General features: G+C 65.7%; 54 protein-coding genes (1 of these 54 only partly in view). 30 read left to right on the forward strand and 24 right to left on the reverse strand.

From position 1 onward, the window contains the following. The 4 genes from MA07_RS02255 to hemC all read right to left on the reverse strand — a co-directional run. Nucleotides 1-1,398 (reverse strand): heme biosynthesis HemY N-terminal domain-containing protein (locus MA07_RS02255; RefSeq protein ID WP_052002756.1); only part of this gene is annotated, 1,398 nt, incomplete at its 3' end. Nucleotides 1,399-1,413: 15 nt separating this feature from the next. Then, on the reverse strand, nucleotides 1,414-3,090 hold the full coding sequence (locus MA07_RS02260; protein ID WP_036346449.1) for a hypothetical protein: 1,677 nt from the start codon (nucleotides 3,088-3,090) through the stop codon (nucleotides 1,414-1,416). A gap of 211 nt (nucleotides 3,091-3,301) precedes the next feature. Beyond that, nucleotides 3,302-3,997 carry a uroporphyrinogen-III synthase gene (locus MA07_RS02265; protein WP_036346452.1) on the reverse strand — a complete coding sequence of 232 codons (696 nt, stop codon included), beginning with the start codon at nucleotides 3,995-3,997 and terminating at the stop codon, nucleotides 3,302-3,304. Beyond that, a complete protein-coding gene (gene hemC, locus MA07_RS02270) occupies nucleotides 3,997-4,938 on the reverse strand; it encodes a hydroxymethylbilane synthase (protein WP_036346454.1) in 942 nt (313 codons plus the stop codon). Before hemC ends, MA07_RS02265 begins: the two co-directional genes overlap by 1 nt. Before the next feature lie 122 nt (nucleotides 4,939-5,060). Between hemC and tsaD the strand changes: the two genes are divergently transcribed. From tsaD to MA07_RS02295, 4 genes are all read left to right on the forward strand, one after another. Then, nucleotides 5,061-6,116, forward strand: a complete 1,056-nt coding sequence (gene tsaD, locus MA07_RS02275) for a tRNA (adenosine(37)-N6)-threonylcarbamoyltransferase complex transferase subunit TsaD (protein WP_036346457.1) — start codon at nucleotides 5,061-5,063, stop codon at nucleotides 6,114-6,116. Nucleotides 6,117-6,702: 586 nt separating this feature from the next. Next, on the forward strand, nucleotides 6,703-7,686 hold the full coding sequence (locus MA07_RS02285; RefSeq protein WP_036346462.1) for an NAD(P)H-dependent glycerol-3-phosphate dehydrogenase: 984 nt from the start codon (nucleotides 6,703-6,705) through the stop codon (nucleotides 7,684-7,686). A gap of 91 nt (nucleotides 7,687-7,777) precedes the next feature. After that, nucleotides 7,778-8,191, forward strand: a complete 414-nt coding sequence (locus tag MA07_RS02290) for an EVE domain-containing protein (RefSeq protein WP_036346465.1) — start codon at nucleotides 7,778-7,780, stop codon at nucleotides 8,189-8,191. Nucleotides 8,192-8,249: 58 nt separating this feature from the next. Beyond that, nucleotides 8,250-9,023: a carbon-nitrogen hydrolase family protein gene (locus MA07_RS02295; RefSeq protein ID WP_036346468.1), complete on the forward strand. Its 774-nt coding sequence runs from the start codon at nucleotides 8,250-8,252 to the stop codon at nucleotides 9,021-9,023. Nucleotides 9,024-9,068: 45 nt separating this feature from the next. On the opposite strand, the gene MA07_RS02300 is transcribed toward MA07_RS02295, so the two are convergent. Together MA07_RS02300 and MA07_RS02305 are read right to left on the reverse strand one after the other, a co-directional pair. After that, nucleotides 9,069-9,314: a hypothetical protein gene (locus MA07_RS02300; RefSeq protein ID WP_036346471.1), complete on the reverse strand. Its 246-nt coding sequence runs from the start codon at nucleotides 9,312-9,314 to the stop codon at nucleotides 9,069-9,071. Next, nucleotides 9,311-10,057, reverse strand: a complete 747-nt coding sequence (locus MA07_RS02305; RefSeq protein ID WP_036346473.1) for a Crp/Fnr family transcriptional regulator — start codon at nucleotides 10,055-10,057, stop codon at nucleotides 9,311-9,313. The genes MA07_RS02300 and MA07_RS02305 overlap by 4 nt, the downstream gene beginning before the upstream one ends. A 334-nt stretch (nucleotides 10,058-10,391) precedes the next feature. Between MA07_RS02305 and acs the strand changes: the two genes are divergently transcribed. Further along, entirely contained in the window at nucleotides 10,392-12,350 is a 1,959-nt protein-coding gene (acs, locus tag MA07_RS02310) for an acetate--CoA ligase (RefSeq protein WP_036346475.1), read from the forward strand. 340 nt (nucleotides 12,351-12,690) lie between these two features. Then, nucleotides 12,691-13,182, forward strand: coding sequence for a L,D-transpeptidase (locus MA07_RS02315; protein WP_036346477.1), 492 nt, complete (start codon nucleotides 12,691-12,693; stop codon nucleotides 13,180-13,182). A 39-nt stretch (nucleotides 13,183-13,221) separates the two neighbouring features. On the opposite strand, the gene MA07_RS29405 is transcribed toward MA07_RS02315, so the two are convergent. Then, entirely contained in the window at nucleotides 13,222-13,842 is a 621-nt protein-coding gene (locus tag MA07_RS29405) for a hypothetical protein (RefSeq protein WP_152568693.1), read from the reverse strand. Continuing rightward, nucleotides 13,839-15,137, reverse strand: coding sequence for a class I SAM-dependent methyltransferase (locus tag MA07_RS02320; protein WP_081928729.1), 1,299 nt, complete (start codon nucleotides 15,135-15,137; stop codon nucleotides 13,839-13,841). The genes MA07_RS29405 and MA07_RS02320 overlap by 4 nt, the downstream gene beginning before the upstream one ends. Nucleotides 15,138-15,296: 159 nt before the next feature. On the opposite strand from MA07_RS02320, the gene MA07_RS02325 reads away from it, so the two are divergent. After that, on the forward strand, nucleotides 15,297-15,680 hold the full coding sequence (locus tag MA07_RS02325; RefSeq protein ID WP_036346479.1) for a hypothetical protein: 384 nt from the start codon (nucleotides 15,297-15,299) through the stop codon (nucleotides 15,678-15,680). A gap of 27 nt (nucleotides 15,681-15,707) precedes the next feature. Here the strand turns inward: MA07_RS02325 and MA07_RS02330 are convergent, their stop codons facing one another. The 5 genes from MA07_RS02330 to MA07_RS02350 form a co-directional block, all read right to left on the reverse strand. Then, the gene (locus MA07_RS02330; RefSeq protein ID WP_036346481.1) at nucleotides 15,708-16,586 is read right to left on the reverse strand and encodes a sigma-70 family RNA polymerase sigma factor; all 879 of its coding nucleotides are present in this window, start codon (nucleotides 16,584-16,586) and stop codon (nucleotides 15,708-15,710) included. After that, a complete protein-coding gene (locus MA07_RS02335) occupies nucleotides 16,573-17,034 on the reverse strand; it encodes a carboxymuconolactone decarboxylase family protein (protein WP_036346723.1) in 462 nt (153 codons plus the stop codon). Before MA07_RS02335 ends, MA07_RS02330 begins: the two co-directional genes overlap by 14 nt. Before the next feature lie 129 nt (nucleotides 17,035-17,163). Next, nucleotides 17,164-17,463 carry a CcdB family protein gene (locus MA07_RS02340; RefSeq protein WP_036346483.1) on the reverse strand — a complete coding sequence of 100 codons (300 nt, stop codon included), beginning with the start codon at nucleotides 17,461-17,463 and terminating at the stop codon, nucleotides 17,164-17,166. Next, nucleotides 17,463-17,708, reverse strand: coding sequence for a type II toxin-antitoxin system CcdA family antitoxin (locus MA07_RS02345; protein ID WP_052002757.1), 246 nt, complete (start codon nucleotides 17,706-17,708; stop codon nucleotides 17,463-17,465). Before MA07_RS02345 ends, MA07_RS02340 begins: the two co-directional genes overlap by 1 nt. 74 nt (nucleotides 17,709-17,782) lie before the next feature. Next, the gene (locus MA07_RS02350) at nucleotides 17,783-18,013 is read right to left on the reverse strand and encodes a DUF1674 domain-containing protein (RefSeq protein ID WP_052002758.1); all 231 of its coding nucleotides are present in this window, start codon (nucleotides 18,011-18,013) and stop codon (nucleotides 17,783-17,785) included. A gap of 105 nt (nucleotides 18,014-18,118) precedes the next feature. Here MA07_RS02350 and htpX point away from each other — a divergent pair, with 105 nt between their 5' ends. The 3 genes from htpX to MA07_RS02365 all read left to right on the forward strand — a co-directional run bounded on the left by htpX (nucleotide 18,119) and on the right by MA07_RS02365 (nucleotide 22,246). Further along, on the forward strand, nucleotides 18,119-19,078 hold the full coding sequence (gene htpX, locus MA07_RS02355; protein ID WP_036346485.1) for a zinc metalloprotease HtpX: 960 nt from the start codon (nucleotides 18,119-18,121) through the stop codon (nucleotides 19,076-19,078). A 54-nt stretch (nucleotides 19,079-19,132) separates the two neighbouring features. Next, nucleotides 19,133-20,395: a transcription antitermination factor NusB gene (locus MA07_RS02360; protein WP_052002759.1), complete on the forward strand. Its 1,263-nt coding sequence runs from the start codon at nucleotides 19,133-19,135 to the stop codon at nucleotides 20,393-20,395. A 96-nt stretch (nucleotides 20,396-20,491) separates the two neighbouring features. Next, nucleotides 20,492-22,246: a heparinase II/III family protein gene (locus MA07_RS02365; RefSeq protein WP_052002760.1), complete on the forward strand. Its 1,755-nt coding sequence runs from the start codon at nucleotides 20,492-20,494 to the stop codon at nucleotides 22,244-22,246. 75 nt (nucleotides 22,247-22,321) lie between these two features. Here the strand turns inward: MA07_RS02365 and MA07_RS02370 are convergent, their stop codons facing one another. Beyond that, the gene (locus MA07_RS02370; protein ID WP_036346489.1) at nucleotides 22,322-22,558 is read right to left on the reverse strand and encodes a hypothetical protein; all 237 of its coding nucleotides are present in this window, start codon (nucleotides 22,556-22,558) and stop codon (nucleotides 22,322-22,324) included. Nucleotides 22,559-22,946: 388 nt separating this feature from the next. On the opposite strand from MA07_RS02370, the gene MA07_RS02375 reads away from it, so the two are divergent. The 3 genes from MA07_RS02375 (at nucleotide 22,947) to MA07_RS02385 (ending at nucleotide 25,961) form a co-directional block, all read left to right on the forward strand. Then, nucleotides 22,947-23,558 carry a LysE family translocator gene (locus tag MA07_RS02375; protein WP_036346492.1) on the forward strand — a complete coding sequence of 204 codons (612 nt, stop codon included), beginning with the start codon at nucleotides 22,947-22,949 and terminating at the stop codon, nucleotides 23,556-23,558. A gap of 189 nt (nucleotides 23,559-23,747) precedes the next feature. Then, complete coding sequence (gene purH, locus MA07_RS02380; RefSeq protein ID WP_036346494.1) at nucleotides 23,748-25,340, forward strand: bifunctional phosphoribosylaminoimidazolecarboxamide formyltransferase/IMP cyclohydrolase; 1,593 nt, start codon at nucleotides 23,748-23,750, stop codon at nucleotides 25,338-25,340. A 300-nt stretch (nucleotides 25,341-25,640) separates the two neighbouring features. Continuing rightward, nucleotides 25,641-25,961 (forward strand): heavy metal-binding domain-containing protein, encoded by a 321-nt coding sequence (locus tag MA07_RS02385; RefSeq protein ID WP_036346496.1) that lies wholly within the window; start codon nucleotides 25,641-25,643, stop codon nucleotides 25,959-25,961. A 119-nt stretch (nucleotides 25,962-26,080) separates the two neighbouring features. On the opposite strand, the gene MA07_RS02390 is transcribed toward MA07_RS02385, so the two are convergent. From MA07_RS02390 to MA07_RS02400, 3 genes are all read right to left on the reverse strand, one after another. Beyond that, nucleotides 26,081-27,460: an MFS transporter gene (locus tag MA07_RS02390; RefSeq protein ID WP_036346499.1), complete on the reverse strand. Its 1,380-nt coding sequence runs from the start codon at nucleotides 27,458-27,460 to the stop codon at nucleotides 26,081-26,083. A 226-nt stretch (nucleotides 27,461-27,686) separates the two neighbouring features. Next, a complete protein-coding gene (locus MA07_RS02395) occupies nucleotides 27,687-32,510 on the reverse strand; it encodes an NAD-glutamate dehydrogenase (RefSeq protein WP_036346502.1) in 4,824 nt (1,607 codons plus the stop codon). Between the two features lie 117 nt (nucleotides 32,511-32,627). Then, nucleotides 32,628-32,978 carry a helix-turn-helix domain-containing protein gene (locus MA07_RS02400; protein ID WP_052002761.1) on the reverse strand — a complete coding sequence of 117 codons (351 nt, stop codon included), beginning with the start codon at nucleotides 32,976-32,978 and terminating at the stop codon, nucleotides 32,628-32,630. A 227-nt stretch (nucleotides 32,979-33,205) separates the two neighbouring features. Between MA07_RS02400 and MA07_RS02405 the strand changes: the two genes are divergently transcribed. Both MA07_RS02405 and MA07_RS02410 read left to right on the forward strand, forming a co-directional pair. Then, nucleotides 33,206-34,222 (forward strand): zinc-binding alcohol dehydrogenase family protein, encoded by a 1,017-nt coding sequence (locus MA07_RS02405; RefSeq protein ID WP_036346505.1) that lies wholly within the window; start codon nucleotides 33,206-33,208, stop codon nucleotides 34,220-34,222. Between the two features lie 348 nt (nucleotides 34,223-34,570). Next, nucleotides 34,571-34,951: a DUF2794 domain-containing protein gene (locus tag MA07_RS02410; protein ID WP_036346740.1), complete on the forward strand. Its 381-nt coding sequence runs from the start codon at nucleotides 34,571-34,573 to the stop codon at nucleotides 34,949-34,951. Here MA07_RS02410 and MA07_RS02415 read toward each other — a convergent pair. Both MA07_RS02415 and MA07_RS02420 read right to left on the reverse strand, forming a co-directional pair. Further along, a complete protein-coding gene (locus tag MA07_RS02415; protein ID WP_052002762.1) occupies nucleotides 34,948-36,195 on the reverse strand; it encodes an MFS transporter in 1,248 nt (415 codons plus the stop codon). The genes MA07_RS02410 and MA07_RS02415 overlap by 4 nt on opposite strands. A gap of 8 nt (nucleotides 36,196-36,203) precedes the next feature. Further along, complete coding sequence (locus MA07_RS02420; protein ID WP_036346744.1) at nucleotides 36,204-36,740, reverse strand: GNAT family N-acetyltransferase; 537 nt, start codon at nucleotides 36,738-36,740, stop codon at nucleotides 36,204-36,206. An 84-nt stretch (nucleotides 36,741-36,824) separates the two neighbouring features. On the opposite strand from MA07_RS02420, the gene MA07_RS02425 reads away from it, so the two are divergent. After that, entirely contained in the window at nucleotides 36,825-38,348 is a 1,524-nt protein-coding gene (locus tag MA07_RS02425) for an MFS transporter (protein ID WP_152568694.1), read from the forward strand. Between the two features lie 61 nt (nucleotides 38,349-38,409). Here the strand turns inward: MA07_RS02425 and MA07_RS02430 are convergent, their stop codons facing one another. The 3 genes from MA07_RS02430 to MA07_RS02440 all read right to left on the reverse strand — a co-directional run bounded on the left by MA07_RS02430 (nucleotide 38,410) and on the right by MA07_RS02440 (nucleotide 42,708). Next, nucleotides 38,410-39,192, reverse strand: a complete 783-nt coding sequence (locus tag MA07_RS02430; RefSeq protein ID WP_036346508.1) for a Bax inhibitor-1/YccA family protein — start codon at nucleotides 39,190-39,192, stop codon at nucleotides 38,410-38,412. 226 nt (nucleotides 39,193-39,418) lie between these two features. Beyond that, nucleotides 39,419-42,004: an ABC transporter permease gene (locus tag MA07_RS02435; RefSeq protein WP_036346509.1), complete on the reverse strand. Its 2,586-nt coding sequence runs from the start codon at nucleotides 42,002-42,004 to the stop codon at nucleotides 39,419-39,421. Between the two features lie 11 nt (nucleotides 42,005-42,015). Beyond that, nucleotides 42,016-42,708, reverse strand: coding sequence for an ABC transporter ATP-binding protein (locus tag MA07_RS02440; RefSeq protein ID WP_036346511.1), 693 nt, complete (start codon nucleotides 42,706-42,708; stop codon nucleotides 42,016-42,018). A gap of 73 nt (nucleotides 42,709-42,781) precedes the next feature. Between MA07_RS02440 and MA07_RS02445 the strand changes: the two genes are divergently transcribed. The 8 genes from MA07_RS02445 to MA07_RS02480 all read left to right on the forward strand — a co-directional run bounded on the left by MA07_RS02445 (nucleotide 42,782) and on the right by MA07_RS02480 (nucleotide 49,196). Continuing rightward, nucleotides 42,782-43,450 carry an arylesterase gene (locus tag MA07_RS02445; RefSeq protein WP_081928731.1) on the forward strand — a complete coding sequence of 223 codons (669 nt, stop codon included), beginning with the start codon at nucleotides 42,782-42,784 and terminating at the stop codon, nucleotides 43,448-43,450. Nucleotides 43,451-43,515: 65 nt separating this feature from the next. After that, on the forward strand, nucleotides 43,516-44,559 hold the full coding sequence (locus tag MA07_RS02450) for an aldo/keto reductase (protein WP_036346513.1): 1,044 nt from the start codon (nucleotides 43,516-43,518) through the stop codon (nucleotides 44,557-44,559). A 304-nt stretch (nucleotides 44,560-44,863) separates the two neighbouring features. Then, nucleotides 44,864-45,400, forward strand: a complete 537-nt coding sequence (thpR, locus tag MA07_RS02455; protein ID WP_036346516.1) for an RNA 2',3'-cyclic phosphodiesterase — start codon at nucleotides 44,864-44,866, stop codon at nucleotides 45,398-45,400. 38 nt (nucleotides 45,401-45,438) lie between these two features. Then, complete coding sequence (locus MA07_RS02460) at nucleotides 45,439-46,029, forward strand: histidine phosphatase family protein (protein WP_036346518.1); 591 nt, start codon at nucleotides 45,439-45,441, stop codon at nucleotides 46,027-46,029. A 194-nt stretch (nucleotides 46,030-46,223) separates the two neighbouring features. Continuing rightward, complete coding sequence (locus MA07_RS02465; protein WP_036346520.1) at nucleotides 46,224-47,240, forward strand: YeiH family protein; 1,017 nt, start codon at nucleotides 46,224-46,226, stop codon at nucleotides 47,238-47,240. Nucleotides 47,241-47,307: 67 nt separating this feature from the next. Next, entirely contained in the window at nucleotides 47,308-47,610 is a 303-nt protein-coding gene (locus MA07_RS02470; RefSeq protein WP_036346523.1) for a 4a-hydroxytetrahydrobiopterin dehydratase, read from the forward strand. Between the two features lie 3 nt (nucleotides 47,611-47,613). Next, nucleotides 47,614-48,018, forward strand: a complete 405-nt coding sequence (locus tag MA07_RS02475) for a GFA family protein (protein ID WP_036346525.1) — start codon at nucleotides 47,614-47,616, stop codon at nucleotides 48,016-48,018. Between the two features lie 254 nt (nucleotides 48,019-48,272). Continuing rightward, a complete protein-coding gene (locus tag MA07_RS02480) occupies nucleotides 48,273-49,196 on the forward strand; it encodes a calcium-binding protein (protein ID WP_036346528.1) in 924 nt (307 codons plus the stop codon). Nucleotides 49,197-49,256: 60 nt separating this feature from the next. Here the strand turns inward: MA07_RS02480 and MA07_RS02485 are convergent, their stop codons facing one another. Continuing rightward, the gene (locus tag MA07_RS02485) at nucleotides 49,257-50,042 is read right to left on the reverse strand and encodes an SDR family NAD(P)-dependent oxidoreductase (protein ID WP_036346530.1); all 786 of its coding nucleotides are present in this window, start codon (nucleotides 50,040-50,042) and stop codon (nucleotides 49,257-49,259) included. Nucleotides 50,043-50,122: 80 nt separating this feature from the next. Between MA07_RS02485 and MA07_RS02490 the strand changes: the two genes are divergently transcribed. The 5 genes from MA07_RS02490 (at nucleotide 50,123) to MA07_RS02515 (ending at nucleotide 54,018) form a co-directional block, all read left to right on the forward strand. Beyond that, on the forward strand, nucleotides 50,123-50,503 hold the full coding sequence (locus tag MA07_RS02490) for a YkvA family protein (protein WP_081928732.1): 381 nt from the start codon (nucleotides 50,123-50,125) through the stop codon (nucleotides 50,501-50,503). A 306-nt stretch (nucleotides 50,504-50,809) separates the two neighbouring features. Then, a complete protein-coding gene (locus MA07_RS27460; RefSeq protein ID WP_052002763.1) occupies nucleotides 50,810-51,520 on the forward strand; it encodes a hypothetical protein in 711 nt (236 codons plus the stop codon). Between the two features lie 141 nt (nucleotides 51,521-51,661). Beyond that, nucleotides 51,662-52,975, forward strand: a complete 1,314-nt coding sequence (rlmN, locus tag MA07_RS02505) for a 23S rRNA (adenine(2503)-C(2))-methyltransferase RlmN (RefSeq protein ID WP_244445134.1) — start codon at nucleotides 51,662-51,664, stop codon at nucleotides 52,973-52,975. Nucleotides 52,976-53,086: 111 nt separating this feature from the next. After that, nucleotides 53,087-53,527 carry a hypothetical protein gene (locus MA07_RS02510; protein ID WP_036346533.1) on the forward strand — a complete coding sequence of 147 codons (441 nt, stop codon included), beginning with the start codon at nucleotides 53,087-53,089 and terminating at the stop codon, nucleotides 53,525-53,527. Next, nucleotides 53,524-54,018 (forward strand): hypothetical protein, encoded by a 495-nt coding sequence (locus MA07_RS02515; protein ID WP_052002764.1) that lies wholly within the window; start codon nucleotides 53,524-53,526, stop codon nucleotides 54,016-54,018. Before MA07_RS02510 ends, MA07_RS02515 begins: the two co-directional genes overlap by 4 nt. Here MA07_RS02515 and MA07_RS02520 read toward each other — a convergent pair. Continuing rightward, nucleotides 53,993-54,631: a LysE family translocator gene (locus MA07_RS02520; RefSeq protein WP_036346765.1), complete on the reverse strand. Its 639-nt coding sequence runs from the start codon at nucleotides 54,629-54,631 to the stop codon at nucleotides 53,993-53,995. The two genes, MA07_RS02515 and MA07_RS02520, sit on opposite strands and share 26 nt — an antisense overlap. Nucleotides 54,632-54,812: 181 nt before the next feature. Between MA07_RS02520 and MA07_RS02525 the strand changes: the two genes are divergently transcribed. Next, nucleotides 54,813-55,266, forward strand: the 5' portion of a protein-coding gene (locus MA07_RS02525) for a LemA family protein (protein ID WP_244445136.1). Its footprint extends 110 nt past the window's final position; the window shows 454 of its 564 coding nt (coding positions 1-454); the start codon lies at nucleotides 54,813-54,815; its stop codon lies off the right edge, out of view.

A 55,266-nucleotide genomic window follows, 5' to 3' on the forward strand; every position in this document is an offset into this window, starting at 1 on the left:
CGGCTCAGGAGCCGACACGGCTTCGGGCAAAGGGGCGGCCACAGGCGGCAACGGCTTCGGCTCGTCGTCGAGGTCCGCCGTCACGTCGTCGTGCAGGGTGAGTTCGGGGGCGACGAGCACATCCGGCGGCGCCTGCCAGACGAAGGCGTCGAGGCGGCCGGTGACGGGCGAGATCGGCAGCCAGTGATCGGACACGACCCCGTCGGCGATCCAGGCCGGATCCCGCGGCGCGCGGGTGGCGCGGGCGAGCCATTCGCGGCCCCGGCCCGTAGAGCCATGCTCCGCCTGCTCTAGATCGGACATGAGGAGGCAGACCCGCATGCTCGGCCGCTCCTGCAGCAGCGGCTCCAGGGCGTCGCGGGCGCGGGCGAACTCGCGTGCCTCAAGCGCCGCGCGGGCTACCGCAAGCCGCCCTTCCGGCGCACCGCCGGAGAGCTTCATGAGGGTCTCGGCCCGCTTCAAGCGGTCGAGGCCGGAATCGCCCTGGCGCAGGTTGAGATAGACATCCGCCAAGTCCGGATGGGGCAGGCTGCGCCAGGCTGCTTCCACCACCTTAGCCGCTTTACGCAGATCGCCCTTGCGCGACAGGAGGCGCCCGGCCAGCGCCGCCGCCGGCACGAGATCGGATGCGAGCTTCACCGCATCCTGGGCGCTTCTGAGGGCGCCGTCGGGATCGTGATCCACTCGCTCCAGGGCGTCGGCGGTGAGCAGGACGGCTCGATGGCGCTTGGCCGTGGCCTTGTTCAGGAGGCCGAGGGACGCGCGCCGCTCGACCGCCTCCAGGGCTCCGCGCCAGTCGTGATCGGCACAGCGCGCTTCGAGAACCGCATCGCTCGCCCAGGCGGCGGCAGGTGCGAGGCGCACCGCCTCGGAGGCATATTGCTGGGCGGAACCCACATCGCCCCGGCGCCGGGCCTCGACGAACAAACCGCGCAAGCCGAGCACACGGGTCTCGTCCTCCTCCATCATCTGGCTGAAGGCGGCCTCGGCCGCCTCGCGGTTGCCGGAGACCTGGGCCGCCTGCGCCTTGAGCAGCAGCGTCAGGGGCTCGCGCCCGAGCAGACGCTCCGCCTCGTTGGCATAGCGGCGGGCCGCGATGGTGTCGCCCGCGCCCACGGCCACCATGCCGCGGGAGATGGCCTGATAGCCCCGGGAACGGCGACGGGCCCGGGACGCGAAAGTCAGGCGGGAGGGCAGATGCAGGATGCCGGAGACCAGGGACCAGAGCAGCGCCAGGAACAGCGCAAGGCCCGCCAGGGCGATGGCGGCAACCGCCACCGACATCTGGATCTCGTAGCCCGCAAAGGTGATCAGAACCGTGCCAGGACGGTCGGCCAGCCAGACCGCGCCAAAGGCCGCGACACAGAGAAGACCGATGAAGACGAGAGCGCGCCACATGCTGGGCTGATCCTTTTATTGCGTCGTACGGTTGAGTGTGGCGAGGGCATCGGAGCTGATGGCCTGAGCTGCCCGATGCGCTTCAGCGACAGCTTTGACCTGACGACCCCATTCCTCCGATGCCCGTCGTGCCGGCTCCGGCAGGGCATCCCAGGTGGCGGCGGCCTCCACCACGTCACCGCGCTCCAGGGCCTGCCTGATGCGCGTGACAAGAGCAGGAACGCCGCTGCCGCCGGGTTCGTTCACGGGCCGGACCGTCACCACTTTGTCGGCCATGCGCAGGATGCGGTCGGTCCAGCCTTCGGCCGGGCCGTGGCTCTCACGCAGGATCGCCGTCTCCACGGGCTCGAAGCTCTGGGCCAGCTCAGCCGGGGTCGGGGCGCCCTCCTGGGCGAATGGCTCAAGGGGCGCCACCCGGGCAGGCTCGGTGCCGGCTTTTCTCACACCGTCGAGCACCTCCGGGTAGGGCGTGCCGCTCTGCAGGGCATCGTTCAGGCGCCCGGCCAGCACCACGCGGGTGCCGGTCTGGCTCGCCGTGGTGACGTTCCTGGTGTTCTCTTCCGCCTGCTGGGACACGGCGGCAAGGCGCTGGTCCTGCTCGCCGAGGCGACGGTCCGTGTCGGCGAACCGCCGGTTGCTCTCCGCCAGCTGGCGGTCGAGATCGGAGAGGCGCCGGTCGGTCTCCTGGAAACGCTGCTCCCGCTCGCTGACGCGGCGATCGAGGTCTGCTAGGCGGCGGTCGAGCTCCTGGGTGACGTTCGTTGCATTCGTGGCGTTCTGCGCATTTGCCCGCACCTGCTCGTCGAGCGCGCCGAGGCGGCTGGAGAGATCGGCCAGCGCCGCCTCGGTCTGGGGAGAGGCCTGAGGCTGAGCCGCTTCCGGCGCGGGACGGTTCAGCGCCTCCTGCGCCTGGGACGCCGCCTGCTGGGCGGTATCCTGGATCGCCTGGAGCCGCTGGTCGAGCTCGCCCCTCGTGGTTTCAAGCGCCTGAATGCGTCCTTCCAGCGCCCCGGTGTCGCCCTGCGGCTGGCCTCCGGGTGCCGCCGGCTGCTGCCGCAACGCATTCACGCGCTGCTCGAGCTGGGCGATGCGCGGATCGTTCTGGGCGGGAGCTGGATCCTGCCAGGCCTGCAATCCGTAGACGAGACCGGCGCCGACGAGGCCGCCGAGGAGGCCCGATCCGATCAGCGCCCCGGCGGAGCTGCGCCGCTCGGGAGCGGGCGGCGGAGGCACGGCGTCCGCGCCCATCTCCGATGTGGAAGGATCCTGGTAGGAGGTGCCGCTTGAACTGGTATCCTGCCCGGCCATCTGCTCGAGGGAGGCCTCCGAGGGGAGCGTATCGGTGCCCGAGCCTGAATCGAGACTGGCCTCCGGGGAGGCGACCACATCCTCGGCCGGGGGTTCGCTGCCGCTGGCGATGGTCTCGTCTGCTTGCGTGCCCGACAGGGTGTCTGCCGCGCCGGTCTCCGCCACCAGTGTCTCCTCACCGACAGTACCCTGCCCAAGGGTGTCCTGCCCAATGGTGTCCTGACCAAGCGTGTCCTGGCCGACAGTCTCCTGGGCGGCAGCCTCGGGACTGGCCTGGACCGTGCCGTCGTCGATCACCGTCGCCTTCAGGTCGATGGTCGCCGGCTCGCGCGAGGGCTTCTTGCGGGAGGATTTCGAGCGTCGGGGGTCAGATGAATCGGTCACGGGTCTCTCTTGCAGGGTCGCCAGGAAAAGATTTCTCTGGGGCGAGGTCTTCAAAAGGGCATTGTGATAGGCAATTGAGGCAAGCTTGGGCGCTCAGGTTTCGTTCCCTCAAGAGCCGGTGATTGTCCAAGAACGGCAGACCCATGGGACCATGATCCTCTCCTTATGACAAAGATCCCCTGGGGGATCGTAGCCGAAGTCACGGCCAAGGTCATGAGACCCGGTCGAGAAGCCCGAGCAGCGCCTCTTCCGACGGATCTCCCGCCACGAGGGTCGTGGCGCCTGCCGATGCCAGGGGCGCGGCCACGTCGGCCGACAGGCAGAGATGGGGAATCCCCAAGAGGCTCGATGCCAGACCTGCCTCCCCTGCCAGCCGGATCACGAGATCCGCGCTCCTCCGGGAATAATGGAGCGCGGCGCCGATTTGGCCAGAGCGCAGGGCCTCGACGGCAGCGTCCGGCAGCGTACCGACGGCCTGTGCCTCGTAAGCCTCCCATTGCAGGATCGTGAAGCCGGAAGCCCGCAAGGAGGCTGCCGGCTCCTCCTTGTGATGGCGCGCCGTCACGTGCAGCAGGGTCAGGCCGGGGGCCAGCGTGGCGCGAATCAACCGCACCAGGGAGACCGCATCGCCCTCCGCCACGGTAACGCCGGCAAAGCCTGCCGTGCGCACCGCCTGGGCGGTGCGCTCGCCTACGGCAAACACCGGCTTCGTCCGATCCAGCGAGGCGAGAGCTTCCTCCGCATGGGCGCTGGTGACGATCAGGGCCTCGTAAGGCCCCGACGGCATCGGATCGCCCGTCGGCACGATTCGGGTCACGGGCGCGAGGCACGCCTCACGCCCGACGCCTGCGAGCTTCTCGGCCGTGCGCGCCGCATCCTCCGGGGAGCGGGTGACGAGAACCCGCATCAGGCTTTGAGGAAATCCGGCGGCATGCGCGCGCGCAGCTCGCTGCCGGCATCGCGCCCGAGGGCCACCGCGTCGCCCAGTGAGCCGCGGCGGACAGCCTCCAGGCTCTCCGACCCGTCGGGGCGCAGCACCAGGCCGCGGAATTCAAGCTCGCCCCCGACCAGCCGCGCATGCCCGGCAATCGGCGTGCGGCAGGAGCCGTCGAGGATGGTGAGAAAGGCCCTCTCGGCCGCGAGCGCATGGCCGGTCGGTGCGTCGAGGATGGGTTGGAGCGCCTCGCGCACCCGCTCGTCCTCGGCCCGGATCGCGATCGCGATGGCCCCCTGCCCGACCGCGGGCAGGAAGTCGTCCGTCTCCAGCATCGTGGTCACGTGGTCGGTGAGGCCGAGGCGGCGCAGGCCCGCCATGGCCAGCAGCGTGGCATCGACCTCGCCCCGTTCGAGCTTGGCGAGCCGCGTCTGCACGTTGCCGCGAAGCAACGTGACCTGGAGGTCCGGCCGCAGGCGGCGAACTTGAGCCTGACGCCGCAGCGAGGCGGAGCCCACCACCGCGCCCTGCGGCAGATCACTGATGCTCTTGAAGCGATGGCTGATGAAGGCGTCGCGAACGTCCTCGCGGGGCAGGAAGCCCGCGATCACGATGCCCTCCGGCAGGGTCGTCGGCAGGTCCTTGGCGGAATGGACCGCGAGGTCGATGGAGCCTTCGAGCAGCGCGATGTCGAGCTCCTTGGTGAAGAGCCCCTTGCCGCCGGCTTCCGACAGGGGCCGGTCCTGAATGGCGTCGCCCGTGGTCTTGATGATCGACAGGGGCAGGTGCTCCACGGTCCAGCCGTCCCCGGTCGAACCATGGGCGGCGACCAGCCGGTGCTGCGTCTCGTGGGCCTGAGCCAGCGCCAGCGGGCTGCCTCGCGTACCGATGACCAGGGTGGGTGAAGAGGCCATTCCTGCCGTGAACTCCTGTCTTGAACGATCTGCGTTTGATCTTGTGCGGCGCGGCGGACTATAGGGGGAGGAGCGCCGGGCCGAAACCCCGGACAACACCTTAAATCGAGCAGCCACCGACCATGCGCATTCTAGGCATCGAGACCACCTGCGACGAGACCGCGGCCGCCGTGGTCGGCGTCGGCTTCGACGGACGGGGCGAGATCCTGTCCAACGAGGTGCTGAGCCAGATCGCCGAGCACGCCCGCTATGGCGGCGTGGTGCCGGAGATCGCCGCACGCGCCCATGTGGAGGTGATCGACCGGCTCGTGGCCCGCGCCCTGAAGAACGCGAACTGCTCCGTGAAGGACATCGACGGCATCGCGGTGGCGGCCGGCCCCGGTCTCATCGGCGGCGTGCTGGTGGGGCTGACCACGGCCAAAGCCATCGCGCTTGTGACCCGCAAACCCCTGATGGCGGTGAACCATCTCGAAGCCCACGCGCTCACCGCGCGGCTCACCGACGGCATCGGCTTCCCGTACCTGCTGCTCCTCGCCTCCGGCGGCCACACGCAGCTCGTGGCGGTGCGCGGCGTCGGCGATTACGTGCGCATCGGCACCACCATCGACGACGCCATCGGCGAGGCCTTCGACAAGGTCGCCAAGATGCTGGGCTTAAGCTATCCCGGCGGCCCGCATGTGGAGAGCGAGGCGGCCAAGGGGAACCCGGAGCGCTTCGCCTTCCCGCGCCCGATGCAGGGCCGGAAGGAGCCGAACTTTTCGCTGTCGGGCCTCAAGACCGCTGTCAGGATCGAGGCGGAGAAGATCGCGCCGCTCACCGCCAGCGACATCTCCGATCTGTGCGCCAGCTTCCAGGCCGCCATCGTGGACGTGGTGGTGGACCGCACCCGCGTGGGGCTGCGCGCCTTCCGCGAGATCGCCGGCCATCCGACCGCCCTCGTGGTGGCGGGCGGCGTCGCGGCCAACCAGGGCATGCGCCAGGGGCTGCAGCGGCTCGCGGTCGAAGCCGGCCTCAAGCTCGTGGCGCCGCCGCTGCATCTGTGCGGCGACAACGGCGCGATGATCGCCTGGGCCGGTCTGGAGCGCATGCGCCTCGGCCTCATCGACGACATCGGCGCCCCTGCCCGCGCCCGCTGGCCCCTCGACACCAGCCGCGACGAGGCGGGAGCGAAGGCGTGATGCTGCCCTGCCCTGAAGAGATTCGCACGGAGCGGCTGATTCTGCGCCAGTGGCGTGAGGAGGATTTCGCGCATCATGCAGCACTTCATTCCAATCTGGAGGTCAGGCGCTTCTTTCCCCGTGCTATGACCCCTGAGGAGGGTCTGGCGGACGCACGGCTACATGCCGAAAACTTCCAACGCCATGGATTCGATCAGTGGGTGATCGAGCTTCCGGGTGAGGCAGCCTTCGTTGGAGTTGCAGGCATTAGGCGAATTCAGCGCGATATGCCGTTCCGACCATTGGTCGATGTCGGGTGGCACTTCCTACCGGGTTACTGGGGCAGGGGTTACGCAACAGAAGCGGCTTGCGCAGCCCTTCACGACGTATTTGCAAGGACCGATCTTCAGGAGATCGTAGCCTACACTGCTCGCCTGAACGAGCCTTCGCAGAAGGTGATGCAAAGACTCGGGATGACTCACAATCCGGCCGAGAACTTCCCTCGCGCCGAGCTTCCGGACGGCCATCCGCTTCAGACGAACGTCCTCTACCGACTGACCCGGCAAGCTTTTCTGACACGCTTTCCAGTCCGATCCCGAGGTTCCTCATGAGAACCATCGGCATCGCCGGAGCCGGAGCCTGGGGGACGGCGCTCGCCAATGCGGCGGCGGCTGCCGGCAACGACGTGGTGCTCTGGATGCGCTCGGCCGAGCAGGCTCGATCCCTGGCGGCGACGCGCGCCAACGAGCGCTGCCTGCCGGGCGTGACGCTGCACGAGCGCATCCGCCCGACCGCCGAACTCGCTGATCTGGCTTCGGCCCGGGCGGTTCTTCTCGTCACGCCTGCGCAGACGACGCGGGAAATGAGCACGGCCCTTGCTTCCGTTCTGCCCGTGGCAGTGCCGCTGGTGCTCTGCGCCAAGGGCATCGAGCGCGGCAGCGGGGCTTTCCTGTGCGACGTGGTCGAGGAGATGCGCCCCGGTGCGCCCGTGGCCGTGCTGTCGGGGCCCAGCTTCGCCCATGACGTGGCCCGCGGCCTGCCCACCGCCGTGACGCTGGCCTGCCGCGATGCGGCTCTGGCCGAAGCGATGGCCAATGCCCTCTCCGGCCCGACCTTGCGCGTCTATCATCGCGGCGACGTGCGCGGCGTCGAGATCGGCGGCGCGGCCAAGAACGTGCTGGCGATTGCCTGCGGGGCCGTGGCGGGCAAGGGCTTGGGCGAGAGCGCCAAGGCGGCGCTGATCGCCCGCGGCTTCGCCGAACTCCTGCGGTTTGCCAGTGCCTATGGGGCTAAGCCCGAGACCCTCATGGGGCTCTCGGGCCTCGGCGATCTGGTGCTCACCTGCTCGACCTCGCAATCGCGCAACTTCGCCTTCGGCCAGCGCCTCGGCCAAGGCATGAGCGTTGCAGATGCTTCCGGCGGCAAGCTGGTGGAGGGCGCCGCGACCGCGAGCGCCCTCGTGGCGCTGGCGCGAGCAAAAAACGTCGACATGCCGATTGCCGAAGCCGTCGAGCAGGTCCTGTCCGGCGCATGGACTCTCGATCAGGCCGTCGATGCGCTGATGAACCGTCCCATCAAGTCCGAGCATTGAAGCATGATCCGGAACCAGCGGTCCGCGCGAGCGAAAAGTGGATACCGGTTTTCCGATAAGATCATGCGTCATCCCTAAAGAGTAAGCGTCCATGGCCCACTGGCTCTACAAGTCCGAACCCTCCGTCTGGTCCTGGGATCAGCAAGCTGCGGAAGGCGCGAAAGGCACCCACTGGAACGGCGTGCGCAACCATGTGGCCAAGCAGAACCTGATGGCCATGAAAAAGGGCGAGCAGGGCTTCTTCTACCACTCGAACGAGGGCAAGGCCGTGGTGGGCATCGTCGAGGTGATCCGGGAATACTACCCCGACCATACGGACGAGACAGGCAAGTTCGGCATGGTGGACATCAAGGCCGTGAAGCCGTTCCCGAAGCCCGTGACCCTCGACGATATCAAGAAGCAGCCCGGCCTCGAAAAGATGATTCTCATCAACAATTCCCGCCTGTCGGTGCAGCCGGTGACGGACGAGGAATGGGCGATCGTGTGCCGGATGGGCGGGCTGTAGAAGATTACCGCAGGCCGTGCCGAACCTGCCGCATTGTGAAGAAGGGGCTTAAGACACCATGAAGGTCACCGTCTGCCAGATCGACTGCCGCCCGGATCACCTGGATTCCGCCCTGGAGGGCCTCGCCGCGCACATGGCCAGGGAAGGGTCGGATTTCCTGCTGGTGCCGGAGATGAGCTTCGGCGAGTGGCTGGCGGCCGACCCCGAGCCGGATGCAGGCCAGTGGCGGAAGGCGGTGGCGGCCCATGAGGCGCGCATCGCCCGCATGTCCGCGTTCAACGCCAGGGCCGTCATGGGCACCCGGCCCATCGTCATGCCGCACGGCAGCCGGCGCAACGAGGCCTATCTCTGGACGGAGGAGACGGGCGCTGTGCCCGTGCATCAGAAATACTACCTGCCCGACGAAGAGAGCTATTACGAGCATACCTGGTACGAGCGCGGTCCGGGCACCTTCGACATCGCCCGGGCGCTGGGCATGCGGATCGGCGTGCAGATCTGCACCGAGATGTGGTTCTTCGAATGGGCGCGCCATTACGCGGCAAGCCGCGCCGATCTCCTGTGCGTTCCGCGGGCGACGCCGCACGGATCCACCCGCAAGTGGCTGGCCGGCGGCCAGACGGCGGCGGTCTGCTCGGGCGCCTATTGCCTGTCGTCCAACCTCTGGGCGCCGCCCGGCTACAAGGCCAATTGCGGCGGGCTCGGCTGGGTGGTGGACCCGGAGGGCAATGTCCTGGCCGAGACCACGCCGGAGGCGCCCTACGCGACTGTCGAGATCGACCTCGCCTTCGCGCGCGCCAGCAAGACGACCTACCCGCGCTACGTGCCTGAATGAAGCCTGGGGCCTGCGGAAGGCCCCTCATGGCGCCGCCAGGCAGGATCAGACCCGAGGGCTGAGACGCCGGCTGATCCAGTCCTGGGCCGTATCCAGATCGGCAAAGGCCGGATGGCTCGTGCCGCTCAAGGGGCCGAAGCCCGCCTCCAGGAACCAGTGCCCTGGCGCGACCTCGTTCCGGTCCGAGAGATGGGTGAGGACGGCGACAAGTCTCTGCTCTCCGTCGAAAACGAGCACGCCCTCGTCTTCGAAACCGGTGGCGACTCGCACGGGCTGTAAGGTGAGGGTCACGCAACTGCCTGTAGGTCTTCCAAGTGAAGGTACATGGGGTTGAACTCCCCAACCTGTTTCAACTTCTCCCAATCGGGAATGTTCAACCGGGTGCCCTTCAGCTCGATCAGGCCATCCGTCCGCAATTGCTGGAGAACCCGGTTGACGTGAACCGTCGTGATTCCGAGCGCATCGCCAAGTTCGCTCTGGGTGATCGGCAGGTCGCAGGAGTGGTCCTGCACAAGACCGACAGCCGTCAGGCGCACCAGCATCTCGCACAGGAGATGGGCGAGCCGGTTGTAGGCTTCGCGCTGCCCGATGCTGGTCATCCACTCGCGGAAGATCGCTCCATCGACCAGGGTCCCGCGCCAGAAGGCGGCGGCGATGCGCGGATAGCGGGTGCAGATGTCGCGCAGAGCCTCGTGGGTGATGAACCCGACGCTGCACCGGCTGATGGTGCCGACGCTGTTGTCGAGAATCTTCAGGTGCAGACTCTGGAGGTCGGGAACGTCGCCGGCGATGTTGAAGGCGACGATCTGGCGTTTGCCCTGGGCCGTGACCTTGTAGGTGCAGGTGAAGCCGCTCAGGATCAGACAGCACCGGGAGGGGCGGTCTCCCTCGCGCACGATGTCCTGGTTCTCCTCGATGACCGTGATCTGCATCGGCAGGTTTTCAAGCGCCTGCCGCTCGTCGGCCGTGAGCGTGAAGATACTCTCCAGCTTCCGGATGAGCGGATTGTAGTCGGGGCGAAAAGGTGAGTGCATGATGACGCTCCCTGATTGGCAGGCGGGAGCATGTCGTGTCTCTCAGCCGTCGGCGCCTGAAATCGGTTGCCAAGGGTGGAAAAACCGTCTCACGAAAGTTAATGTCTGTCACTGACTTATGTTTATTCAAGAATTATTGTGATCGAACGAAGAAGATACTGTGCCGGCCAGCGAACGGCTCCGTCCATCCGTCCCGGGATTCCCGCCCCGCTTGTGCACTGCACCCCAAAAGTAGCAAAGACCAAAGTCCGATCCCGGCCCCGCTTGCCCGACCCCTGGCTCTTTCCGTAAATCTAGCGCTAAATTCATCCCGCAAGCGTCTGGGAGAAGCGCCATGGAAGAGAAGATCTACGACGTGCCGTCCGAGTGGACCCACCGCGCCTATCTGGACGACGCGGGCTACCGGGCCAAGTACGAGGCGTCCATCAAGGACCCTGAATCCTTCTGGGCGGAGGAAGCCAAGCGCATCCACTGGTTCAAGGCCCCCACCCGGATCAAGAACACCAATTTCGGCCCCGACAACGTGGCGATCCGCTGGTTCGAGGACGGCGTCACCAACGTGGCCTATAACTGCGTCGACCGGCACCTCCACACCCGGGGCGACCAGGTCGCCATCATCTGGGAAGGCGACGACCCGTCGGACTCGAAAAAGATCACCTACCGCGAGCTCTCCGCGGAAGTGAACCGCATGGCCAACATCATGCGCAACCGCGGCGTCGCCAAGGGCGACCGCGTGACGATCTACATGCCCATGATCCCGGAAGCGGCCTATGCCATGCTGGCCTGCGCCCGCTTGGGCGCCATCCACTCCGTGGTGTTCGGCGGCTTCTCGCCCGACTCGCTCGCCAGCCGCATCCAGGACGCGAAATCCGCCTTCATCGTCACGGCCGACGAGGGCCTGCGCGGCGGCCGAAAGGTCCCGCTGAAGGTGAACGTGGATGCCGCTCTTGAGCGCGTCGGGGCGGGCGTGGTCGATCACGTGCTGGTAGTGCGCCGCACGGGCGGCGCCGTGAACATGCTGCCGGGCCGCGATGTCTATTACGACGAGGCGGCGGCCCAGGTGTCCGACGAGTGCCCCTACGAGGAGATGAACGCGGAGGATCCGCTGTTCATCCTCTACACCTCCGGCTCGACCGGTACGCCCAAGGGCGTGCTGCACACCACGGGCGGCTATCTGGTTCATGCGTCGATGACGCACCAATACGTGTTCGACTACCACGACGGGGACATCTACTGGTGCACCGCCGACGTGGGCTGGGTGACGGGCCACTCCTACATTCTCTACGGGCCGCTCGCCAACGGCGCCACCACGCTGATGTTCGAGGGCGTGCCCACCTATCCGTCGATCTCCCGCTTCTGGGAGGTGATCGACAAGCACCAGGTCAACATCTTCTACACCGCCCCCACCGCCATCCGCTCGCTCATGCAGGCGGGCGAGGAGCCGGTGAAGACAACCGCGCGCAAGTCGCTGCGCCTGCTCGGTTCCGTGGGCGAGCCGATCAACCCGGAAGCCTGGGAATGGTACCACCGGGTGGTGGGCGAGGGCCGCTGCCCCATCGTGGACACCTGGTGGCAGACGGAAACCGGCGGCATCCTGATCACGCCGCTGCCCGGCGCCACCAAGCTCAAGCCGGGATCGGCCACGCGACCCTTCTTTGGCGTGAAGCCGCAGGTGGTGGATGCGGAAGGCAACGTGCTGGAGGGCGCAGCGGAAGGCAATCTCGTGATCGCCGATTCCTGGCCCGGCCAGATGCGCACGGTCTATGGCGACCACGAGCGCTTCGTGCAGACCTACTTCTCCACCTATCCGGGCAAATACTTCACCGGTGACGGCTGCCGCCGCGATGCGGACGGATATTACTGGATCACCGGCCGCGTGGACGATGTGATCAACGTGTCCGGCCACCGCATGGGCACGGCGGAGGTGGAGTCCGCGCTGGTGGCTCATCCGAAGGTGTCGGAGGCCGCCGTCGTGGGCTACCCGCACGACATCAAGGGCCAGGGCATCTACGCCTACGTGACCCTGATGGCGGGCGAGGAGCCCTCGGAGGACCTGCGCAAGGAGCTGGTGGCCTGGGTACGCAAGGAAATCGGCCCCATCGCGTCGCCGGACCTGATCCAGTTCGCCCCGGGCCTGCCCAAGACCCGCTCGGGCAAGATCATGCGCCGCATCCTGCGCAAGATCGCCGAGGACGAGTTCGGCTCGCTCGGCGACACCTCGACGCTGGCCGACCCCGGCGTGGTCGACGATCTGATCACGAACAGGCAGAACAAGCGCACGCAGGCGGCTTGATCCATCAATGACGTCATCCCGGACGGCATCAGCCGATCCGGGATCGTTTTCCGAACCTCCTCGTCGTGGCCGGGCGTGTCCCGGCCATCCACGTCTTGAGAACCACAGCGTGGCAAAGACGTGGATCCCCGGAACAAGTCCGGGGATGACGAACAGGGTGTCATTCCCGGCCGGAGCGCAGCGGAGGGGAAGGGAATCCAATCATCCGCACCGCGCTATGGATCCCCTTCCCGGCCTACGGCCGCCGGGGATGACATCGGCGCCGCTTTCCGAACCACACGGAACCGTAGCCTTATCTTTCGCGTCTCACCTTCACTGTTTCCGCAGGAGGGTTCGAGCCATGCGCATCCTTGCCGCCATTGCGGCCATCGCCATCACGACCATGCCCGCATCTGCCCGCGAGGTCGTGCCGTTCCAGGCCGGCGTGTCGCCTGGCACCATCGTGATCAAGACGGCGGAGCGGCGGCTCTATTACGTGCGCGGCGACGGCACGGCCCTGCGCTACCGCGTGGCCGTGGGCAAGCCGGGCAAGCAATGGTTCGGCGAGGCGCGGATCGACGGCAAATATGTGCGCCCCGCCTGGTCGCCGCCCGCGGAGGTCAAGCGCGACAACCCGCGCCTGCCGGACGTGATCCCCGGCGGCGCCCCGAACAACCCCATGGGCGCGCGGGCGCTGACCCTCAACCTCGACGAATACGCCATCCACGGCACCAACCGCCCGAGCTCCATCGGCACCTACGCGTCCTACGGCTGCATCCGCATGCTCAACGAGGACATCGTGCATCTCTACGACCAGGTGGACGTGGGCACGCGGGTGGTGGTGGTGCCATAAGAGAGCAATGGGGCTCTGTAACTCAGCTTAAGCTGCAGTCTATCTGCCGCGCCTAGCCAATCGTTCACACCAGCACGAAAACGTCTCTGCCGGGTGGCGTTTTGGATCGCGCTGGTAGTCCAGATAATTACCAAGAATTTCGATTATACTTTCTATCTCAGCCCATACTTGGCGAGGCCTATCTGATGCTGAAAGAGGAACCAGCAGTCGACGTAGCCGCAGGAGCATGGTGTATGAACCCTCAGGATCATCGCCCAGGAAGCCGATGGGTAACTCGTGAACCTCGTATTGAATAGCCCTGAGCACATTCAGTGCGAGGCACCACCTTATATCTTGATCGTCCGGAGCCAATCGATGGGCTTCCCATAGATGGGGGATCGTACCTAACCATAGATGAGGCCGGAAATCGTTCGGATCACAATTAATCCATTCTTTGAGGAGAGGTTCGACGATCTTCACCTTCAGCGGATGTGCCAGGGATTCAATGTTCTCATTCTCTGAGAAGAGCCAGCAGACAAAATCTCTTCTTTCGTTAAATGACTCGGTCACGAGGAAATTAAGAAACCTATTGAGACGCTGAAATGCTTCGCGCCTCAATCCACGCTCCCGAAGGGACACGTATTCGTGGTAGTCATTCCAGTCGGGATTCGAAGACATCATCGATACAGATCCGCCCGGCTCGGCGGCAGGCCCGAGGGGCCGCGCGTGCGCTTGGAGGCGAGCGTCTGGTTCACGCCCACGGCCCCGCGCTCGAAGGCAAGCGAGCAGCCGGCGAGGTAGAGCAGCCACATGCGGGTCTTCTCCGGCCCGACGAGGGCTTCGGCCTCCGTCCGGCGGGCGTTGAGGTTCTCCCACCACAATCGCGTGGTGCGCTGGTAATGCTCGCGCCAAGCCTCCACGTCATGCACCTCGAAACCGTGGCGCTCCAGGTTGGAGACGGACATGCCGAGATGGTCAAGCTCGCCGCCTGGAAAGATGTAGCGGGTGAGCGCCTTGTACTCGGGCTTGAGTTTCTGAAACGCTCTGTCGCTGCGCTTGGCGCGCCGGGCGATGGTGTGGTGGAGATAGAGCCCGCGCGGGCGCAGCAGGCGATGCACGGCGCTGAAATAGGACAGGTGATTGGCAATCCCCACCTGCTCGAACATGCCGATGGAGGAGATCTTGTCGAACTCGCCTTCGACTTGCGTGAAATCCTTCACCAGCACCTCGACGCGATCCTGCAGACCTAGGCGAGCGATCTTCTCGCGTGCGAGCTTCGCCTGCTCCTCGGAGAGCGTCACGCCGGTGGCTTTCACGCCGTAATGCTGCGCGGCATGACAGATGAGCGCGCCCCAGCCGCAGCCGATGTCGAGCAGGCGCTCGTTGGGCTTGAGCCGCAGCTTGCGGCAGATCATGTCGAGCTTGTCCCGTTGCGCGCGGGCGAGGTCGTCGTGCCAGTCCGGCTGGAAGTACGCGCAGGTATAGACCATCTCCGGATCGAGAAAGAGCCGGTAGAAGTCGTTCGACACGTCGTAGTGATAGGCAACGTTCTTTCTGTTGGTCTGGGGCCTGCCGTCGCGCGCATCCGGGTTGTCCTTCACCCGATCGAGCGGACGCGGCATGTCGGCGGGCGCTCGCAGGAAGTGGTAGGCGGTTTTCAGCGCCTTGACCCTGCTCACCGCTTTCAGGCGTCGCCCGACTTTCTGCGGGCGCTGATCGGCCAGATCGAAGAGGGTGCCGTTTTTCAGATCGAGCAGCCCCGCCACATGGGCGTTGAGCAGGGTGTCGAGATTCGGACGGCGCACAAGGGCCGCGATCACGCTCTCGCGCCGGATCACGAGGCGCATGGCATAGGACGGCAGGTCCGCCGGGATTGTCGAGCCGTCCCACAGCTCGAAGCCGAACTGGAGATCGAGCGCCCGATGGGCGTCGGCCAGGAGATCGCGAAAAAGCTTCAGCCGTACCGCCCCGCCCATGCTGCCCTTCCTGCTTCGGGAGCAGCCTAAAACCGGCATTGCCGCTCCGCAACGTCACGACATCCATCGGGCGTGGATGGTTTTCCTCTCCAAACGGAGGGGGCGATTGCCTCCAGCGGGCGTTATGCTGGCGCGCATTCCCGAAGATGGTGAGGCCTCATGCGCGCTGCTCTCCTTTCGATCCTGATCCCGGCCGCGGTGGCGCTGGCCGGATGCCAGACCCCTTATGCCTCCGGACACGCGCAAGCGGATGCCCTGATGGCGGAACTTCAGGCGGAATCCACGGCAACGGGTGTGGCTGCAACGGCTATCTCGGTGGCCGGCGCCGCGGATCCGTCGGGAATGGGAGCGGGTGCCGCTCACGCGGTCAACAGGACCATGCTCAACGCCCATAACACGCAGGTCAACGCGCGCATCCAGAACCGGATCATGGCCCAGGAGATGGCCGTGGTGAAATGCGTCGAGGAGTCGAAAGCCATGTCCGGCAAGGCGGCCGAGGCCTATGCCGACGCCTGTGCAAGGCGAGCCCGAGGCATCCCATAGGCGCGCCGGAATTCTCTCAACCAGCGCTCAGTTCGCCAGATCCGCCAGGTGCCGGAGCTTTTCGGGATTGCGCACGATATAGACCCCGACGATGCGGCCGTCCTCGATGTCGAGGGCCGTGGTCTGCACGATGCCATCCTGTTCGAGGGTGACGAAACCCGGCAGGCCGTTGATCAATCCCCTGTAGAGAACCGGCGGCAACTGGCCTCCGCCCTTGCGCGCCACGCCCATGAACAGACCGGCGACCCTGCGGAGGCCGAACAGCGGATTGAGCGCCGCGTTCCGGATGCCGCCGCCATCCGTCTGGGCCACGACGTTCTCGGCCAGGAGATGGCGCAGAGCCGTGAGGTCGCCGCTGCGCGAGGCCATGAGGAAGGCATCGGTCATCCGCTCGCCCTCCTCCCGGTCGATGGCGTAGCGCGGTCTTTCCGCGCGCACGTTCCTGCGGGCTCGCGCGGCGAGTTGCCGGCAGGCGGCGGGATCCCGGTCGAGGGTCGCGGCGACATCGTCGAAGCCGAGACCGAACACGTCGTGCAGGAGAAAGGCCGCGCGCTCCAACGGAGACAGCCGCTCCAGCGCCAGCATCAGGGTCAGCGACAGGTCCTCGCTCACGTCGTCCTCACCGGCTGTCTCCAGAACCGGCTCGGGCAGCCAGGGGCCGATATAGGTCTCGCGCTTCACCCGGGCCGATTTCAGGATGTCGAGGCACAGGCGCGTGACGGTCTTGGACAGGAAGGCGCCCGGCTCGCGGATCATGGTGCGGTCCGTCTGGTGCCAGCGGATATAGGCCTCCTGCACCACATCCTCGGCCTCCGCGATGGAGCCGAGCATGCGGTAGGCGAGGCGGACCAGCCCCGGCCTGAGGGGCTGGAACCGGTCCGCAGCATTGCCGTCAGGCGGCAGCACGGCCAGACTCGACCGGGTGGACCGAGCGGAAGCCGATGGCCAGCCGGTTCCAGGCATTGATCGCGCCAATGAGCAGGGTCAGGTTGACCTGCTCGGCCGGCGTGAAGTGCCGGGTCAGCTCTGCGTAGTCTTCATCGGGCGCATGGGTCTCGGCCACGAGCGTCAGGGCCTCGGTCCAGGCGAGCGCCGCCCGCTCGCGGTCGCTGTAGAGGGGCGACTCCCGCCAGGCGCTCAGGAGATAGAGCCGCTCCTCGGTCTCGCCGTTGGCGCGGGCATCCTGGGTGTGCATGTGGATGCAATAGGCGCAGCCGTTGATCTGCGAGGCGCGGGTCTTCACCAGCTCGATCAGCGTAAGCTCCAGACCGCTGTTCTTCAGGGTCTTTTCCAGCTCGATCATCGGCTTCAGGGAGCCGGGGGCGACGTCGAAGGGAATCAACCGGGCTTTCATCGTCTTGGTCCTCATTGTCGTGTTGCTGACGATGCTAAGACGAGACGGGAGAGCCGGATGTGACATGAGACCCGAAAATTTTTTCGGCTTTCCGGATTGATGTCGAGCCGATGTCCCCCCACCACACAGTCAGAAGCCAAGGAACAGAAGATCGAGCGCCCGTTTGATTGCATCCTGATAGGAGGCGAGCGAACCCACAGGGCGCTGCAATTCACGGACCGGGATCGATGCCATGAGCGGAATCATGACCACGAGATCTCGTCCATCGATGCTCACCATCGGCGTCAGCTCGGTTATGACCTTCGTCTCGCTTTTCAAGAAAAGCGGCGCAACCATGCGGGTGGCGATGGGTTCCAGGATGTTGGATTGCAGATCGACCACGAGGCGGCCGGAGCGGCCGACACCGGCGTAAACGTTAAACTGGCTCATCAGAATTGCCGGAATTCATCCAGGGGCAATCCATTCCGTTCAATCATATCGTTGTAATCTTCGATGGCGTCTTTGTTATCTTCAAGCCAGCGGGCCCTCCGAGCCTCTGTCACCGAACGAGCTAACCCGCTTTCACAAGCCTGAGATACATTGATGTTGAGGGCTTTCGCCTCGGCGACTAGCTCGACCGGGAGCGTGACATTGGTGGGGCGTCGATCCCTCACAGCGCCAACGGGCTTGGACATTACAATACCTCCCGAACACATATGCGCATAGTATATGCGCATATGGCCTTGAGTAAACCCGCTCAGCGCTTGTCTCAAAAATCGCTCGCCAATCCCTTCACTTCCCAGTCCTCATACCGGACGGGCTCGAGACCGCCACGGCCCTGGAGCTCCTTCTCCTTGGCGATCTTGGCCGCGCGGGCGTCGATGTCGAGGCGACGCTGGGCCGCTTCCTCCAAGGCCCGCTGGGCCGCGGGCGACAGGGGCTTGCCTGAGGCTGCGCCTTCGATGGGGTGATCCGCAGGGATGTTGTCGTTCGTGCTCATGAGAGGCCTTCTGCCAGATCCGAGCCCCTCTTGGGAGTGAGCTGGGCCGTTCCCACATAGGGGTTGGAGGATGGATACCGTGTTGAACACGAGGTGGAGACCCCGATGAACACCGTCAAGACCGGAATGCTGCTGGCAGGCCTCATGGCCCTGTTCGGCGTCGTCGGCTATTTCCTGGGCGGCGGCACCGGCATGATGATCGCGCTTGGCTTTGGCCTGGCCACCAATCTCTTCGCCTATTGGAACTCGGACCGGCTGGCGCTCGCCGCCCACCATGCCGTCGAGGTGGACGAGCGCACCGCGCCCGAACTGGTGCACATGGTCCGCGATCTCGCGCACCGCGCAGGCCTGCCGATGCCGCGGGTCTATCTCATCGACAACCCGCAGCCCAATGCTTTCGCCACCGGGCGCAACCCGGAGAATGCGGCGGTGGCCGCCACCACGGGCCTGCTCAACATGCTTTCCCGCGACGAGATCGCCGGCGTGATGGCCCATGAGCTCGCCCACATCAAGAACCGCGACACGCTGATCATGACCGTGAGCGCGACGGTCGCCGGCGCCATCGCGACCCTGGCGCAGTTCGGCTTCCTGTTCGGTGGGCGCGGCGACGAGCGGCCCAACCCCATCGTGATGCTGGCCACCGCGCTCCTCGCGCCCATCGCCGCCATGATCATCCAGATGGCGATCAGCCGCTCGCGGGAATACGACGCCGACCGGATGGGCGCCGCGATTTCCGGCCAGCCCCTGGCGCTGGCCTCGGCGCTCGCCCGCATCGGCGGCGGCGTGGCGCATATTCCGAACCCGGATGCGGAGCGGCGGCCTGCCACCGCCTCGCTCTTCATCATCAACCCGCTGTCGGGCCAGGGCGTGGACAACCTGTTCTCGACCCATCCCGCGACGGAAAACCGGATTGCGGCGCTCCACGCTTTGGCGCAGGAGATGGGATCCACGCCGCAAAGCGGCTTCTTTCAGCAGAGTTCTTCGGGCCCATGGGGTACCCTTGGGGGTTCCTCTCGGGGCTCCGTTTCAGGTTCGACCGGCACCCGCCGCGGGCCTTGGGGATAAATTTTGAGTCAGTCGGACGAACAATCGGGCCTCGGCCCCCGCCGCCTCGCCTGGATGGCCGTGTCGGAGACCCTGAAGCGGCGCGTGCCGCTGGACGACGTGATGGAGGAGCTGGCGCGCGCCGAAAACCTCTCGTCCCGCGACGAGGCGCTGGCGCGGGCCATCGCCATCGTGACCTTCCGGCGCCTCGGCACCCTCGGACATGCCTTGAGGGAGCGGCTCAACAAGCCGCCCAAGGACGAGCGCCTGATGCACCTGCTCGCCACCGGGGCGGCGCAGATCCTGTTTCTCGACGTGCCGGACCATGCGGTCGTCGACAGCGCCGTGCAGCTGGCGCAGAACGATCCCAAGCTCCATCACGCGGGCGGCTTCATCAACGCCGTCCTGCGCCGCGTCGCCCGCGAGCGCGAGCAGATCCTGGCCGAGAACGACCCCTGGCTCGACACCCCCACCTGGCTGGAGGAGCGCTGGATCGCGCAATACGGCGAGGCCTTGGCCCAGAAAATCGCCGAAGCGCATAGATCGCTCGCCTCCGTCGACCTGACGGTAAAATCGGATCCGGAATCCTGGGCCGAGCGTCTGGGCGGCGTTCTCCTGCCCACCGGCAGCATCCGGCTCAAGGAACGCACCGCCATCCGCGAGCTTCCGGGCTTCGAGGAAGGTGAATGGTGGGTGCAGGACGCCGCCGCCGCCCTGCCGGCGCGCCTACTTCAGGCAAAGCCCGGCGAACGGATCGCGGATCTCTGCGCCGCCCCCGGCGGCAAGACCGCCCAGATCGCCGCCGCCGGCGCCGAGGTGCTGGCCGTAGACCGCTCGGCCAAGCGCCTGGTGCGGCTGGAGGAAAATCTCGCCCGCCTGAACCTGAAGGCCGAGACCCGCGCCATCGATGCGGAAAAGCTCGAGGCAGGACCGTTCGACGCCATCCTGCTCGATGCCCCGTGTTCCGCCACCGGCACCATCCGCCGCCACCCGGACGTAGCCTGGACCAAGGGCGACGAGGACATCCGCAAGCTCGCAGGGCTCCAGAGCCGTCTGCTCGACAAGGCGGCAGGCCTGCTGAAGCCCGGCGGGCGGCTCGTCTACTGCACCTGTTCCCTGGAGGCCGAGGAAGGCGAGCGGCAGGCGGAAAGCTTCCTGTCGCGCCACCCCGAGTTCACCCGCCAGCCCATCACCGCTGACGAGATCGGCGGCTTTGCGGAATGCATCACACCGGAGGGCGATATCCGGACCCTGCCGAGCCAGATGACACTGGCGGACCATGATCGCAGCGGCCTCGACGGCTTCTTTGTCGCACGCTTTGTTCACAAGCCGTCGTAACGATGGTGAACCGTCCCTTACCGGGTGTTAACCAGTCAGCAGGAACTCCTCTCTTAAGTTGACTTGAATTCAGCAGCATCAAGAGGAGCGCCACGGGTGGATTTCGGGCCGGATCGCTGGCGTCTGTACAGGCTTAGCCTTCGTGAGGCAGGCCGCGCCACGCGTGAAAGCATGGTCTGGAGCCTGTCCCGGCTCTCCAGCGCCCCCGTGCCCACGCGGCTGCTCTTCGCCCCGCAGGATCTGCGCACCGCCGATCCCACCATCGCGACCGACATCTATTCCGGCTTCTTCGCATTCTCCGGCCGCGCCATCACCACAGGCGGGCGCTCGCCCTTCGCCTTCAACCCGCCGAGCCGCGCCTGGGGCGAGGCGCTCTACGGCTTCGGCTGGCTGCGCCACCTGCGCGCCGCCGGCACCGCGCTGGCCCAGGCCAACGCCCGCTCGCTGGTGGACGAGTTCGTCACCTCCAGGCTCGGCGACAAGCGCATCGCCTGCAGCACCGAGATCACGGCGCGTCGGCTCATGTCCTTCATCAGCCAGTCGCCGCTGATCCTGGAAGGGGCCGACCACGCCTTCTACCAGCGATTCCTGCGCATCATCGGGCAGCATGTGCGGACCCTGGAGCGCCAGATCCGCGCCGGCGCCCTGCCCTACCAGCAGCTCATGGCGGGAATCGCGCTCTGCTATGCCGGCCTGTGCTGCGAGGGTCTCGACCGTTCCTTACGCCGCGCCACCCGCATGCTCGCCCGCGAACTCGACCGGCAAATCCTGGCCGATGGGGGACACGCGAGCCGCAATCCGCGCATCGTCGTCGAGCTGCTGTTCGATCTGCTCCCCTTGCGCCAGATGTTCGCCAGCCGCGAGGTCGACACCCCCGAGGGGCTCCTGCGCTCCGTCGACCGCATGCTGCCGATGGTGCGCCTGTTCCGGCACGGGGACGGCACGCTTTCGCATTTCAACGGCATGGGCGTGACGGCGGCCGACCATCTCGCGACGCTGCTCACCTATGACGACATGCGCAGCCAGCCGATCCACCATGCGCCGCATTCAGGCTACGAGCGGCTGGAGGCCGGACGCACCCTGGTGGTGGCCGACGTGGGCGCGCCGCCGCCGCGTCCCCTGTCGCAGGAGGCGGCCGCCGGTTGCCTGTCCTTCGAGTTCTCGAGCGCCGCGCAGCGCATCGTGGTCAATTGCGGCATGCCGCAGATCGCCACTGATCCCATCATCCAGGCCTCGCGCTCGACCGCCGCGCATTCCACCGCCTCCATCAACGACATCTCCTCCTGTCAGATCGTCGATAAGAAAGGCACGTGGCTGCAGCGCCGGGTGTCCGCCTGGCTCCTGCGCCGGGTCGGCCCGGTCATTCTCAGCGGCCCCGAGCGGGTGACGGCGGAGCGCAGCGAGCGCGAGCACGCGCAGCTTCTCAGCGCCAGCCACGATGGCTACAAGGCGCGCTTCGGCCTCACCCACGAGCGCCGCTGGCAGCTTGCGCCCAAGGGCAACGTGCTCGAAGGCGAGGACAATTTCTGGGGCGAAGGCGGCAGCGCCGGAACCGCCCAGGCCATCATCCGCTTCCACCTCGCGCCCGGCATCAAGGCCAGTGTCGCTCAGGGCGGCCGCGTGGTGATGCTGGTTCTGCCCAACCGCGAGGCCTGGCAGTTCTCGGCCGCTCCCATCGCGGCGGAGATCGACGACAGCGTGTTTCTGGCCACCGCCGACGGCCTACGCCGCACGGAGCAGATCGTGCTGACGGTTCGCCCGAGCGAGACGCCCACGGTCCGCTGGCGCTTCGAGCGCCTGGCGCGCACGTTCGAGCCGAACCCGCCGCAGGAGCAGGCGGAGCTGATTTGAGGGCAGGTCTACCGAGCCGTGAGCGAGGCCTCAGGCAATTCAGGAATCTTCCGAGACCTCGCAATCCTCGTCCGTCTAAGGCGGCGGATTCATTCTCCACCATTCGTCGACTCGGCTTTCCGGCTCGCGCCATACGCCGATGTCATGCAGAGCATGATCGTTGAGGTGCTCCAGCCTCTGCAAAGCCCGCCGCTCGGTGAAGCGGTTCCACGATGCAGCAATTGCCGTCACCCAGGACACAACAATCCTGATGGTCGGAATGGCCGGGTAGAAGCGGGGCTTATGCTTTGGCGAAGGGAAAAGGGTGTTCATGCTTGCTCTCCACAATCGACAGGAGGAGAGCAGAGAACGTCAGGACCCTACCCGCCTCGGGAGGGTCCTCGGGAATGATCACGCACGCATCAGCGCAACACCCATCCCGCGCACCCTTTGAGGTACGTGAAATTATGGGTAAGCCAGGATGCGCGGTTGATCATGACAGGAATCCTAGCAGAGGTTATAGCATTCGCCAAGCTTTTTGAGCATGAAGCAGACGCGCCGACGGTGTGTTGTCGCCGGGCCGATGGTTTGCGCTGCATTCATGGAGAGCGTTTTATCCCGTTGATCGCCGGCACTGACGGAGGACTCACAATATGATGACCGCCGATAACGACACGGGTAAGCTGCTCCCTGACACAGGTCATGATTGAGGACTTTGTTGATGGTTGAGCTTGGCAGCATCTGGTTGTTTGTCGTGCCTTTCGCTCTGGCGGCGGCACTCCCCGGACCTGCTCAGGGCGCTCTCATCGCCCAGGTTCTCTCACGCGGTGGTGCATCGACCCTCCCCTTTGTGAGTGGCATGGTGGCTGGGAACGCTGTCTGGCTGCTTGCCGCCATCTTTGGCCTTTCCGCATTGGCCATGCGCTTCGAGACGGCCTTCATCGCGGTCAAATGGCTCGGGATTGCCTACCTCCTTTTCATCGCCTGGAATTTGTGGACGGCCGATGGTGCTGCGAAGGAAGCGCCATCCTCCGGCTCCGGCAGCCGTGGCCTCCTCGCAGGAGCGCTTCTCACGCTCGGCAATCCAAAGGCTGTTGTCTTCTTCGGTGCTGTCCTGCCACATGCCTTTGACTTGACGACGTTGTCATTGCCTGAAGCCATGATGATCCTCGGGCTAGGTTTGGCAGTCGACTTCACGGTTCAGGGCATCTACCTCCTGGCGGCTACGCAAGCCCGTGCGTTCATCCGCTCGCCCCGATCCATGAAGCTGGTGAACCGCTCATCGGCAGGATTGATGGCCGGTTCTGCCGCCCTGATTGCGTCCCGTGGCTAAGTATCAGGCAGATTGTGTGCAGCGTTTCAGCGTGGCGAGCAATCTCGGGACACGGACCTGAAGGGTCGGCATCTCACCTCATTGCGCCTCATGCTCAGAGGGAGCAGTCCGAAACCTGCCTCCCCGGTTTCCATCCCTGCCCTGCCATGCTATCGCGCCCGCATCTTTTCCTTGAATGGAGCGGCCGCCATGCCGAGCGACCTGAAGCGCGTAACCCGTGCTCTGCTTTCCGTATCCGACAAGACGGGTCTCGTGGACTTCGCCCGTGCGCTCCATGAGCGCGGCATCGAGCTGGTCTCCACCGGCGGCACGCACAAAAGCTTGAGCGAGGCGGGTCTGCCCGTGAAGGACGTGAGCGAGCTCACGGGATTTCCCGAGATGATGGACGGGCGCGTGAAGACGCTACACCCCGCCGTCCATGGCGGCCTCTTGGCGATCCGCTCCAATCCGGAGCATCAGGCGGCCATGCTGGCGCACGGCATCCAGGCCATCGACCTGCTGGTGGTGAACCTCTACCCGTTCGAGGCCACGGTGGCGGCCGGCAAGCCCTATGACGACTGCATCGAGAACATCGATATCGGCGGCCCGGCGATGATCCGCGCGGCGGCCAAGAACCACGGCGACGTGGCCGTGGTGGTGGACGGCGCCGATTACGCGTCGGTTCTCGACGATATCGCGCAGTACGACGGCTCGGTGACGCTCACCCTGCGCCGGCGCCTGGCGCAGAAGGCGTACTCGCGCACAGCCGCCTACGATGCGGCGATCTCCAACTGGTTTGCGAACGAGCTTGGTGAACCGACCCCGCCTTGCCGGGCGCTCGGCGGATCCATTGCCGAGGTGATGCGCTACGGCGAGAACCCGCACCAGTCTGCTGCCTTCTATCGCACGCCGGAAAACCGCCCCGGCGTCGCCACCGCCCGTCAGGTGCAGGGCAAGCAGCTCTCCTACAACAACATCAACGATACGGACGCGGCCTATGAGGCCGTGGCTGAATTCTCGCCTGAACGCTCGGCCGCCATCGTGATCGTCAAGCACGCCAACCCGTGCGGCGTGGCGGAAGGCGCGAACCTCCGCGACGCCTACGAGAAGGCGCTGCGCTGCGATCCGGTCTCGGCCTTCGGCGGCATCGTGGCCATGAACCGGCCGCTCGATGCGGAGGCCGCCAGGGCCATCACGGAGATCTTCACCGAGGTGATCATCGCGCCCGATGCCAGTGAGGAGGCGATCGCCATCGTGGCCGCCAAGAAGAACCTGCGCCTGCTGCTCGCCGGCTCCCTGCCCGACCCGCGTGCCCCGGGCCTGACCCTTCGCACGGTGGCGGGCGGCTTCCTGGCGCAGAACCGGGACAACGCGGTGGTCGATGCCATGGACCTGAAGGTCGTGACGAAGCGCGCGCCCACAGAGCAGGAGCTCGCCGACCTGCGCTTCGCCTTCCGGGTCGCCAAGCACGTGAAGTCGAACGCCATCGTGTACGCGAAGGACCTCGCCACGGTGGGCATCGGCGCCGGTCAGATGAGCCGGGTCGATTCCTCCCGCATTGCCGCCTGGAAGGCCGCTGAAGCCGCGAAAGCCGCCAGCCTGCCCGAGACCCTCGCCAGGGGCTCGGTGGTGGCCTCCGATGCCTTCTTCCCCTTCGCCGATGGCCTTCTGGCTGCAGCGGAGGCCGGCGCCACCGCGGTGATCCAGCCCGGCGGCTCCATGCGCGACGACGAGGTGATCAAAGCCGCCGACGAGGCGGGGCTCGCCATGGTGTTCACGGGGCACAGGCACTTCCGGCACTAAGCTTCGACATGGCGTCATCCTGGGGCTGCATCGCAGAACCCGGGATCGCTGGACGAGTGTGGCGCGGTAGCTCTCCTCCCCCTTGTGGGGAGGAGTTGGAGGTGGGGGTGTGAGCGATAGCCTATGGAGGCAAGGCGCCAACACCCCCAGCCCGGCCGCTGCCGCGGCCACCCCTCCCCACAAGGGGGGAGGGAAACACGCGCTTGATCCTGCACCCGATCCCGGATCTTCGCTGCGCTTCGTCCGGGATGACATCTCTCCTTCCCCTCCCCATCTGAAGCGGAGCAGAAGGAGAAGCCCATGATCATCACCACGACGCCCACCATTGAAGGCCGCCGCATCGCCTCCTATCGCGGCATCGTCTCGGGCGAGGCGATCCTTGGCGCCAACGTGTTCCGCGATTTCTTCGCCTCCATTCGCGACGTGGTGGGCGGACGCGCAGGCTCCTACGAGCGCGTGCTGCGCGACGGACGCGACACCGCCCTGCAGGAGATGATCGAGGAGGCGCAGCGCCTCGGCGCGCACGCCATCGTGGGCGTTCACCTCGATTACGGGGCGCTCGGCAAGAACGAGGGCATGATGATGGTGTCGGTGAGCGGCACGGCGGTGACGCTGGAGTGATTCATACCGGTGTCATTCCCGGCCGGAGCGTTAGCGGAGGGGAAGGGAATCCATAGCGCTGTGCGTGCGGGTGGATCCCCTTCCCTCGCTTCGCTCGCCGGGGATGACAAGGGTGCGCCTCACACGCGTTTCACGCCGCTCAACAGCCAGAAGCCCACGAGCAGGAACAGGATCAGCACCGCCGGTCCCGCGGCCTGGGTTTGAAAGATCGTGGTTGCGACGGCGACCGCGAGCGGCGCGAGGAAGGACGTGACCTTGCCTGAGAGCGCCAGCAGGCCGAAATAGCGCCCTGCCTCCTGGGCGGGAACGAGGCGTGCGAGAAGGCTGCGAGATGATGCTTGCAGCGGCCCTGCAACGGAGCCGATGACGAGGCCGAGCAGCACGAACACCTTTTCCGGCGCGGAGCCGTAGAGGCCGTCATCGGGCGCGGGCGGCGCGGTCGGCACCACGAAGAAGATATGGTCGCGCCCCAGCGACAGCACCCCCAGGCAGACGAACGCCAGGATGACGATTGAGCCGAGGATCACCGGCTTGGCTCCGATGCGGTCGTCCAGCCGTCCGCCGATCAGCGCCCCGATGGTGCCGGTGATGGTGAGCATGATGCCGAAGAGCCCGAGCTCGATGGCCTGCCAGCCGAACACGCCGGCGCCGTAGATCCCGCCGAACGCGAAAAGCGCGACGAGCGCGTCCTGATAGACCATGTTGGCGAGGAGAAACCGCCCGACGCTTCTGTGCCGCCGCGCATCCGCGATGGTGTTCTTCACCTGCGAAAGACCCTTCTGCGCGGCATTCTTCAGGCTCATGCCCGAGCGCGGGACATCGGGCGTGACGAGAAAGAGCGGGAGCACGAAGACCAGGAACCACAGGGCCGAGAACGGCCCCGTGATGCGGTCACCCTCGCGTGTCGACGGATCGAGCCCGAAGAGCGGATCCAGGCCGAACACGGTCTTCATCGACACGGGATCGGCCGCGAGAAAGCCCAGCACGATCACGAGCGACACTAGGCCACCAAGGTAGCCCATGGCCCATCCGGTGCCGGAGAGACGGCCGTAGCGCTCCGGCGGCACGAGATGCGGGATCATGGCGTTGTTGAATACCGCCGCCACCTCCACGGCCACCGTCCCGAAGGCGAAGGCCACGAGCGCAATGGCGATGGCGGAGGGCTGCCCGGGCGCGGCATACCACAGCACGGAGCATGCGATCACCAGCACGAGGCCGCAAGATGCGATCCATGGCTTCTTCGGGCCCGTGGCATCGGCGATGGAGCCGAGCACCGGCGAGAGAACCGCGAGCACGAGCCCGGCCGCCGCCGTCGCATAGCCCCACAGGCTCTGTCCGCTCACGGGATCGGAGGCCAGCCCTGATGCGAAATAGGGCGCGAACACGAAGGTGGTGACGAGGGTAAAAAAGGGCTGGCAGGCCCAGTCGAACAGGAGCCAGCCCAGGATTGCGGGACGCGAGGCTGTTTGTGAGGGAGTGAGGGAGTTGGTGTTGCTCACTGGGGTTTGTTATCCACCTTAACGTTCCCCTGCCCTGTCATCACCGGCCTCGTGCCGGTGATCCCGATCCGAAAAGTGCGGCGCTTCACCTGATCGAGATGGCCGGGACAAGCCCGGCCATGACGAAAAGGTTCAATAGCTGCACCATTCCGCTACCACTCCCTCTCCACCGCACGTCGAGTGGTCCCGACTTTCGCACCGTGGAGACAGGAGGGCTCGCGGAGGCTCAGGTCGTGCGCGCCAGATCGCCGAGAAGGCTTGCCGCCACGGTGATCTTCGACAGGGTCAGGCCCGATGACACGATGCCGTCCACCGCGCTCCGGATGCGGTTGACGTCCGCGCCCCTCTTCTCGCCCCAGGCTCGCACCGCCTCGACCCCGGATGTATCGTGGGAGGATACCTCGGCGGTCAGGCCGCGATGGGCATAGGCGATGCTGTCGATGGCACGGTCGAGGGCCAGGCGGTCGAAGTAATCGCTGACGCTGATCTCCTGCGCGGCGCCGATGAGCGCGCCGAGACGGAAGGAGGCCTCCAGGGCGAAGTGGGTGCAGGCAATGTCGGCCACGGGCTTGCCCGTCTTATGCGCCGTCTGCACGATATCGGGGGCCGCCACGAGATCGGGGAGCGACGCGATGCGCCGCGCGAGGTCCTCGGGAACGCCTTCATTCACCAAGGCTTTCGCCCGTGCTTCCCACACGGCCTTGGCCTCGGGCGAGAGCGCGTCTTGAAGGCTCCGCTCGACCTCAGCGATGCCGGATTGGTAGGTGCCGATGATCTGGTCGAGGGAGTTGTTGGCGAAATCCACGTTGCGGATGAACCAGACGATCCGGTTCATGAGCAGGTCCTGCAATTCGCCGTAGAGGCGCAGCTGCACCCGGCCCGGCACGATGCCGTCGAGGGCATCGATGGCAGCGTTCATGTCAACCAGGCCGAACGAATCGCGGGTGGCCGCGTAGGCCGCCGCGATGGTCGGCGCATCCGCGCCGGTCTGGTCCACGAGGCGGGCCACCATGGTCGGGCCGCCGCGATTGATGATCGCGTTCGCCAGCTGGGTGGCGATGATCTCGCGCCGCAGACGATGGCTTGCGATCGCGTCGGGGAAGCGCTCGCGCATTTCGGCCGGGAAGTAGCGCTCCAGTTCCTTGCCGAGATAGGGATCGTCCGGCACCGGGCTCTCGAGCAGCTCATCATGCAGAGAGAGCTTGGCATAGGCCAGCAACACTGCGAGTTCCGGCCGCGTCAGCGCCTCGCCGCGGCGGGCGCGCTCGGCGAGCGTCGAGTCGTCGGGCAGGTATTCCACCGCGCGGTTGAGACGGCCATCCGCCTCCAGCATGTGCATGAGCCGGCGCGCGAAGCCGAGATCGCCGAGGCCTCGCTGCTCGGAGAGCGACAGCGCCAGGGTCTGCAGGTAGTTGTTGCGCAGAACGAGCGCGGCAACGTCCTCGGTCATGTCCGCGAGCAAAGCGTTGCGCTGGTCTTCCGAGAGGCGCCCGTCACGCTCCGGCGTGGTCAGCGCGATCTTGATGTTCACCTCCACGTCGGAGGTGTTCACGCCCGCCGAGTTGTCGATGGCGTCCGTGTTGAGACGCACGCCCTTCTGGGCCGCCTCGATGCGTCCGCGCTGGGTCATGCCCAGATTGGCGCCCTCGCCGATCACCTTGGCGCGCACGTCCGGGCCGGTGATGCGGATCGGATCGTTGGCGCGGTCGCCCACCTGCTCGTCCGTCTCGGTCGAGGCGCGGACATAGGTGCCGATGCCGCCGAACCAGAGCAGGTCGACCCGGGCTTTCAGGATTGCGTTCATCACCTCGGCCGGCGTGGCCTCCGGCTTGTCGAGGTCGAGGAGCGCGCGCACTTCGGCCGAGAGCGGAATCGATTTCGCGTTGCGCGAGAAGATGCCGCCGCCCGCCGAGATCAACGCCTTGTCGTAATCCTGCCAGCTGGAGCGGGGCAGATTGAACAGGCGCTCGCGTTCCCGATAAGTCGTCTCCGGATCCGGGTTCGGATCGAGGAAGATGTCGCGGTGGTCGAAGGCCGCCACGAGCTTCAGCGCGCGCGACAGCAGCATGCCGTTGCCGAACACGTCGCCCGACATGTCGCCCACGCCCGCCACCGTCACCGGGGTGGTCTGGACGTCGATGTCGATCTCGCGGAAATGGCGCTTCACCGCCTCCCAGGCACCGCGGGCCGTGATGCCCATCTTCTTGTGGTCGTAGCCCTGGCTGCCGCCGGACGCAAAGGCGTCGCCGAGCCAGTGACCCTTCTCGATGGAGAGCGCATTCGCCGTATCGGAGAAGGTGGCCGTGCCCTTGTCGGCGGCGACCACGAGGTAAGGATCGTCGCCGTCATGGCGCACCGTGTCCGGCGGCGGGACGATGCTGTCGCCGACGATGTTGTCGGTGAGCTGCAGCATCGTGCGCACGAAGATGCGGTAGCTCTCAGTGCCCTCATTGAGCCAAGCCTGCCGGTCGCTCGCGGGCGGCAGGAGCTTGGGCACGAAGCCGCCCTTGGCGCCCACCGGCACGATGACGGCGTTCTTGACCTGCTGCGCCTTGACGAGGCCCAGCACCTCGGTGCGGAAATCCTGCGGCCGGTCGGACCAGCGAAGCCCGCCGCGCGCCACCTTGCCGAAGCGCAGATGCACGCCCTCGACCCGGGGCGAGTAGACGAAGATTTCGTAGAGGGGCCGGGGCAGCGGCAGGCCTTCCACCTTGGCGCATTCGAACTTGAACGCGATGGTCTGGCGCGGCAGGCCGTTGTCTTCGAGCTGGAAGAAATTGGTGCGGGTCGCCGCATCGATCAGGTTGATGAAGCGGCGCAGGATGCGGTCGTCGTCGAGGCTCGTGACCTGCTTCAGCTGCTCCTCGATCCGCTCGCGGATCACGGCCTCGGCGGCCGCGCGGCCCTGCTCGTGGCGCGGGTCGAAGCGGGCGTAGAAGAGCTTCACGAGATCGGCTGCAATTGCGCCGTGGCGCGCGAGCGTTCCGGCGATGTAATCCTGCGAATAGGTGACCTGGATCTGGCGCAGGTAACGGCCGAAGGCCCGGATCATGGCGACATCGCGCCAGCCGAGGCCAGCTTCGAGCACAAGACGGTTGAAGCCGTCGGATTCCGCGAGACCGCGGAACAGGGCGAGCAGCGCCGCCTCGATCAGCGCCTGGATCTCGTCGATCTCGATCGTGCCGCCAGCGGCGCGCTCCAGGGTCATGTCGTGGAGCCACACCCGGTCGGAACCCGTAAACGCCACGCGATAGGTTCGCTCGTTCACCACCCGGAAGCCGAGATTCTCCAGGAGCGGAACGCGATCCGACAGGGGCAGCGACTGGTTGAGCGAGAACACCTTCAGGTTCACGCGGGTCTCGCCATCGGCTTCGCGGCGGTAGAGATCGACGGCGCGGGGCCGGGCCTCCGAGAGCTGCTCCAGCAGGTTGATGTCCTTGATGACCTGCTCGGCCCCGAAGGCCTCACGGTAAGCGGCGCTGAACGCCTCGCCGTAACGCGAGGCGAGCAAGCGGGCGCGTGCGCCGCCGACCGAGGCGTCGAGCTCGTCACGGAGCGCGTCGCTCCACGTGCGCACGATGGCCGAGATGCCCTTCTCCAGGGTCTCGCGGGCAACCTGCGGGGTCTGGCCTTCGTCGCGACCGAGGATGTAATGGGTGCGCGCGAGCGGGCCTTCCGGATAGGAAGGATAGGAGGCTGACACACGCCCCTCATAGATGCCGGCGAGGAACTGGCCGATGCGCAGGCGGGCCTGCGTGTCGTAGCGGTCCTTCGGCACGAAGACGAGCACCGACACGAAACGGTCGAACTCGTCGGCGCGCGCCAGCACCCGCACGCGCGGGCGCTCCGACAGGTTCATGATGTCGATGGCGAAGTGGTAGAGCGTGTCCTCGTCGATCTGGAACAGCTCGTCGCGCGGATAGTTCTCGAGCACGTTGAGCAGCGCGCGGCCGGCATAGCTCGACGGGTCGAAGCCCGCGCGGGCCGTGACCTTCGCCACCTTGTGGCGCAGATACGGCACCTCGCCAGTGGTGTTGGTATAGGCGCTCGCGGTGAACAGGCCGACGATGCGCAGCTCCCCCTGCAGATGGCCGTTGCCGTCGAAGAGCTTCACGCCGATATAGTCGAGATGCGCCCGGCGATGGACGCGGGACTTCACGTTCGCCTTGGTGATGATGAGCGCCTGCGGGCGCGCCAGGAAGGCGCGGATTTCCGGCGACATGGAGACCAACTCGCGGCCGCGCCGCAGCACGCGCACGCTTGGGTCGCGCAGGAGGCCTAAGCCCGAACCCTCGACCGGATCGGCCGCGGTGTCGCCGGAGGGCAGGCGGTACTCGCGAAGCCCCAGGAACGTGAAGTTGTCCCGTGCGATCCAGTCGAGGAAGGCGATCGCCTCCTTCACCTCGTCGTCCGGCAGGGGCGGAGGATTAAGGCGGTAATTGTGCACGATCTCGGTGACGCGGGCGCGCATGCCGGGCCAGTCGTGCACCGCCAGCGACACGTCGCTGTGGACCCGCCGCATGGCCTCGATCATCCGGGTGCGGGTTTCCGCATCGTCGATGCGGGGCAGGTGGATATGAATGAAGCTCTCGCGCTTCACGCCAAGCCGCAGGGCCGCCGTGGCCTCGCCCACGAGGCGGACCAGGGCCCCGCTTGCATCGCGCTCCACAGCCAGGATCGGGTGGGCCACGAGCAGCGGATCGTAGCCCTGGTCGACGATCTCGGCGAGGGTCGAGTCGAGCAGGAACGGCATGTTCTCGTTGACGACTTCCAGCACCGTCACGTCCTGCCGCCTTCCCTCGCGCTCGACCTCCACGTCGATGAGGCGGACATCCGCGCCGTCGGTGGTTCGGGACGCCTTGAGATGCTCGAAGGCTTCCGCAGCGAGATCCGCCAGGGACTGAGGCGAGTAGAAGGCGAGATCCTCGGACGGCACTCGCCCGTACAGATCGCGCACGAAGGTCGGAGGGGTGGCCTTGTGTCCGGCTTCCAGCACGGCGACGGCTTCTGCCGTCAACTCGCTTCCGCTGGTGGGGGTATCCAGCTTCATGCGCGCATCCTCTGATTGTCGTTGTTGCGGGAGCGTTGCCACAGAGCGGCAGGCGGCGCAAGGACAGCCTGCGAGAGCGCGCCGCGTAGGGTTAAGTTAGTGCAGCACACGAACACTTTATGCTGCCTGAGCACCTTGAGACGAAAGATTCGTATCGCCCCATTCCTTCATGGCCATGAGCACCGGCTCGAGACTGCGCCCGCGGGCCGACAGGGAATATTCGACTCGGGGCGGCACCTGGGCATAGACCGTGCGGATGATGAGCCCATCGGCTTCCAGTTCGCGCAGCTGATGCGTGAGCATGCGCTGGGTGACCAGCGGCATCAGCCGCCGCAGCTCGTTGAAACGCAAGGTCCCCTTCAAAAGCTTGTAGAGCACGATGATCTTCCACTTGCCCTCGATGAGGCTCAGCGTGCGTTCGACGGCGCATCCCTGAACCCCCGGAACTTTTGATGACACCCTCGGCATCACGGTATCCTTTTTGACACTATGGGCTGTTTTTGTGCGTTCTTGCGGCCTCAGACACTATGCTCAACTATGACTCTAGAGCATCGGACCCACAAGTGGACTCCACTTTCGGGATCCATTCGATGCTCAGCTTTTGAAAATGCGCATCGTGTGGACCGGAAAACCGGTTCCACTTTTCGCTAGCGCGGCCCGCTGGGTCCGCACGATGCGCGAACAGGAGACAAGTCATGCGCGCTGTCGGCTATCAGCAATCCCTCCCCATCGACCAGAATGCCTCCCTCATCGACGTAGACCTGCCCCAGCCCGAGCCAGGGCCGCGTGACCTTCTGGTCGAGATCAAGGCGGTGTCCCTGAATCCGGTCGACACCAAAGTCCGCATGCGGGCCCAACCGGAGCCGGGCGGCGTGAAGGTGCTGGGCTTCGACGCCGCCGGCATCGTGCGCGGGGTGGGCTCGGAGGTCTCGCTCTTCAAGGAAGGCGACGAGGTGTTCTACGCCGGCGCGATCACCCGGCCCGGCACCAATGCGGAGTTCCATGTGGTCGACGAGCGGCTGGTGGGCGCCAAGCCCAAGTCCCTCAGCTTCGAGGAGGCGGCGGCCCTGCCGCTGACCACGCTCACCGCCTGGGAGACCCTGTTCGACCGGCTCGACGTGAAGCGCCCGGTCAAAGGTGCGGCCAACGCGATCCTGATCATCGGCGCGGCCGGCGGCGTGGGTTCCGTGGCCCTTCAGCTTGCGCGCCATTTGACGGATCTCACCGTGATCGCCACGGCCTCGCGCCCCGAAACCCAGGCTTGGGCCCAGGAACTCGGAGCCCACCATGTGATCGATCACAGCCAGCCGCTGGCCGCCCAGGTCGAGGCTCTCGGCATCGGCGCGCCGGCCTTTGTCTTCTCGATCACCCAAACAGAGACGCATTTTCCAGAGATCGCCAAGGCGATTGCACCTCAGGGCCGCTTCGCGCTCATCGATGACCCGAAGGCGCCCCTCGACATCAGCCTGCTGAAGGGAAAGAGCGTGTCGATTCACTGGGAATCCATGTTCACCCGCTCGACCTTCCAGACCGCCGACATGGAGCGCCAGCACGAGATCCTGAACGAGGTCTCGCGCCTCGTGGATTCTGGAACGATCAGGACGACGCTCTCGGATGTGATCGGGCCGATCAACGCGGCCAACCTCAAGCGGGCACATGCGCTCATCGAGAGCGGCCGCACGCGCGGCAAGATCGTGCTGTCGGGGTTTTGAACGTATTTGAATCCTCTTCCGTCATCACCGGCTTTGTGCCGGTGATCTCGCGTCGCTCGTGAGCCACAAAAAAGAAAAGGCTGCCCCGTAAGGCAGCCTTGTGTCTCGACGTGGCCCGGCTCTCCAAACGACCCGGAGGGCTGGGGGGCTGACGTGTCCAAGCCATTCGATGAGCCGGGCCGTCGAGGCAACTTAAGCATTTACGGGGTTCAGTGCGGCTCCATTTCGGCGCGAATGAGGCAGGAATAAGATTTGCAAGGGAAGCGGTGATTCATTGTGTCCCGACGGGTTGATCCGGTAGCCGCCTAAGCCCATCATCAGAGCATGTTAACAGCCATGGGAGGCGTCATGAGCGAAGGTGACATCGCAGAGCCGCTGCGCGGCGGCTCGAGCCAGGGCTCGGCCCATATCGTGCCCTTCCCCGCCGCGCCGAAGCAGGTGTCCTTCGACCGCTCCGAGTTGCAGGCCATTCTCAACCTCTACGGCCGCATGGTGGCGGCCGGCGAATGGCGCGATTACGCCATCGACTTCATGCCCGACAAGGCCGTGTTCTCCATCTTCCGCCGCACGTCGGAAATGCCCCTCTACCGCATCGAGAAAGACCCGAAGCTCGCCAAGAAGCAGGGCGCCTATTCCGTCATCGTCTCGACCGGCCTGATCCTCAAGCGCGGGCACGAGCTCGACCGCGTGCTGCGCGTGCTCGACAAGCCGAAGGTGGTGTCGAACTAGCCCTGATCCAGATTCTGCGGCAGGGCCAGCAGCCACAGGCTCGATGCGATGATGCCTAGGGCGCCTGTCCAGAGCACGACCCGGATGCCGATCCAATCCGCCGCGAATCCTGCTGTAAGGGCTGCGATGAGACCGAGGCCGCCGGTCAGGAGATGCACCATGCCGGCCTCGCGCCCGCGCAAGGGATCCGGCGTCACCGTCTGGCGCAGGACCGTGGCGTTGGTGGAAAACGCCACCCAGAGCCCGTCTCCGAAAAGCTGTCCGATGCACAGGGCCCCCGCGGCCGCCCAGAGGGGTCCTTGCGCCAGCGGGATGAAGCAGGTCACAAGGCCGTAAGCCAGCAATGCGCCGATGAGGACCCTGCGAACGGGGAACCGGCGCCCGGCCCAGGCGGCCAGCCGCGCCCCGACCAGGCCGCTGATGCCGCCGAGCGCCACGATGAATCCGAGAACGCCCGGCTGAATGCCGAGATCGCGAACCGCATACAGCACGTAGAGCGGCGCGAAGAGGCTCAGGAAGAAGGTGAGCGTCGCGAGGCATAAGGTCATCGGCCTGAGCACCGGATGCCTGAACACGAACCGCATGCCCTCCCGTGTCTCACGCCACAGGTCCGGCGCGTGCTCTCCGGTAACGAGCGGCGGCTCCGGTCGCTTGATGGAGGCCAGCAGCACGGCGGACCAGAGATAGGACAGGGCGTCGAACAGGATGGCGAACGGAGCGGTCAGGACCTGAATTGCGACGCCCGCGAGAGCAGGTCCGGCAATCTCCGCCAGCGCATCGGTGGTGGCGAGCTTCGCGTTGCCGTCCAGGAGCTGGTCCTTCTCCACCACGGTCGGCAGATAGGCATTGTCGGCGGTCTGGAAGACCATGGAGAACAGGGCCACCGCCGTGGCTACGCCGATCACCTGACCGATGGTGATGGCATCGAGCCACGCCATGACCGGCAGGGTGAGCAGCACCGCAGCGCGCAGCAGATCCGCCGCGATCAGCACGCGCCGACGGCGCGTCCGGTCGATCCACGCGCCCACAAAGGGGCTGAGGAGCACGCCCGGCAGCATACTCAGCGCCACGAGAACACCGAGATCCGTTGCGGAGGCATCGAGGGTGAGAGCCGCAATGATCGGCAACCCTTCGCGGGTGAACCGCGTGCCGATGGCCGACAGAGTCTGCGCGCCCCACAGGCGCATGAAATCCGGGTTCTGCCACAGGCCGTCCTTCGGCCTGCGGATCATGGTGGTGAACATCGCTCGTCTCAGGCCGCAGGCCGGGTCGGCGGCTCGCTCGTGCCGCGCCCGAGAGGACGCTGCATCAGCACGGTGGAGAGCCAGCGTCCATGCTTGTAGCCGATGCCCTTGAGAATGCCGGCAGGCTCGAAGCCGAGGCTTCTGTGCAGGCCGATGGAGCCGTGCGAATCCTCATCGCCGATGACCGCCACCATGAGCCGGAAATCCAGCGCTTCGCATTGCTCGATCAGTGCCAGCAAAAGCGCGCGCCCCACGCCATGTCCCTGTGCCGATGGAGCGACGTAGACCGAATCCTCGACGGTGGACCGGTAGGCGGGGCGCGTGCGGTAGGGGCCCGCATAGGCATAGCCCAGGATATCGCCGCCCCGTTCCGCCACGAGATAAGGATACCCGCCCTCCAGGATCGCGTCGCGGCGGTGCCCCATCTCGGCTTCCGAGGGCGGCTCAAGCTCGAACGAGGCGGTGCCATGCGTCACCGCATGGGCATAGATCGCCGTAATGACAGAGATGTCTGTTTGGAGCGAAGGGCGGATGACGAGGCTCATGGGCATTCTCTAGACCATTTCCGCGGCGCTGAGGAAGTGGCGCCGATCTGCATGGCCTGTCTTTATTCCTCCCTCAGGATTAGCATGGAACGTCACGAGGAGGGATCGCGGGTGAACCAGCTCAGCCCAGGCGAGGCGCAGCCTGTCATCAAGTCCCGTGCGCAGAACGCTGTCGTCTGGAGCGCGATCCTGGGCTCCAGCATGGTGTTTGCCGACGGGGCCATCGTGACCGTTGCGATCCCGCAGATGCGCGAGAGCCTGCAGGCGTCGCTGGCCGAGATGCAGTGGGTGACCAATGCCTACGCGCTGACGTTGTCCGCCTTCCTGCTGCTGGGCGGCGCGGCCGGCGATGCCTATGGCCTGCGACGGATCTTCATGATCGGCATCGCCTGCTTCGGCCTCACCTCCCTGTGGTGCGGCCTGTCGCATTCAGCCGAGATGCTGATCGTGGCCCGGGCGTTTCAGGGTGTCAGCGGTGCCCTGCTCGTGCCGGGCTCCCTGGCGCTCATCAGCGCCCATTTCCCGCCCGATGCCCGCGGCAAGGCCATCGGCACCTGGGCGGCCGCCTCCGCCATCGCGGCGGCGCTCGGGCCGATCCTCGGGGGCTGGCTGATCGATATCGGCCCGTGGCAGGCAATCTTCTGGATCAACATTCCGGTTGCCGCGCTGGCGCTCTGGCTCTGCTGGAGGCATGTACCGGACGACCCGGGGCTGAAAGACACCGCCATGGACTGGCTCGGTGCCGTCCTTGCCGTCGTCGCCCTCGGTCTTCTCGCCTATGGGCTGACGGCGTTCGGCGAACGGGAGAGCCAGCGAGGCATCGCCATTCTGTTGACGATGGCCGGAGCGGCGGCTCTCGGCCTGTTCATGCTGCATGAGAGGCGCAGCGCCGCCCCGATGATGCCCCTCGACCTGTTTCGCATCCCCGCCTTCGCGAACGTCAATGCGCTGACCCTGCTGCTCTACTTCGCTCTGAGCGGTGCCTTGTTCTTTCTGCCGACGGTGCTGATCGAAGCCCATGGTTATTCGGCCGCCCGGGCAGGCTCCGTGTTCCTGCCGTTCACCCTCATGATGGCCGTGCTCTCCCGCCTGGGGGGCGTCCTGGCCGACCGGTTCGGCACCCGCATGCTCCTCACATTGGGCCCGCTCATTACGGCTTTGAGCTTCGCGCTTCTGGCTCCTGCCGTCTTTCACGGCAGCTACTGGCTGGCGGTCGTGCCGGTCATGGCCATGATGGGACTGGGCATGGGCATTACGGTCGCGCCCCTGTCGACGACGGTGATGAATGCCGCTCCCGACGACCGGATCGGCGTGGCCTCGGGGATCAACAACGCGATCTCCCGCGTCGCCGGCCTCATTGCCGTGGCAGGCCTCGGCATCATTGCCACCTTGGGGTTCCAATACGCCGCCGCATGGGCGAGCCCGGAAGCTACGGGTCTCTTCGGGCAGGCGACGTTCGGCACTCCCCTGCCGTCCGAGGCCAGGACCGATGCCGCGCGGGACACCTACACCACGGCCATGGTCGGCGGGTTCGGGCTCGTGGCGCTGATCTGCGCGGCAGCGGCTGTTGCGAGCGCCTGGTTCGGCTATCGGTCGTCGCAGACCTGAGCCCAAAACAAAAGCCCCGGCCTTTCAGCCGGGGCTCTGTGATCACGCGATCCGTTCGTCCTTACTCGTTGCGGTTGCCCACGAGAGCGAGGAGGAACTGGAACATGTTGATGAAGTCCAGGTACAGCGTCAGGGCGCCGAACACGGAGACCTTGGCGGCCGCTTCCTGATCGAAGTTGCCGTACAGGTACATCTCCTTCAGCTTCTGCGTGTCGTAGGCGGTCAGGCCAGCGAAGATCAGCACGCCGATTACCGAGATGCCGAACTGCAGCATGCTCGACGCTACGAAGATGTTCACGATCGAGGCCAGGATCAGGCCGACGAGGCCCATCATCAGGAACGAACCCATGCCGGACAGGCTGCGGTTCGTGGTGTAGCCCCACAGGGACAGCGAGCCGAAGGCCGCCGCCGTGATGAAGAACACCTGCACGACGCTCGCGCCGGTGTAGCGGATGAGAAGCGTCGAGAGCGAAGCACCCATCACCGCCGCAAAGGCGAAGAAGGTGGTGCGGGCCGACGCCGCCGACATCCGGTCCATCCGGAACGAGAAGAAGAAGATAAAGGCCAGAGGCGCCAGCGCCACAACCCACATCAGGGGCGAGCCATACAGGGTCGCGCCGAACTGGGTCAGGCCGACACCACCCATCCGGGCAACCGCTTGCGACGGATCGCTCGTGGTGGCCAGCATGTTGATGCCGAGCGCGACCAGGGCCGAGATGGCAAGGCCCAGGACCATGTTGTTGTAGACGCCGAGCATGAAGGCGCGCAGGCCCTGGTCGACCTGAGCCGCCGTCCGGGCAAAGCCGGTGCCATAGGCGTGTTGGTTTTGCTCATACGGTTGCATCGGAGTCCTTTCTCGCGGTGTCCCGTTGTTCCCTCGAAAGGCTGGGGTCAGCCCTCGGTCGCCGCATTTCGGGCGACACCACGAATATGTGAGGGCCGACCGTTTTTCGCAAGAGGCAAGGTCAAGCTTCAAATCTTCGTGAAGCAAGAAAAATGAAGAGCAGAGTAGCTGCTGCTCCTCATTAAGCTTCCCGCGCTCCTTTATAACGCCGCCGTGCCCGCGCGGCTTAAAGGTTTCTTAAATACTGAGCCGGTTTTTGACTTAAGATCCGCCAGGTTCCGAGCAGGCCTAATCCGACGCTCACGAGAACCGCCAAGGCTGAAGCCAGGATGGCGCCCGACAAATCTAGGGTAAAGCTTAGGTTCATGACGCGCTCGACGATGAAATAGGCGGCGAGCGAGCCTGCCAGCAGGCCGAATACAGCTGTCGCCACGCCCAGGAGCCCATATTCGAGCGCATAGGCCGAGAGCAGCCGGGCGCGGGTGGCTCCCAGGGTCTTGAGCACCACCGCATCGTAGAGCCGCGCCCGGTGGCCGGCAGCGAGAGCGCCCGCCAGCACCAGGAGGCTCGCGATCAGCGCGATGGAGCTTGCGCCGCGAATCGCCATGACGAGCTGCGAGACCACGTCGTTCACCGCCTCCAGGGCATCCTTTACCCGCACGCTCGTGACCATGGGATAGGCCTGGGCGGAGCTGCGCAGGATGCGAGCATCGAGCGCCTCGTCGGAGCCGTTCGGGAAGGTGACGGTGGCGAGATGCGTGTGCGGCGCACCCGCGAAGGCATTGGGCGAGAACACCATGACGAAGTTGATGCCCATGGAGCGCCACTCGACCTCGCGCAGGTTCGAGATGGTGGCGCTGATGTTGCGCCCGAGCACGTTGACGGTAATCTCGTCGCCGATCTTCAGCCCCAGGCCCTCGGCGATCTTCCGGTCGAAGGAGACCAGCGGCTTGCCGCGGTAATCCTCCGGCCACCACTCGCCCTGCACGATCTTCGAGCCCTCCGGCGGCGCCTTGGCATAGGTGATGCCGCGGTCGCCCGACAGCACCCAGGCGATGTCCTCCTCGGCCTTGATCTCGGCCACGGGCCGGCCGCCCAGGGTGACGAGACGACCGCGCATCATGGGCACGCGCTCGATCTGCGCATCGGATGCCTGTTGCTTCAGGAAGCCCTCGAAGGCATCCGCCTGCTGGTTCGGGATGTCGAGGAAGAAGAAGCTGGGTGCCCGCTGCGGCAGGCTCTGGGTGAGCTGGCGGGTGAAGTTGCTGTCGATGACCGCGAGCGTGACCAGGAGCGTGATGCCGAGCCCCAATGAGAGCACGAGCGAGGGCGTGAGCGCACCGGGCCGGTGAATGTTGGCAAGGGCCAGCCGCGGCGAGGTGCTCCGCGGGCGCGGCAGGCGGCGGGCGAGCGCCATGATCCCGAAGGCCACGACACGCAGGAGCGCGAAGGATCCTGCGGCTGCGGCCACGAACATCAGGGCAACCCGCCGGTCATAGGCCGCGAGCACCGACAGCCCCACGAGCGCCACCACAGACAGGATGAGCGCCGTCACATAGCGCTTGCGCGGCCAACGCCGCTCGGGATCGATCTGGTCGCGGAACAGGCCTGAGACCGGCACGTCATGGGCGCGGCCCAAAGGCGCAATGGCGAAGACGAGCGCGGTCAGCACCCCGTAGAGCAGCGCAATGCCGAGTTCGCTCCAGGCCAGCGTCGGCTGGATTGGGATCGGCAGAAGATGCCCGAAAAGCGCCGTGATCACGAACGGCAGAGCCGCCCCGAAGGCAAGGCCGATGCCAATGCCCACGATGGCGATCAGCATCACCTGCGTGAGGTAGAGCACCACCACCTGCCCGCCTGGCGCACCGAGACTCTTCAAGGTGGCGATGGACGCCCGCTTGCGGTCGACGAAGCCGCGCACCGCATTGGCGACGCCGACGCCGCCCACGAGCAGGGCCGTGAGGCCGACGAGCGTGAGGAACTGGGTGAAGCGCTCGATGTTGCGGGCAAAGCGCGGATCGGCATTCAGGCGGGTGCGGATGTTCCAACCGGCCTCCGGCAGAACGCGCCCTGCCTCCGCCTCGATCCGGGTCAGCCCCTCCTCGGTGGACACCTCCGGCGGCAGGATGAGCCGGTAGGTCCAGCGCACGAGGCTGCCGGGCTGCACGAGGCCGGTCGCATTCAGCGCCTCCCGTGACAGCAGCAGCCGTGGCCCGAAGCCGATGCCATCGGCGATCTTGTCGGGCTCGGACACGAGACGCGCCCGCAATTCCACATTGGCGCCGCCCACCGTCACCCGGTCGCCGACCTTGAGGTCGAGCCGCGCGAGAAGCGCCGAATCGACCGCTGCCCCGAAGGCGCCGTCGCGTTCGGCAAAGAGCTCGGCAGGGGGACGCTGCGGGTCGGTTTCAAGGGCACCAACGGTGGGGTAGCCGGCGTCGACCGCCTTCATCTCGACGAGGCCGGAGCCCTTGTCGCCGGCTACCGCCATGGCGCGCATGGAGGCGATCACGTTGACCCGGCCCTGCGATTCCAGGAAGGCGCGCTCGGGTGCGGCTGCTTCGCGCTGGATCAGGGAGAAGGCCATGTCGCCGCCGAGAATTCGGCGGCCCTCGCGGGAAATGCCCTCGGTGAGCGACCGGGACAGGGACGAGACGCTGGCAATCGCCGCAACGCCGAGCGCGATGCAGGCGAGGAAGATCCCGAAGCCTTTGAGCCCCGCGCGCAGCTCTCGGAAAGCGAGGCGCAGCAGGAGCGGCAGGCGGGACGACGAAGAGCGCCTCTGCGGCGTGGCCGGAAGGGTGCCGTGCATGGGGTTTGTCCTTAGGCCACGGCGGAGGCGGCATCGGCCTCCAGCTGCCCGGAGCGCAGGCGCACCATGCGGTCGCACAGGCGGGCGAGGTTGAGGTCGTGGGTCACGAGCACCAGGGTCGCGCCCCGGTCGCGCTTGAGGGCGAAGAGCAGGTCGATGATGGACCCGCCGGTGTTCTCGTCGAGGTTGCCGGTGGGCTCGTCGGCCACGAGAATCGCCGGATTGGGCACGATGGCGCGGGCAATAGCCACGCGCTGCTGCTCGCCGCCGGACAGCTGAGCCGGATAATGGTGCAGACGAGACCCAAGGCCCACGGCCTGCAGCTCGGCCTCAGCGCGCTCGAAGGCCTCATCCTCGCCGGCAAGCTCCAGGGGCAGCGCCACATTCTCCAGGGCCGTCATGGTGGGCACGAGGTGGAAGGACTGGAACACGATGCCGATGCGCCGGCCGCGAAAGCGCGCCAGCGCATCCTCGTCGAGGCCCGACAGGTCGGTGCCGTCGACGATCACTTTTCCGGAATCGGGGCGCTCAAGTCCTGCCATGGTCATGAGCAGGGTCGATTTGCCGGAGCCCGAGGGGCCGACGAGCCCCACCGCCTCGCCTTTGGGGATGTTCAGCGAAATTCCCTTGAGGATATGCACCCGTGCGGCCCCGCGCCCGAGGCTCAAATCGACATCGTGCAGCGCGATGGCCTTGTCCTGCATGCCCAGTCACCCGATCTGTTGGAAACTCGAAAGATAACCCGGTTCTAGTCCGGCATAGATGGGAAGCCTATCGATGAAGCGCCAATCCGGCCCATTCATGACGATCATATTTGCGTGTGCGGCGGCCCTTGCCGCCATGATCGTCCCCGTGCTTGCCCCTGCCGCTCAGGCTCAAGGCAGGCCCATCCGCCTGGTGGCGCTGGGCGACAGCCTGAGCGCGGGCTACGGATTGCCGCAGGAGGCGGCCTTTCCGGTGGCGCTGGAGCGGGCGCTTAAAGCGCGGGGCCACAAGGTGGAGGTTGCCAATGCAGGCGTCTCCGGCGACACCTCCTCTGGCGGCCTCGACCGGCTCGACTGGTCCGTGCCTGACGGCACCGACGGGGTGATCCTGGAGCTCGGCGCCAACGACATGCTGCGCGGGCTCGATCCGGCGCTCACCCGCAGGAACATCGATGCCATCGTCCAGCGGTTGAAGGCCCGCAACATCCCGGTGATGCTCGCGGGCATGTATGCCTCGCGCAATCTCGGCCCGGATTACGTGCAGAAATTCGACAGCCTCTATCCGGACATTGCGAAGAAGCACGACCTTGTGCTCTATCCCTTTTTCCTGGACGGAGTCGCCGGCGAGCGGTCCCTCAACCTGCCCGATGGCATGCACCCGACGGCCAAGGGGATCGAGATCATCGTCGCGCGCATCCTGCCCACCGTCGAGAGCTTTCTCGCCCGCATCGCCCAGCGCTGATCGTCGTCAGCGCGTCATTCCTGCCTGAACGCGGCGGATCCTGTCGCCGCGAGGAGCCTGTACCTATGGAATATCGCCGCCTCGGCCGCACGGATCTCAATGTCAGCCTCATCTGCCTCGGCACCATGACCTGGGGCCAGCAGAACACGGAGGCCCAGGGCCATGAGCAGATGGATTACGCCCTCGACCAGGGCGTCAACTTCTTCGACACCGCCGAGCTCTACTCGATTCCGCCCAAGCCCGAGACCCAAGGCTCCACGGAGCGGATCATCGGCTCCTGGTTCAAGTCCCGCGGCTCCCGCGACAAGGTGATCCTCGCCTCCAAAGTGGTGGGACGCTCCGACAGCACCTGGTACCGGGACGACGGCTCCAAGGCCGAGCTCTCCCGCAAGCAGATCGAGGAGGCGGTGAACAAGAGCCTCAAGCGGCTGCAGACCGACTATATCGACCTCTACCAGATCCACTGGCCCGACCGCCCCATGCCCTGGGGCTCAAACCCGACGATCTTCCGCCATCAGGAAGGCCAATCCCACCCCATCGCCGAGACGGTCGAGATCATGACCGACTTGGTGAAGGCCGGAAAGATCCGCCATTTCGGCCTCTCCAACGAGAGCGCCTGGGGCACCATGACGTTCCTTAAGCACGCCGATGCCAAGGGCCTGGCGCGGGCGCAGTCGATCCAGAACGCCTATAACCTCCTCAACCGCACCTACGAGGTGGCGCTGGCCGAGGTGACGATGCACGAAAACGTGAGCCTGCTCGCCTATTCGCCGCTGGCGCAGGGCTATCTCACGGGCAAGTATCTCGACGGCGCCCGCCCGGCCGGAACCCGCACCACCCTGTTCGGGCGCGGCCAGCGCTACGAGAACGCCACCGCCGAGGCGGCGATCCGCAAATACGTGGCGCTGGCGCGTGAGTTCGGCCTCGACCCGGCCCAGATGGCCTTGGCCTTCGTCAACTCGCGCCCCTTCATGACGTCCAACATCATCGGCGCCACCTCCATGGAGCAGCTGAAGACGGACATCGCCTCGGTCAACGTGACGATCACGCCGGAGCTGGAAAAGCGCATCGACGCGATTCACGTCGAGCACTGCAATCCCTGCCCATAACAACCGCAGCGTCATCCCGGACGGCGAAGCCGATCCGGGATCGCAAGACGAGTAAAGCGCTGTCATCCCGGGGCCGCGTGAGCGGAGCCCGGGATCCATAACCACGACCTTCAATCAGTTCGGTGCCGTCAGTGGTTATGGATTCCCGCCTTCGCGGGAATGACACTGTCGAGGTTCCTGCACCATTCTCGTCCAACGATCCCGGATCTGCGCTACGCTTCGCCCGGGATGACACCTGACAATCCGGAACAAACCCCGCCGCCAATCGTCTGAGTTGGCATCAGCAAGCCCCGGGAGGTGCCGCATGCCACGTCTGTTCACCGGCATCGAGATCCCGGCCGAGATCGCCCTGGCGCTGTCGGGCTTTCGCGGTGGGCTTCCCGGCGCACGCTGGGTCGAGCCCGAGAACTACCACATCACCCTGCGCTTCATCGGCGACATCGACGAGCGCATGGCCGATGATGTGACTTCGATCCTCGGCGAGAGGCGCCAGCGCGCTCCGCTCACCCTCACCATCGATGGGCTCGACAGCTTCGGCGGCTCGAAGCCGCGCGCGGTCTTCGCCCGAACGTCCGGGAGCGGGGAGCTGAACGAGCTGCATGCGGAGCAGGAGCGTTTCCTGCGCCAGGTCGGTCTTGAACCTGAGGCGCGCAAGTTCACGCCGCACATTACCCTGGCGCGCCTAAAGCAGGCCTCCCCTGTCGACGTGGCGCATTACATTGCGACCCACGGCCACTTTCCGAAGCTCACCTTCACGGCGCACCGGTTCGTGCTCTATTCGTCACGGGCCTCCGTGGGCGGCGGACCTTATGTGATCGAGGCAGCCTACCCCTTGAGCTAGGCTCGACGCGCCCAGGCGGGACTGTTACAGCCACGGTTATGGCTTCGCTCATCTTTCTCACCCATCCCGAAGTGGTCATCGACCCCGGCCAGCCGATCACCGAATGGCCGCTCAATTCCACCGGGCGTGCCCGCATGGAGCGGTTCGTGGATCTGCTCGCGGGCCGCACCATCACGGCCGTTCATGCGAGCAACGAGCGGAAAGCGCGGGATGGCGCCGCCATCGTGGCGGAGCGGATCGGTCTGCCTTACGCGACGCATGAGGATCTTGGCGAGAACGACCGCTCGTCCACGGGCTTCATCGCCCCGCCGGAATTCTGGGAGGTGGTGCGCGCATTCTTCAGTCGCCCGTACGAAAGCATCCGCGGCTGGGAGCGCGCCATCGACGCGCAGACGCGCATCGTGAAGGCAGTGAGCCGCATCCTGCGCGAAGACCAGACCTCCGGCGATATCGTTGTCGTGTCCCATGGCGCCGTCGGCTGCCTGCTCACGGCTCATCTTCAGACCGTGGAGATCGGGCAGGAGAGCCGCCCGCAGCATCCCGGCGGCGGCTGCTTCATCGTCATCGACCGTGACACGTTCACGCTGACGCAGAACTGGCGCGCCATCGAGGATGGCTTTGAGGCTTGAATAAGGATCGAAGCCTCCGGTGTCATCCCCGGCGCACGCAGTGCGGGAAGGGGATCCATGGCGCTGAGGGTGTAGGTGGATTCCCTTCCTCTCCGCTGCGCGTCCTCCCGGGAATGACAGTGGCGCGTTTCGCTTGCATCCTGTCAGCCTTGCGAATAGCCCCTCCTCACGACACGCAGGGCTGAACCAATCCCATGATCCAAAACCGCATCGTGCAGCTGGCACCGGGCATTGCCCTTTGCGCAGGCGTTGCGCTCGCCGCCATGGGACTTCAGCGGATCGAGGAGCACTGGACCGGCCGGGTCTGGCTCGAGGCCATCGTCATCGCGATCCTGCTCGGCACCCTTCTGCGCACGCTTTGGACACCTGATCGGCGCTGGTCTCCCGGCATCGGATTTTCCGCCAAGACCTTGCTCGAGATCGCCGTGATGCTGCTCGGCGCCTCGATCAGCTTCCAGGCGGTGCTGGATGCGGGCCTCGGGCTCATCCTCGGCATCGCCATTGTGGTGGCCCTGGCTCTCGGCGCAAGCTACGCGCTCGGGCGGGAGCTCGGCCTGCCGAAGCGCATGGCGGTGCTGGTTGCCTGCGGCAACGCGATCTGCGGCAACTCGGCGATTGCGGCGGTTGCGCCGGTGATCGGCGCGAAGCCCGCGGACGTGGCCTCGGCCATCGCCTTCACGGCGATTCTCGGCGTGATCGTGGTGCTCGCCCTGCCCGGGCTGGTGCCGCTCGTCGGCCTGTCGATGACGCAATACGGGGTGCTCGCGGGCCTCACCGTCTATGCGGTGCCGCAGGTGCTGGCCGCTACCATACCGGTCGGCCTCGTGAGCACGCAGATCGGCACCCTCGTGAAGCTCGTGCGCGTGCTGATGCTGGGTCCGGTGGTGATCGGGCTGTCGGTCATGGCAGGCCGACGGACGGAGGGTGTGAAACCGAGCCTCGCCTTCAGCCGGCTCGTGCCCTGGTTCATCATCGGCTTCCTGGGACTTGCGCTGCTGCGCTCGCTCGGCGCCATTCCCGAAGCGCTCCTGCAGATCGTGATGCCCGCCGCGACGCTCCTCACCGTGATCTCGATGGCGGCACTGGGGCTCGGCGTGGACCTCAAGGTGCTGGCTAAGGTCGGCGGGCGGGTGACGCTCGCCGTGACGCTCTCGCTCCTGGTGCTGATCGCGATCAGCCTGGGGCTCATCCGGCTGCTCGGGATTGCCTGATCCCCTTGAAACCGCGTGCTGCGGCGTCATCACTAGAGGACATGTCCTCTTGAGGTGAAGCCCGCTCATGCCCCGATTGTCCGACTCCGAGCGCCAGGAACTGCTGCCCGCCCTTGACGGCTGGGCGATGGTCGAAGGGCGCGATGCGATCACCAAGCGCTTCGTCTTCGACGATTTCAGCCAGGCCTTCGGCTGGATGACCCGCGTGGCGCTTGCGGCCGAGGCGATGAACCACCACCCCGAATGGTCCAACACCTACAACCGGGTCGAGGTTACTCTCGCGACCCATGATGCCAAGGGCCTCACCCGCCGCGACGTCGAACTGGCGCAGCGCATGGACCAGATGGCCGCCGGCCTGACGAAGAGGTAGGCCATGGTCGAACCCCGCATCCTCACGGGCGGCTGCGCCTGCGGCCAGCTGACGTTCAAGACCGCAGGCGAGCCGAAGCGCGTCGGCCTGTGCCATTGCATGACCTGCCGCAAGATCAGCGGCGCGCCTTTCAATGCCTTCGTGATCTACCCTGTCGATCAGGTGACGATCACGGGACAGATCCGGACCTGGTCCGCCACGCCGGAATCCGAGCGCTGCTTCTGTCCCGTCTGCGGCTCGCAGGTGTTCGACAGGGACGCCGGCGACGAGATCGAGATCAAGCTCGGCGCCTTCGACGAGCCCAACCTGTTCACACCCACCTACGAGGCTTGGACGAAGCGTCGCGAAGCCTGGCTCCGCACCGAGGATCTCAGGAGCTTTCCCGAATATCGGGGAGATGTGTCTTAAAGGCCAGTGTCGGCTTTGGCCTAAACCCTCCATAGGAAGAGTATTTCACGTGATCACATGAATATCTTGATATAAACCCCTCTAATTGGAGAGTTCTGTCTAAGATTTTATTCTAAATTTCACATCTTCAAGAAGTATAATTCTTATGTGAACTGATTTTCTTGCCGGAGACAGCTTGACTAAATTGCTCATCGAATGTGTATCGTAACTTTATTGCATGCTATGCAATTTTTCAAACCTTAGTGAGCAGACCTATGGCAAAGTTGAACCAGAGACTACCCAAGACAAAGCCGACCCAAACGCCGCCGGAACCCGAGAAGTTCAGCATCGTGGTGGATGGCACCGACGGAAAGGACGTTCTGTTTGCAACCCGTGGCCATGACACGATCAATGGCGGCGCAGACAACGACCTTCTGTTCGGTCTCGGCAGCCGCGGCGGAGCAGACGGCCACGACAAGCTCTACGGCGGGGCTGGCGATGACACTCTCGTCGGCGGCCCGGGCAATGACCTCCTCGATGGCGGTGAGGGCGTTGACACTGCCGTTCTTTCCACGGACGTCGTCATGTGGATGCCCAAGGTGGGCGCCCGCGTGGATCTTGCCCTTTCCGGCGCTCAGAATACGCGTGTCGGGACGAAGACCTTCGTCTCGGTCGAGAACCTGATCGGCACCCTCAAGGCTGATGCCCTCAAAGGCAACGATGCCGACAACAGCTTTTTTGGTGACTCGGGCAACGATGTCCTCTGGGGCCGGGCTGGCAACGACGTGCTGGATGGCGGCATCGGCAACGACCGTCTCAACGGCGGCGACGGCGACGATATTCTGATCGGTGGCCTCGGTCAGGACCGGCTGACCGGCGGCAGCGGCAGCGACACCTTCTCGTTCATCCTTAAGGCGATGAAGGGCGGAAACGTCGATGTCGTCACCGACTTCAAGACAGGGGAGGACAAGATCAAGCTATCGGGTCCCAACCTCAGCGGCTCCAAGGAAGGCGGGTTCCTGGCCGAGAAGGCTTTTCATGTCGGGGCGCAAGCCCATGATGCGAATACGCGCATCTTCTACAACGAAGACAACGGAAAGCTCTACTTCGATGCAGATGGCACGGGCGCCCAGGCCGCCGTCCAGATCGCGAAGCTCAGCAAGAGCCTCGTTCTGACCCACACCGACTTCGTGCTCTGACAAGCACCATCCAAGAAAGCAGGCTATCGCCACGGCGACAGCCTGCACGTGTATTCGAATTTATTTGGGCTGCATGCGCAGGGCGCCGTCGAGGCGGATGCCCTCGCCGTTGAGCATGTCGTTCTCGATGATGGCCTTGACCAAGTTGGCGTATTCCTCGGGCCGCCCGAGACGCGAGGGGAACGGCACGTTGGCTTCCAGCGCCTTGCGGTAATCCTCCGCAATGCCCTCGAAGAGCGGCGTGTGGAACAGGCCCGGCATGATGGTCATGACCCGGATACCGAAGCCGGAGAGATCGCGGGCGACGGGAAGCGTCAGGCCGAGCACGCCGCCCTTGGAGGCGGAATAGGCCGCCTGGCCGATCTGCCCGTCCTGCGCGGCCACGGACGAGGTGTTGACGATGACGCCGCGTCCGCCGTCGGGCGTCACCGGATCGAGACCCGCCATGGCGGCGGCACATTTCGAGATCATCGCGTAGGTGCCGATGAGGTTGATCTCCACCGCCCGGCGGAAGCTCGCCAGATCGTGGGGGATCAGCTCGCCGGTGTCGCGCTTCTTCGACACCGTGCGCTTGCCCGGCGCGATGCCGGCGCAGTTCACCAGAATGCGCTCGATGCCGTTCGCCGCACGGGCCGCGGCCAGCGCCGAATCGATGGAGGCCTCATCCGTCACGTCGGCCCGGCAGAAGACTGCGCCGATGTCCCGAGCAACCTCGCCGCCGCGCTCGGCGTTCATATCGAGAATGGCCACCTTCGCGCCACTAGCCGCGAGCATGCGGGCCGTGGCCTCGCCGAGGCCCGAAGCGCCCCCGGTGACGACGGCTGCCATCAATTTGTCGAGCTTCATCGCTTTTCTCCCTGTGCTGGGACACCTCTTACGGTATCTTCGACACAACGGGAACGCAGACCATGGAAGGAACAGACCGGATGAGCGAACCCTTCATGAAGCGTTTCACCAAGGCCGAGATGGAGGCCATGCGCGAGGCGACCCGCGACGAGGAGGGCTTCAAGCGCCGCTTCTGGGAGAAGTTCAAGCGCGTGGCCGGCAAGATCCCCTTCGCGGAGGATCTCGTGGCGGCCTATTTCTGCGCCACCGACCCCTCTACCCCGAGCCGCGTGAAGCTGATTCTCATCGGAGCCATCGCGTACTTCGTGTTCCCCACCGATGCGATTGCCGACATCCTGCCCCTGATCGGCTTTGCCGACGATGCGGCGGTGCTGGCGGCGGCCATCACCCAGGTGGCAGGGTCCATCACGGAAGAGCACAAAGAAAGGGCCAGAAAGACCCTGGCCGACTCTTCAAGTTAAGCTTGAAAACTTTGCGGCAGGTTCACAGAAGAAAAGAATATATACTTATTGCAATGTTATTTCTTATCGATATAAGTGATTCCGTTAGCATCAAAGTGATTTCAACTCCTCCGCAAATTTCAAAAACGACAAGCTTTGAAGGATACTAAACGGGTCGCTCAGGCGGCCCTTTTTATTGGGCTGCGGTTCAGCCTGAACCGGCATTCTTGAAGCAACCGCCACGTTTCGACGCATCGCCAATGGCCCGGCGTCGCCTTAACGGGGATGGTGAAAAGTTCTTAACCATCCGGCTTTATGGTCCGCCCCATGACTCCTGCATCTTTCCAGCGCGGCATCGCCGCGGGCATCCTTTCCGCCCTTGTCGTCATCGGAACCGGACCTGCAGCCCTGGCTCAGGCCCAGCGTTCGACGCAGCCCTCAACCCGCCCGGCCCCGGCCAAGCCTGCGGCCAAACCCGCCGCGAAACCGGCAGCTCAGCCTGCCCCGTCGGCCAAAACCTCGCCAGCCAAGCCAGCCGCAGCTGCGGCCGGAGCGGCGGCGGCCAGCACGGCCAAGCCGGCCCGGGCTGCAAGCCCCGGCGGCTCGCTCGTGACGTCCTATGGCGACTGGGAGGTCTACATGGCCCAGAGCGGTCGCTCGAAGATCTGCTACGCGCTCAGCCGGCCGAAGGACTGGACGCCCAAGACGGTCAGCCGCGACCCGGCCTATCTCTTCGTCTCCTTCCGCCCGGCGGAGAACGTGAGGAACGAGGTGGCGTTCGAGTTCGGCTTCACGGCCAAGGAGAACGGTCCCGCCGAGGTTTCCGTAGGCAACACGTCCTATGCCTTGGTGGCCAAGGCCACCAATGCCTGGCTGAAGAACCCGGCCGAGGAAGGCCAGGCCATCGCCACCATGGCGAGGAGCGGCACCATGACGGTGAAGACGCAGTCCGCCCGTGGCTCCAGCCTGACCGATCGTTATTCCCTCAATGGCTTCAACAAGGCCCTGGAGCACGCCCGCAAGGAATGCGCGTCCTAAAGCCTGCCGCACGGTTGAAAACCAGTCTACCAATAAGCATCTTCCGGGCCTCAGGCCCGGATTTTGCGTTTGACGCTCACTTTTCCGGCGCAATCGTGTTATAAGACCGCCGAATTCCCAACAACGAAGGCATGATCTCCCATGGCGACGGTGCTCGACATCGCCAAGCGCAACCCCAATGCGGCTCCTGTTGCCGTCAGCGATGCCGCGCGCGCGGCCGGGTTCATCGAAAAGACCGCGGAGCTGACCGTCGCGGCGGGAGCTGCCCCCGGTGGGGCCTCGCTCGTCGGCCTCACCCGCGACCAGCTGAAGGACTCGCTTGCTGCTATCGGCGTGCCGGAGCGCGAGTTCAAGATGCGCGTGGCCCAGCTCTGGCACTGGATCTATTTCCGGGGCGCCCGGGACTTCGCCGAGATGACCAACATGGGCAAGGAGCTGCGCGCCAAGCTGGCGGCGGCTTATACCCTTGCCCGTCCGCAGGTGGTCTCCGAGCAGGTGTCGAAGGACGGCACCCGCAAGTGGCTGATCCGCATGGCCTCCACCGGCCCCCTCGACAAGGGCGCGGAGATCGAGTGCGTCTATATTCCGGAAGTTGATCGCGGCACGCTCTGCGTGTCGAGCCAGGTCGGCTGCACGCTCACCTGCTCGTTCTGCCACACGGGCACCCAGCGCCTCGTGCGCAACCTGACCTCGGCCGAAATCGTGGCGCAGCTGATCGTCGCCCGCGACGCCATCGGCGACTGGCCCGGCGCCACCCCGCCGGAAGGGGCCTTCGTGCCGAGTGATGGCGGGCGTTTCGTGTCCAACATCGTGTTCATGGGCATGGGTGAGCCGCTCTACAACACCGACAACGTGGTGGCCGCCATCGACGTGATGTCGGACGGCGAGGGCCTGACCCTGTCGCGCCGGCGCATCACGGTCTCCACCTCCGGCGTGGTGCCGCAGATGGAGCGCCTGGGTGCGGAAGCGAACACCATGCTGGCGATCTCGCTCCACGCGGTGCGCGACGAGCTGCGCGACGAGCTGGTGCCGATCAACCGCAAATACGACATCAAGCAGCTGCTCGACGCCTGCCGGGCCTATCCCGGCCTGTCGAATGCGCGCCGCATCACCTTCGAGTACGTGATGCTCAAAGGCGTGAACGACTCGGACTCTGACGCCCGCAAGCTCGTCCAGCTGCTCAAGGGCATTCCGGCGAAGATCAACCTGATCCCGTTCAACCCCTGGCCGGGCTCGAAATACGAGTGCTCGGACTGGGAGCGGATCGAGCGCTTCTCCGAGATCGTCTACCGCGCCGGCTACGCCTCGCCCGTGCGCACCCCGCGCGGCCGGGACATCCTGGCCGCCTGCGGCCAGCTGAAGAGCGAGACCGAAAAGCTGCGCGCCCGCGCCCGCATGATGGCCGAGCAGGGCATCGGGGCCGAAGGCGTTTATGCGGTGGGGAACGGGGAGTAGAACTCCCAGTCATTGGGGCACCGTGCCCAGGATCGGCACGGTGCTGGGCATCCTTGCAATAGGCACGAGATATCGTACCATCAGGGCAGTCTGTCACACCCTCAGGTAACGATGAAGCGCCACATTTGGGGCATCATAGCTGCGACTGCGGCTGCCCCCTATATCGCCGGGCTGCTGATAGGGCTTTACGTCGAGTTGGTTGATATGGTGAGGCATGGAGAGCCTCTGGAGCTTCCATCTCTGCTGAAATTTCTCCCTATCAGCACCGTTGTGCTCACCGTTGCAGGGATTCCGATCCTCATCCTTTCAGCGCTCTGCGCCGCCCTGCTGAATGCCGCTGAGTGGCGCACGAGACGGGCTTCGATCATGGCCGGGTCTCTGACGGGTTTATGTTTCATCGCCCTCCTGACCTCATCGCCTGCCAACTTCGGCGACGAATGGCTGTATGCCTTGGCGATAGGGGCCCCTACCGGCGCCATCTGCGGCTGGATCTACTGGCGCATCGCCATCAGGCAGACGCCTGAGAAAGCCCATGCTATAGACCCGGCATGATCCGCTGGCTCATCCTGATCCCCTTCGCGCTTCTCATCGCCGTCGGCGCGAGCGGCACGTTCTTCCTCATTGCCTCCATGGTCGACCCGGTGATGGCGCTGCTGACCGGCGATACGCTCTTCGTCGGCTTCTGGTCGCTGCTCGATGCGGTCTTTGCGGCGGAAGATCCCGGACCCATCGTGGAGGACGCCTTCCTGGCGGTCGGCCGGATCATGTTCACGCTGCTGATCTTCCCGCCCCTGCTGATTGCCATCGTCAGCGAGGTGCTGGGGATGCGCAGCCTTCTCTGGCATGGGCTCGCCACAGGCGTGCTCACGGCGGCGGTGCCGTGGATCCTGCGCGGGCAGGCGCGGATCGCCAGCCCCGAGGAACTGCATGTGAGCCTCATTCTCGGGCTCACCGGCGCGGTGGCCGGCCTCGTCTACTGGGCCATCATCGGCGGGCGCGAGCCGAGGCGGTCCGAGTCTACCGGGCCGTCGTCAGGATCTTGATGGCGAAGACCGAGAACAGGCCGGCGAAGGAATAGTCGATTCCCCGCATGAGCTTCGGACGGCCGCGCAGGAGCGCGATCACCTTGTCGGCGCCCAGGATCATCAGGATGCCCATGGGAGCCGTGAGTACGATGAAGTAGAGCCCCAGGAACAGGAGCTTGTCGGCAGCATGGGGGTCCGCGGCGTTCACGAACTGCGGCAGGAAGGTCACGAAAAACAGCACCACCTTGGGATTCGTCAGGTTGATGCCGACCCCCATGAAGAAGGTCTTCCAGAACGGGATCTCCGCCCGGCCCTCCTCCTTCACGCTCAGCGCCGAGCCGTTGCGCACCGCATCGAACGCCATCCACAGCAGGTAGAGCGCGCCGACGACTTTCAGCACCGTGAAGGCGGTCACGGAGGCGGCGAGCAGCGCCGAGAGGCCGAGCGCCGCCAGCAGCGTATGAACGCCGCAGCCTGCCATCGCGCCCAGCATCGCGGCCATGCCGGCCTTGCGCCCACCCGCCATGGTCTTGGCCAGGGAGAGGCTCATGTCCGGGCCCGGCGTGATGAACAGCAGGATGGCGGCGAGCGAGTAGGTGAGCAGGGTGCTGACGTCGGGCAGGAAGGTCATGGAGCAAATCCAAGCGAAGGACGGCGGGATCATGCCTCAATCCCGTGTGCACGGCCACCCCAAAGCCGCTTGTTGAAACGCCGCCCCTGCTCCATGTGTTGATCCGGGCGGGGTAAGAAGAACCGCGAACAGGATAGACATGACCGCATTGCTCTCAGCCGCCCGGATCCGCTTAGGCCTGATGGGCCTGATCCTGGCGTTCGGATTGTCGGCCTGCGGCATCAACAACGTCCCGACCCTGGAGGAGCAGGCCAAGGCCGCCTGGAGCGAGGTGCAGAACCAGTATCAGCGCCGGGCCGATCTCATCCCGAACCTCGTCGAGACGGTCAAAGGCTTCGCCCAGCAGGAGCGCGAGGTGCTGACCCAGGTCACGGAAGCCCGCGCCCGCGCCACGCAGGTGCAGGTCGATGCCTCCACGGTCACGGACCCGGAGAAGTTCCGCCAGTTCCAGGAGGCGCAGAGCCAGCTCTCCGGTGCGCTCGGCCGCTTGCTCGCCACCGTCGAGCGCTATCCGGAACTGAAATCCAACGCCAACTTCCTAGCCCTGCAATCGCAGCTGGAGGGCACCGAGAACCGCATCGCCGTGGCGCGGCGCGACTACATCACGACCGTGCAGGCCTACAACACGGAGCTGC

This window comes from Microvirga sp. BSC39 (assembly GCF_000739015.1).
GTDB lineage: Bacteria > Pseudomonadota > Alphaproteobacteria > Rhizobiales > Beijerinckiaceae > Microvirga.

Bases quoted from the DNA above. Each gene is read 5' to 3' on its own strand.
- MA07_RS02265 (WP_036346452.1), bottom strand. From the start codon at position 3,997: ATGCGGGTTCTCGTCACCCGCTCCCCGGAGGATGCGGCGCGCACGGCC.
- hemC (WP_036346454.1), bottom strand. From the start codon at position 4,938: ATGGCCTCTTCACCCACCCTGGTCATCGGTACGCGAGGCAGCCCGCTG.
- tsaD (WP_036346457.1), top strand. From the start codon at position 5,061: ATGCGCATTCTAGGCATCGAGACCACCTGCGACGAGACCGCGGCCGCC.
- MA07_RS02285 (WP_036346462.1), top strand. From the start codon at position 6,703: ATGAGAACCATCGGCATCGCCGGAGCCGGAGCCTGGGGGACGGCGCTC.
- MA07_RS02290 (WP_036346465.1), top strand. From the start codon at position 7,778: ATGGCCCACTGGCTCTACAAGTCCGAACCCTCCGTCTGGTCCTGGGAT.
- MA07_RS02295 (WP_036346468.1), top strand. From the start codon at position 8,250: ATGAAGGTCACCGTCTGCCAGATCGACTGCCGCCCGGATCACCTGGAT.
- MA07_RS02305 (WP_036346473.1), bottom strand. From the start codon at position 10,057: ATGCACTCACCTTTTCGCCCCGACTACAATCCGCTCATCCGGAAGCTG.
- acs (WP_036346475.1), top strand. From the start codon at position 10,392: ATGGAAGAGAAGATCTACGACGTGCCGTCCGAGTGGACCCACCGCGCC.
- MA07_RS02315 (WP_036346477.1), top strand. From the start codon at position 12,691: ATGCGCATCCTTGCCGCCATTGCGGCCATCGCCATCACGACCATGCCC.
- MA07_RS29405 (WP_152568693.1), bottom strand. From the start codon at position 13,842: ATGATGTCTTCGAATCCCGACTGGAATGACTACCACGAATACGTGTCC.
- MA07_RS02320 (WP_081928729.1), bottom strand. From the start codon at position 15,137: ATGGGCGGGGCGGTACGGCTGAAGCTTTTTCGCGATCTCCTGGCCGAC.
- MA07_RS02325 (WP_036346479.1), top strand. From the start codon at position 15,297: ATGCGCGCTGCTCTCCTTTCGATCCTGATCCCGGCCGCGGTGGCGCTG.
- MA07_RS02335 (WP_036346723.1), bottom strand. From the start codon at position 17,034: ATGAAAGCCCGGTTGATTCCCTTCGACGTCGCCCCCGGCTCCCTGAAG.
- MA07_RS02340 (WP_036346483.1), bottom strand. From the start codon at position 17,463: ATGAGCCAGTTTAACGTTTACGCCGGTGTCGGCCGCTCCGGCCGCCTC.
- MA07_RS02345 (WP_052002757.1), bottom strand. From the start codon at position 17,708: ATGTCCAAGCCCGTTGGCGCTGTGAGGGATCGACGCCCCACCAATGTC.
- MA07_RS02350 (WP_052002758.1), bottom strand. From the start codon at position 18,013: ATGAGCACGAACGACAACATCCCTGCGGATCACCCCATCGAAGGCGCA.
- htpX (WP_036346485.1), top strand. From the start codon at position 18,119: ATGAACACCGTCAAGACCGGAATGCTGCTGGCAGGCCTCATGGCCCTG.
- MA07_RS02360 (WP_052002759.1), top strand. From the start codon at position 19,133: ATGGCCGTGTCGGAGACCCTGAAGCGGCGCGTGCCGCTGGACGACGTG.
- MA07_RS02370 (WP_036346489.1), bottom strand. From the start codon at position 22,558: ATGAACACCCTTTTCCCTTCGCCAAAGCATAAGCCCCGCTTCTACCCG.
- MA07_RS02375 (WP_036346492.1), top strand. From the start codon at position 22,947: ATGGTTGAGCTTGGCAGCATCTGGTTGTTTGTCGTGCCTTTCGCTCTG.
- purH (WP_036346494.1), top strand. From the start codon at position 23,748: ATGCCGAGCGACCTGAAGCGCGTAACCCGTGCTCTGCTTTCCGTATCC.
- MA07_RS02385 (WP_036346496.1), top strand. From the start codon at position 25,641: ATGATCATCACCACGACGCCCACCATTGAAGGCCGCCGCATCGCCTCC.
- MA07_RS02395 (WP_036346502.1), bottom strand. From the start codon at position 32,510: ATGAAGCTGGATACCCCCACCAGCGGAAGCGAGTTGACGGCAGAAGCC.
- MA07_RS02400 (WP_052002761.1), bottom strand. From the start codon at position 32,978: ATGCCGAGGGTGTCATCAAAAGTTCCGGGGGTTCAGGGATGCGCCGTC.
- MA07_RS02405 (WP_036346505.1), top strand. From the start codon at position 33,206: ATGCGCGCTGTCGGCTATCAGCAATCCCTCCCCATCGACCAGAATGCC.
- MA07_RS02410 (WP_036346740.1), top strand. From the start codon at position 34,571: ATGAGCGAAGGTGACATCGCAGAGCCGCTGCGCGGCGGCTCGAGCCAG.
- MA07_RS02415 (WP_052002762.1), bottom strand. From the start codon at position 36,195: ATGTTCACCACCATGATCCGCAGGCCGAAGGACGGCCTGTGGCAGAAC.
- MA07_RS02420 (WP_036346744.1), bottom strand. From the start codon at position 36,740: ATGAGCCTCGTCATCCGCCCTTCGCTCCAAACAGACATCTCTGTCATT.
- MA07_RS02425 (WP_152568694.1), top strand. From the start codon at position 36,825: ATGGAACGTCACGAGGAGGGATCGCGGGTGAACCAGCTCAGCCCAGGC.
- MA07_RS02430 (WP_036346508.1), bottom strand. From the start codon at position 39,192: ATGCAACCGTATGAGCAAAACCAACACGCCTATGGCACCGGCTTTGCC.
- MA07_RS02435 (WP_036346509.1), bottom strand. From the start codon at position 42,004: ATGCACGGCACCCTTCCGGCCACGCCGCAGAGGCGCTCTTCGTCGTCC.
- MA07_RS02440 (WP_036346511.1), bottom strand. From the start codon at position 42,708: ATGCAGGACAAGGCCATCGCGCTGCACGATGTCGATTTGAGCCTCGGG.
- MA07_RS02445 (WP_081928731.1), top strand. From the start codon at position 42,782: ATGAAGCGCCAATCCGGCCCATTCATGACGATCATATTTGCGTGTGCG.
- MA07_RS02450 (WP_036346513.1), top strand. From the start codon at position 43,516: ATGGAATATCGCCGCCTCGGCCGCACGGATCTCAATGTCAGCCTCATC.
- thpR (WP_036346516.1), top strand. From the start codon at position 44,864: ATGCCACGTCTGTTCACCGGCATCGAGATCCCGGCCGAGATCGCCCTG.
- MA07_RS02460 (WP_036346518.1), top strand. From the start codon at position 45,439: ATGGCTTCGCTCATCTTTCTCACCCATCCCGAAGTGGTCATCGACCCC.
- MA07_RS02465 (WP_036346520.1), top strand. From the start codon at position 46,224: ATGATCCAAAACCGCATCGTGCAGCTGGCACCGGGCATTGCCCTTTGC.
- MA07_RS02470 (WP_036346523.1), top strand. From the start codon at position 47,308: ATGCCCCGATTGTCCGACTCCGAGCGCCAGGAACTGCTGCCCGCCCTT.
- MA07_RS02475 (WP_036346525.1), top strand. From the start codon at position 47,614: ATGGTCGAACCCCGCATCCTCACGGGCGGCTGCGCCTGCGGCCAGCTG.
- MA07_RS02480 (WP_036346528.1), top strand. From the start codon at position 48,273: ATGGCAAAGTTGAACCAGAGACTACCCAAGACAAAGCCGACCCAAACG.
- MA07_RS02485 (WP_036346530.1), bottom strand. From the start codon at position 50,042: ATGAAGCTCGACAAATTGATGGCAGCCGTCGTCACCGGGGGCGCTTCG.
- MA07_RS02490 (WP_081928732.1), top strand. From the start codon at position 50,123: ATGAGCGAACCCTTCATGAAGCGTTTCACCAAGGCCGAGATGGAGGCC.
- MA07_RS27460 (WP_052002763.1), top strand. From the start codon at position 50,810: ATGACTCCTGCATCTTTCCAGCGCGGCATCGCCGCGGGCATCCTTTCC.
- rlmN (WP_244445134.1), top strand. From the start codon at position 51,662: ATGGCGACGGTGCTCGACATCGCCAAGCGCAACCCCAATGCGGCTCCT.
- MA07_RS02510 (WP_036346533.1), top strand. From the start codon at position 53,087: ATGAAGCGCCACATTTGGGGCATCATAGCTGCGACTGCGGCTGCCCCC.
- MA07_RS02515 (WP_052002764.1), top strand. From the start codon at position 53,524: ATGATCCGCTGGCTCATCCTGATCCCCTTCGCGCTTCTCATCGCCGTC.
- MA07_RS02520 (WP_036346765.1), bottom strand. From the start codon at position 54,631: ATGACCTTCCTGCCCGACGTCAGCACCCTGCTCACCTACTCGCTCGCC.